Below are 55,502 nucleotides of genomic sequence, written 5' to 3'. Positions count from 1 at the left end.
TCCGTTCATTCTTCCGCCATCCGCTTCAAATACTCTTAGCCTTTATTCAACGAAATGAATTGGCCTATTCACGGCGCTTAAGCTAGGCCGGATCAGAAGCAGAACAAAGATGGAAACACCCCGATGTCGACCGATGCATCCGTTCCCCTGGCCAAGAACGAAGACAGTCCGCGCGGTTTCGCCTTCGCGCTGACGGCCTATCTGCTCTGGGGCTTCCTGCCGATCTACATGAAGGCGGTGGCGCATATCTCGCCGGCCGAGGTGATTGCCCACCGCATCGTCTGGTCGCTGCCGCTGGCCGGCATCGTGCTGATCGTGCTCGGACGGACACAGGACGTCGCCACGGCGCTGCGCTCGCCGCGCATGCTGGCGATGGCAGCGCTGACGGCGTCGCTGATCACCGTCAACTGGGGCACCTATGTCTGGGCGATCGGCGCCGGCCATTCGCTCGACGCAGCACTCGGTTACTTCATCAATCCGCTATTTAGCATCTTCCTCGGTGCAGTGCTGCTGAAGGAAAAGCTGCAGCCGCTGCAGATCGCGGCGATCGTACTGGCGGCGCTTGCCGTCGCCATTCTGGCATTCGACAGCGGCGGCATTCCGTGGGTGGCGCTGACGCTGGCAATCAGCTGGGGTTTCTATGCCTTGCTGCGCAAGACGCTGCCGCTCGGGCCGAACCAAGGCTTCTTCCTCGAGGTGCTGATCCTCAGCGGCCCTGCCCTGCTCTATATCCTCTATCTCGAATTCGGCAGCGGCCAGGGTCATCTCTACCGAACCGGGCTTGCCGACACGACGCTGCTGCTCGGCTGCGGCGTCATCACCGCCGTGCCGCTGATGATCTATGCCAACGGCGCCAAGCTGCTGAAGCTGTCGACGATCGGCATCATGCAGTATATTGCGCCGACGATGATCTTCCTGATCGCCGTCTTCATCTTTCACGAGCCGCTCGGCACGGCGCGCATGATCGCCTTCCCGCTAATCTGGGCGGGGCTGTTCCTCTATAGCTGGTCAATGCTGAAGGGAAGCCGCGGAAGGATGTAGCGCCGTTCTCTATCGCGAGCCGGAGCGTTGGCTCAAAGCCAGGCTAGCAGCGCCGTGCGGACGAGAATTCCAGTCAATGCGCTCAAGACGGCAACCCCCGCGACCGAGCGGAGCGCCGGCACCGAAGCGACAAGAATGGAAAGGCCGGGAAGATCGAGAGGGTTTAGTAGAAATGCGGATCCGTGAATGATTTTCTCCGGTGGAAGGCTCAGTTCCTTGTGGGCGCTAAGCAACAGGGTGACCGCTGCGCTCGATCCTGCCAGGCACTTTGTGAGCAGGAAGAGGACATCCTGCTGCGAGGCGCCGAGCAGCTGAAGCAATGGCTGCGCAGCGCACGTGAAGGCGGAAAGCGCGCCTGTGCTTTCGGTAAGCCTTACCAGAGCCAGTGAGATCACGAGCACCGGCAGGATCGCAGAAACGACGCCGATGGCATCTGCGCCACCGCGATTTATTGCCGCCAGCAGATCGCGCCTCGCTAGGTCGTGGTCATCCACCCTGTCGCAGGAACAGGGCTTTCCGGGCGAGGAACGGCGCCCAACGATCCAACAGGCGAGAGTGGACGCAACGAGCGCTCCGCAAACGCCGTTTATTATGATCAAACCCGGATCGATACCGATACTTGCGAGCGGGAAACTGGCATTTGCCGGCGCCGCCGCAAGCACTGCCGCAAAGGCGGCGGCCATAAATTTCTCCGATGTTCTTTTGTGCGCCATCAGCGACAGGGCAGCAACCGGGGCAGCCGAACTTACGAGGCTGAGTTGGATGATCGCCAAGGCCCCAAAACCGTCCAGGCCGAAAAGTCTAAAGAGCGGGTTGGCCTTGCCGGCGATTGATCGCAATGCGCTCATGCCCTCGAGATAGCGCATCAGCGAAAATGTCACGATCATCAGCGGCAGAAAGGTGAATATGGCGATGTCGACGGCACTTCGTCCGGCATCCAGGATGGTGGTGATCAGAATTGTCATGAGAACGACTGGTTTGATGGACGGTGAACGCGCGGCCGGCTTGATGGCGGAAGCGGGCTCCGGATTCGATCCCGGAGCCACGCCGTTCAGACTCTATTCCGGTTTGAAATCTTCCTCGAAGAAGCGGGCAACCTCGGAATAGACCTGCACGCGGTGGCTCTCCATGAGGGCGAGATGCGTCGCCTCCCCGATTTCCACCCATCGCCTATAGGAGGCGCCGGTCAGTTGCTCGAAATAGGCCCGCGCCAGATCGAGCGGGACGTCGACGTCCCATTCCCCGTGCAATAGCAGCACCGGCGCGCGAATCTCGCTTGGCTGATAATAGGGAGCTCCAGCTCTCCAGTAGGTGCGGATGTCCTGGATCGGCCCGTTGGTGGCCCGGAGTTTGCCTTGCTCTCTGTCGACCTGCGACGGCTCCTCCGAGAGGGTCAGTGCGGCCCAGAGGTCGAACCAGCCCTCAGGCACAAGACGTTCACGCGCATATTCGGGTGCGGTGCCCAGCCAACGCGCCAGGGCCGCATGGACGGGAACAAGCCTGTAGGAGCCGAGGGCGCCGCCCTGATCGATGGGGATGGCAACGTCACTGAGCCATTGCGGCGCGAGCAAGGCTAGCTTGACGAGCTTGTCGGGGTTGCGCGCAGCATATGCACCGGCCACGGTACCGCCCCACGACATTGCAAAGACGTTGACAGCCTTCAGGCCGCGAAGTCGAAGGACGAAATCGATGGCCGTTGCGAAGTCGGCGACGCCGGTGTCTGTGGCGACAAGCGGGGGGTTGAGATCGGGCGCCGCCTGCATCTCCGGCGGGCGGGTCGATTTTCCATAGCCCCGGACATCAACCGCAAAGACATCGAAGCCTCGATGAGCGAGGAAGTCGATGAAGGACATCCCATTGAAGGGAACGTCGTAAAGACTTCCGGACGAGAAGGTCGCCCCATGCACCATCACGATCGTTTTAGCCGCGAGAAAGACTTTGTGGTCCTTCCTTCGCTTATTGCGGAGATAGAGCTTGATGCCGTCGGTTCCGCTATCAACATAATGCTCGTCGAATACGATCTCGCCGGCGTCAATAGCTGAAGATGCGAGCTTGTTGTCAGACATAGGACCACCTGAATTTTTCGCCGTCGCGGGTTACATATCCAGCAGACGAACCGGGAAAGTGCGTGGAGAAGTACATGGCGTGATTATCGGCAGCGAGTTCGAGTACGCGCCGTCTGGACTGGGCAGCCTGATCCAAGAATTCGCAGAAGACCGTGTTGAGGTCGGGCCGTTCCACCTGAATCGGATGGTGCATGACATCGCCGGCGAAGATTGCCGCTTGATTGTCCGCCTTCAGCAGAACCGACATATGGCCGATGCTGTGCCCAGGCGTCGGCAAGAAGGTAAAGTGTTTCAGGAAAGGATCGGCTGCACCGTCGATGAAATCGGCAAGCCCCGCCTCGATCACCGGCCGCACGCTGTCTTCATAGACGCCGGCGCTGGGAATGTTGATGTCGTTGTGGCTTGCCGTCGACGCATAATATTCCTGCTCGGCGCGCGGGAAGACGTAGCGTGCGTTTTTGAACGTGGGGATCCATCTTCCGTCCTCAAGCACGGTATTCCAGCCGGAATGGTCGACGTGAAGATGGGTATTTATGACGAAGTCGACGTCTTCGGGCTCGACACCTGCCTGGCGCAACCTGTCGAGAAACGGGATTGTCTGCTGATGGAAGGCGAGATTGCGCGGTCTTTCCTTATCGTTACCCGAGCCCGTGTCGATGAGGATGACGTGGTCGGCCGTCCTGACAAGCCAGCTATGGATGCTCACCACAAGGGCATCGCGGCCCTCTTCCATATCGACGGCGGAAAGACGTGGCTCGATCGCCTTGATCTCCTCGGATCCGGCAGTCGGGTAGAGAAATGAGGGCGGAACGTTGTGCAGATACTGCTCCTGCACCTTTCTGACCGTCACGCCGGCAATACGATATTCCTTTCCAAGATCGCTCATGGAACTTCCTTTCGAGTTGAACTGGAACCGGGACAGCGCTGTCTGATGGCTATGGACAGTAGGGAAAATTCGTGCAACGATCAAATCGATGAATGAAATTGTCTCCATCGATCATTTCAATTTGTGGTCTTTCGACCTCAACCTGCTCGTCGCCTTCGATGCGCTCATGAAGGAGCGGAGCGTGACGAAAGCGGCTGTCCGGCTGAAAATCCAGCAGCCTGCGATGAGCCACAATCTCGGCACTCTCCGGACCCTGCTTCAGGACGAGCTGTTCGTACGTGTCGGCCAGGTCATGCAGCCGACCCATCGGGCGCTGCGCTTCGCCGAAGCCGTAGAGCACATACTCAGTCGCACGCAGCTGGCGATCGTAACGCCTGCGACCTTCGAGCCGGGCGAGGCCGAGCAGATATTCCGCATCGGCTTTTCCAGCGAGCTTGAGGTGCTGCTCGTGCCGCGTCTCGCCGCTATGTTGAATGAGATGGCCCCCGGTATCAGAGTGCTTGCGCGAGCGGTCAACCCCGAGCTGGTCCATAAGCTTTTGGACGGCAATGTCATAGACCTTGGCGTCGGCTGCTACGATGACGGCAACAACAGACACCGGCGGAGCCTGCTGTTCGAGCAATCGCTGATGTGTTGCTACAATCCGAAGCTTCTTGATCTTCCCGAAACCTTGGACCGTGACGCCTATATCGGGCTCAAGCATGCCCTGGTTTCCCAGAAGGACGCCATCGAAGGCTGCATTGATGATGCGTTGAAGCGGATCAACGTGCGGCTCGACGTCTCTGTGGCAGCACCAGAATTCCTCACCGTGCTGACCGCCGTCCTCGAAGCGCCCCTGATCGCCACTCTGCCGACCAGAATTGTGAAGCGGTATGCCGGTCTGTTCGGCTTGGCGATGGCCGAAGTTCCACTCGATCTAAAGGTGAGCCCGATATCGATGGTTTGGTCGGCGGCAGGTGACAATGATCCCGCCAACCGATGGATGCGTTCTCAGGTGACGCAGCTTGTTTCGGCCTATAGCTGAATTTGCCGGCGAAACGGCGGGCGCTCCGGGGGCTGCTACGCCACCTACATCTTCGAGATCACCGCATCCTCGCCGTCACGATCGGCGGCGAGCTGGGCTGCCTGGGCCATGATTGCCGGAATGATGCCGGAGATCTCATCGACGACGAGCGGCTGCACCCGGTGGGCAGTGTGCAGGAAACCCTCTTCGGTCATATGGCGCATCAGCTCCATCATCGGATCCCAGAAACCGTTGACGTTGGCAAAGACCATCGGCTTTTCGTGGCGGCCGAGCTGCGCCCAGGTCATGATCTCGACGATCTCCTCCAGCGTACCGATGCCGCCGGGTAGTGCGACGAAAGCGTCGGAACGCTCGAACATCGTATGTTTGCGCGCATGCATGTCAGGGGTTACAATAAGTTCGTTAAGCTGACCGAGCGAGTGGCGAGTCGCTTCCATATCGATCAGGAATTCGGGGATAATGCCCGTGACCTGACCGCCGCCTGAAAGCGCGCCGCTGGCTACCGCGCCCATGATGCCTTTGGTACCCCCGCCATAGACGAGGCGCAGGCCGTATTCGGCGATCTCTCGTCCGAGAGCACGCCCGGCCGCCATGTGGGAGGGATCGCGTCCCGGCCTTGAGCCGCAGTAAACGCAGATGGATCGAATCGATACAGATTGTTCGGTCATAGAGGCAAACAACTATTCCATTTCAATGCAGTCAAGAAAATTGACTGGAAAGCAGCCTGCCGAGCTTGCCGAATTGCTTTGAATGCTTGTGCAAAGCAACGGGAATCGCTAGCAATTTCGGTTACTACGGCAAATTGCCGCCTGGGGAGACATAATGATGAAGAACCGTGCCGGCTTGCTGGCCCTTGCAGTGCTCGTAATCGCAATCCTACTGATGGTATTTTTCGTCATGCCGCGCATCGGCGGCGATGCAGCCAAGGTCGGCGACGCCATCAACCAGGCGAGCACGGAGCTCAAGGACACGGTTAACGAGTCGGCAAAGACATCGCGCTCGGCCGTGGCCGACGCGGCCGGCGTCGCCGATAAGGTGGGTCGCCTGTCGGCCAATGCGAGCGTGTCGCTTACCGAACTCAAGGCACTGTTTGCCGACGGCAAAGGCCCCGCCGACGACGTCTTCGCCGCTGCCAAGACTAAGGCCGTCGATGCGCTGACTGCGCTTGCCGGTTTCGCAATCCCCGAGGGCCTCGATCCGGCGACCCAGGCACTTGCCGTCAAGGCGAAGGACGGCGGCACGAAGGCGCTCGCCATCGTCCAGTCGCTGCCGGAGAACATTACCGATGCGCTTGCCGCGATCGCCAAGGCCGAGGCTGCACTGACCGGTGCGCCTGAGCCTGCGGCGAGCACGACAGCGGCGACTGCCGGCCCGAAGCTTCCCGCCTTCGACGTCCTGCGCGTCGAGCCCGACGGCTCGACAGTGATTGCCGGCTCCGCAGAACCGAACGGCAAGCTCGAAGTGCTTGACGGCGAAAAGGTCGTGACGACAGCCAATGTCGATGCCAGCGGCGATTTCGCCGCCGTTCTCGACGATCCGCTTGCGGCGGGCGACCACCAGCTCGTGCTCAAGTTTACCGGCAAGGACGGCAAGAGCACGCTTTCCGAAGAAGTCGCGACCATCTCCGTGCCGAAGGACGGCGACGGCGCCAATCTGCTCGCCATGGTCTCCAAACCCGGCGCGGCGAGCCGCATCATCACCGCGCCGAAGGCCGGCACCGAAGTCGCCGATGCCTCCAACCCGATGGCGCCGCCAACAGACAAGCCGGCAACGGGCGAAGGTTCGGCTGCGCCTGCTGCGACCGTTGCCCCAACCGGCGAGCTGGCGCTGCAGACACCTAACCTCACCGACGCCGCCTCCGGCGGCTCAGCGGCGGCCCCGGCCATTCCCGGCACCGCCAACCCCGACAAGTCGAATGCGCCCGATGTGATGGTCAACGCCGTCGAAATCGAGGGCAACAAGATTTTCATTGCCGGCACGGCGCGCGCCAACGCCAAGGTCCTCGGTTACGCCGACGACAGCCTTGTCGGCCAGGACACCGCCGGTTCGGATGGCCATTTCGTCATCGACGGCGTGGTGGCGCTCTCGGTCGGCGACCATAAGATCCGCGTCGATGTCGTCGATCCCGCCGGCAAGGTGATCGTGCGTGCAGCGGTGAATTTCAATCGCCCGGCCGGCGACCAGGTCAGGGTCGCGGCGCAATCCGTCCCAGCCGACGCAAATGGCGCCTCCTCGATGGTGCCGCTCGACGAAGGCGAGCTCGGCAAGCGCAAGGCCGAAGTCGGCAAGGCCTTCGGCCTGCTGAAGGGGCTGTTTGCCGATGGCAAGTTGCCCGGCGCCGAACAGCTTGCGGCGGCGCGCTCGGCAACCGAATTCGCCTTGCGCTCGGTCGCCGATTTCCGGCCGGGATCCGATGCGCCCGACACCTTCAAGCAAGCCTCCGGCGCCGCCTCGCAGACCGCGACCAGCGCATTGAAGATGCTGCAGGGCCTGCCGAAGGATGCAAAATCCGTCGGCGCTGGCCTCGACGGCCTGGCGGCGATCATCGCCGGCCTCTCCACGTCCCCCGCACCGGCGGCGCCGGCTGCAAACGACGCGGCAGGTAACCAGCCGAAGACGATCGAACAGGCGCCGCTGACCGCAAACAACGCGGCGGTGATCATTCGCCGCGGCGACACGCTGTGGCAGATCTCGCGCCGCACTTATGGACTCGGCGTTCGTTACACGACGATCTACATCGCCAACGAGGACAAGATCGTCGATCCGGATCGCATCCGCCCCGGCCAGATCTTCGGCCTGCCGAAGGATGTACTGCCGAACGCCGAGGAACTGCATCGCAAACGCCTATCCAACCGGCATCTCTAAGCGCCAAACACCATAACCAGGCCGGGCGGGATAACCGCCTGGCCTCTCTTTTCCTAAACCCCGCACTTGTTGTATTCATCTGCCCGGCATCCTATCTGGCGGTGGCGGGGGAAGCGCTTCGGGCATATTCCGGTTCCGTGCTCTTGCCGGCATCGAAGCGCGGCAATCGCCGCAAGCCCATCCGGGCTGGAGACAAGCATGGCAAACGGCAAGACAGTCTCGGAATCCAACCTGCTGCAGACACTTCTCAACCTCTGGCCCTATATGTGGCCGGCCGGCCGACCCGACCTCAAGATGCGCGTCGTCTGGGCCTCGGTCTTCCTGCTGATTTCCAAATTCGTCCTGCTGCTCGTTCCCTATTTCTTCAAGTGGTCGACCGATGCGCTGAACGGCAGGATGGATCTCGCCGGCTCGGTGCCGCCGCTGCTCGCCGGCGCCATCGCCCTGGTGATCGCCTATAACATCACCCGCCTGATCCAGCTCGGCCTCAACCAGCTGCGCGACGCGCTGTTTGCCAGCGTCGGGCAGCATGCGGTGCGCCAGCTCGCCTACAGGACCTTCGTGCATATGCATGAACTGTCGCTGCGCTTCCATCTGGAGCGCAAGACCGGCGGCCTGTCGCGCATCATCGAGCGCGGCACCAAGGGCATCGAGACGATCGTGCGTTTCACGATCCTCAATTCGGTCCCGACCGTCATCGAATTCCTGCTGACGGCGGCGATCTTCTGGTGGGGCTACGGCTTCTCCTATCTCGCCGTCACCGCCTTTACGGTCTGGGCCTATATCTGGTTTACCATCCGCGCATCCGACTGGCGCATCGCCATCCGCCGCTCGATGAACGACAGCGATACCGACGCCAACACCAAGGCGATCGACTCCCTCCTCAATTTCGAGACCGTCAAATATTTCGGCAACGAAGAGATGGAGGCAAAACGCTTCGACAAATCGATGGAACGCTACGAGAAGGCGGCGACCGATGTCTGGACCTCGCTCGGCTGGCTGAACTTCGGCCAGGGCGTCATCTTCGGCATCGGCACGACGATCATGCTGGTTCTGTCTGCTCTCGCCGTGCAGCGCGGCGAGCAGACGGTCGGCGATTTCGTTTTCGTCAATTCGATGCTGCTGCAGCTTTCCGCGCCGCTCAACTTCATCGGCTTCGTCTACCGCGAAATCCGTCAAGGCTTGACCGATATCGAGCAGATGTTCGACCTGCTGGAGGTCCAGGCCGAGGTCAAGGACACGCCCGATGCGGCCGAGCTCCGGATCGGCCAGGGCGCGATCGCCTTCAAGGATGTGCACTTTTCATACGACCCCGCCCGTCCGATCCTGAAGGGCATTTCCTTCGAGGTGCCGGCCGGCAAGACGGTGGCCGTCGTCGGTCCTTCTGGAGCCGGCAAGTCGACGCTGTCGCGGCTGCTCTATCGTTTCTACGATATCCAGAGCGGCGCGATCACCGTCGACGGCCAGGACATCCGCACGGTGACGCAGAAGAGCCTGCGCTCCGTGATCGGCATGGTGCCGCAGGATACCGTGCTCTTCAACGATACGGTCGCCTACAACATCCGCTACGGCCGCACATCGGCGAGCGACGGCGAGGTCTTTGCGGCAGCCGAGGTGGCGCAGATCGCCCATTTCATCGAAATGCTGCCCGAGGGGTTTGAGACCAAGGTCGGCGAGCGCGGGCTCAAGCTTTCGGGTGGCGAGAAGCAGCGAGTGGCGATCGCCCGCACCATTCTCAAGGCACCGCCCATCCTGATCCTCGACGAGGCGACATCGGCGCTCGACACGACAACGGAACGGGAAATCCAGACGGCGCTCGACGTGGTTTCGAGGAACCGCACGACGCTGGTGATCGCCCACCGACTGTCGACGGTGATCGGCGCCGACGAAATCATCGTGCTGAAAAGCGGGGAGATCGCCGAGCGCGGGACGCATGCCGCCCTGCTCGAAATGAACGGTCTCTACGCCTCGATGTGGAACCGGCAGCGCGAGGCGACACAGGCGGAGGAACATTTGAAGCAGGTGCGCGAAAGCGACGACCTGGGCGTGATCACGCGGCTTGCCCCGGCAAGCTGAGCCGGGAGCGACAAGGCCCAAGCTTTTGTTGTTCAGAACTCCGGCGTCGGAACCACGTCCGGGGCCACAGCATTGCCCCGGAGACGGTTTTTCGCTAACCAGCAAAAAACGACAACGCAAGGAGACCGGCAGCATGAGCCTGTTCAACACGGTTCGCAACACGATCGTCCCCGTGCATAAGGAGGGTTATCCCTTCGTTGCCGCCTTCTTCGTCGCGTCGCTGATCCTGGGCTGGATCTTCAAGCCGCTCTTCTGGATCGGCATGATCTTCACGCTGTGGTGCGCCTATTTCTTCCGTGATCCCGAGCGCGTCACCCCGCAGGACGACGATCTGGTGATCTCTCCCGCCGACGGCAAGGTCTCGGCGATCCAGATGGTGACCCCGCCGGCCGAGCTCGACCTCGGCTCCGAGCCGATGCTGCGCATCTCGGTGTTCATGAACGTCTTCAACTGCCATGTGAACCGGGCGCCGATGCGCGGGCGCATCGTCAGCATCAATTACCGCTCCGGCAGCTTCGTCAATGCCGAACTCGACAAGGCCAGCGAGGACAATGAGCGCAACGGGCTGGTGATCGAAACCCGCCACGGCCAGATCGGCGTCGTCCAGATCGCCGGCCTCGTGGCGCGGCGCATCCTCTGCTGGGCAAACCCCAACGAACCGGTGGATGCCGGCGAGCGCTTCGGGCTGATCCGTTTCGGCTCGCGGCTCGACGTGTTCCTGCCCGCCGGTGCTGCGCCGCGTGTCTCGCTCGGCCAGGTGGCGATTGCCGGGGAAACCGTGATTGCCGAATTCGCTTCCGCCAAGGGTCCCATCATCAGCCGCCGCAGCTAAGGCGCGTCGCGATCTTTCAGATTCGCGCCTCGCGCTTTAGCCCTTTGTTTTTACGCATGTCATTATCGCAAAACCGCTGCACAGTTTTGCGCGACATGCTCCAGGTTCAGATTGGAACGCGATATGGAAACGCCCTTTCCGCCTTTCGAGCCCAATGGTCCGGATGATTCCGCCCGCGGCCCGCGTCTGCGCGAAATCCCGCTCCGTCTCGTCTTTCCGAACCTCATCACCATTCTGGCGATCTGCGCCGGGCTGACCGGCATCCGGCTGGCTTTCGAGAACCGTTACGAGCTCGCCGTCTCCATGGTGCTGGTCGCCGCCTTCCTCGACGGCATCGATGGGCGCGTGGCCCGGCTGATGAAGGCGACCTCGAAGTTCGGCGCGCAAATGGATTCGCTTGCAGATATCGTCAATTTCGGCGTCGCCCCCGCTCTCGTCGTCTATGTCTTCGCGCTCGACCAGGCGCGTTCGCTCGGCTGGATCGCCGCACTGATCTATGCGATCGCCGCCGGGCTTCGGCTTGCCCGCTTCAACGTCATGGCCGAACGCGAGAACAAGGCGAGCTGGCAATCGGAATATTTCGTCGGCGTGCCGGCGCCGGCCGGCGCCATGCTGGTGCTGCTGCCGGTCTATCTCGGCTTCCTCGGCCTGGCGACGGACCGCACCTTCGCCTATGTCTCGTCGATCTATACCGTCGTCATCGCCTTCCTGCTGATCAGCCGGCTGCCGGTCTGGTCGGGCAAATCGGAAGGCAACCGGCTGCGGCGCGATCTCGTGCTGCCGATGATGCTCGGCGTCGTGCTCTATGTGGCTCTGCTGATGAGCTACACCTGGGAGGTGATGGTCTTCACCGTTGCCGCCTATCTCATATCGCTTCCTTTCGGTGCACGGAAATGGCGCCGGAAATACGGGACGCTGACGATCGAGGAACCCGGCGTCGGCGACGACGATATCGGCCGTCACATCTGACGCGGAGGCATTTCCTGATTTTCTAATGCATGTCGCCCGGAAGTGTGCAGCGGTTCCGGGACAACGACATGCATCAAAATAAAGGGCTAAAGCGCGTCGCATGAATCAAATTTGACGCGACGCGCTTTAGCGATGGGAATGCGTCTCTCTTCACCTCCCACATTCCCGGAAAAACTGTTGCGCGCTTTTTCCCGGGAAAAACGGCTGCGCAGTTTTATTGGAACCGCTCCCTTCAGTAAGTATTAACCAACGTAGGCTTCAGTTAAGCCTCGCGAATTATGGTGCGCGTTTACAAATCCTGATAAGCTGCGTCCCCGTTTTGTCGCTATTGGTGACCAAACTTCAAAATACAAAATACCCTGGGAAGAACCACGTAAGGAGAGTATCGTGACTTCGAAGAAGAGCAGTAGCGGCGAACAGCAGACGGCCAAGCCCGATCTCGCCGCCAACTATCGCCCCGTCGGCCTCAAGGCTGTTGCCGCGGCATCGCTGATGGCGAAACACAAGCCGACCAGCGTCAAGAAATCCGCTTGACCGCCCGCGCGCGACTGATGAAAAGCGGCAGATAGTATTCAGAAGAAACTAAGCTGGCCGTCGTCAGGCCTCTGCTTCTCGGGGGCCTTCAGCGGCTTTGCGACGACGACCGGCTGCTGCAGGTCGGGCCCCATATTGGCGACCTTGTTGACTTTGTCGGAGACCGGGACGGCCTCGAAAAAATCGTCCTGAACCGGCCGCATCAGGTCGGCCACCTCGCGCGGTTCCTGCGTCCTGCAATCCAGCCAGCGTGAAAAATCTTCCGGCTTGATAATCACGGGCATGCGATCGTGGATCGCCGATATGCCAGAATTGGCCGCTGTCGTCAGGATCGCGCCGGTATCGACCTCGGAACCATCCGCCGAGGACCATGTCTCCATCAACCCGGCAAAAGCCACGACCCCGCCCTTGCGCGGCCTGATCCAATAGGCCTGCGGCCGCTCGCCGCTTTCTTTGGACGGGCGATGCCATTCATAAAAGCCGGAGGCCGGGATGAGTATGCGGCGATGACGCATGGCCGCCCGGAAAGAGGCCTTGCCGATTGCGGTCTCGGAGCGAGCGTTGATCAACAGCGGGAAGTCCCTCGGGTCCTTGACCCAGGCCGGGGTGAGACCCCAGCGCACGAGCACGGCGCGGCGGTCGGCCAGGTTGCTGCCCTTCTCCCGGCCCTCGCCGGCTATGACGACGAGGATCGGCTGCGTCGGCGCGATGTTGTAGCGCGCCGGAAACTCATCGAGATCGACACCGGAGAAAAATTCGCGCAGGTCGGCGCTGGAGCTTGTCAGGGCGAAACGTCCACACATCGGCTTGTCTTTGCACCCGGCTTGAGTCCGGTCAAGGCACGTCAGCCTCTCGGCCCAAAGAGGATAATGCTCGTTCCCGCAAGGCAGACCAGCGCCCCGCTGATATCGTAACGATCAGGCGCGCGGCTTTCGACCAGCCAGAGCCAGAGCAGTGAGGCGGCGATATAGATGCCGCCATAAGCTGCGAAGGTCCGGCCGGCGGCCTCGCTCGGGACCAGCGTCAGAAGCCAGGCAAAAAGTGCCAGCGAAACCATTCCGGGCGCCAGCCACCAGACGGGCTTTTCAAGTCTCAGCCACGCCCAGAAGGCGAAGCAGCCGGCGATCTCGAAGACGGCGGCAAAGGCATAAATGATGTAGGTCACGGAAGCACCTTTCGCGCCTTCGCATTTCTTGATCACTATTCATCGGGTAGGATGGGCCATCACAGCAAGAGCCATCCCATGATCTCCACCGCCAAAGCCGCCTCCTCCGCCATTCTCGAACGCGACGGACGATTCCTTTTGGTGTTGCGGCGCAATCCGCCTTCTGCCGATATGTATGCCTTTCCAGGCGGCCGCGCCGAACCGGGCGAGACGCCGGAGCAAACGGCGTTGCGAGAATTCCGTGAGGAAACCGGCATTTCGGTGCGCAATCCGCAGCTGTTTTCGACCTATGACCTGAAGACCCATGCGGCCGATGGCAGCCTCAGCAGCCACTTCTTTCTGTCGGTCTTTCGCGTCGAGGCGGATCGGGAGCTGGTGGCTGAGGCCGCCGACGATGCGGCGGCACTGGGCTGGTACACGGTTGAGGAAATCCGGCGGCTGCCCGTGCCGCAGAGCGTGCTCGAATGCGCGGAGCGGCTAGAACAGGATGATTTCAGACCGACCGGCCTAAAATCTGAATCCTCCTGAGTTAACGCTGGGGCACGAAGTCGTCCGAAGACCGCTGACACTTTTCGACATCATGCTCTGGCGGTCGGCGAATAGGAGTGGAAACTCTCAAGGTCCGCCTTGTTGCCGTCATGCTCAACGTATCAACTGGGAGCATGATTCCCGTTCGACGCGTTTTCCTGTCCCTGCTCGTGCTCGCCGGCCCCACCATGGCGCAGGGCAAGAACGCGCCGCCTCCACGGGAGGAGGAGATTGCGCCGCCGCCTGCGGTGACGGTGCCCTATGACGACAAGCTGGCACGGCTCGCCGAGGTGTTGGGCTCGGTGCATTATTTGAGAACGCTCTGCAAGGCGGCAGGCGGCGACGAGTGGCGAAACGGCATGCAGCAGCTGCTCGATTCGGAGACCGGCAACGAGCCGCAGCGCAAGGAAAGACTGACTGCAGCCTTCAATCGCGGCTACCGCGCCTTCGCCTCCGTCTATACGGATTGCACCGCAGCGGCCATCGTGGCAGAAGAGCGCTACCGTAACGAAGGTGCAACACTCGCCACAGAAATTACCTCGCGTTTTGGAAATTGACGTTTAATTAACCTGTTTTCGCATGTGGACGTGTCGTTTTGGGAAAAGGCTGTTAGTGTTGTTAACGGTGCAGTAAGACATGAGAAGTTCTGAGGAAAAGACAATGGAAGCAAGCCTCAACGAGATCGACGACATGATCGTCCACGAGAAGATGCAGGCGGCTCTGGAGTACCAGAACGAGGCTTGGGCTGACGGCATGGCCGACGGAATCGAGCCTGAGATCATCGCTGATGCCGCTATTGCGCATGCCCTGCGCGAGACGATCAGATTGCACGGGGAAAGCAGCGCCGAAGCCTTGCTGGATTCGCTGCGTGAACGCATGCTTGCCGGCGAATTCTCCGCGAACCGCACCCTGCAATAATTGTTATCAGAGAGTTTGATGCATACCGGTAAAGAGAAAATTTCGCGAATTCCGCTCGCGCCGGTGCTGCTTGCGTTCAGCCTCGCCGCCGGCAATATTTTCCTTGCCCCGGCAGCCTACGCGCTTTCCGAACTGCACAAGATCCCCGGCCAGGCCGCCAACGACGCGCCGGCTGCGCCGGGAAATGCTCAGGGACAGAGCCAGCCGCAGGGCGGGACCGTTCCCAGCGTTCCCATGGCCGATCCGCTGGTCAACAGCCAGAACAATCAGGGTGTCGACAAGACGCCGGGCGCCCAGGATGCTTCCAAACCTGCCGAAGTGATCTACGACATCAGCAAGATGCCCGAGCCGGTTCGCAAGATGCGCGAGCAGATCGTCGAGGCGGCGGCCTCCGGCGATCTCGAACGCTTGCGGCCGCTGATGGGCACCGGCACAGAGCAGACTCAGGTGACTGTCGGCGAGCCCACGGAGGATCCGATTGGCACGCTGAAGGATCTTTCCGGCGATCCTGACGGAGACGAAATCCTCGCCATCATGCTCGACATCGTCTCGACCGGCTTCGTGCATGTCGGCCAGGGTACGGCAGACGAGATGTATGTCTGGCCCTATTTCGCCGAGAAGGACCTGAAGTCGCTGACACCGCCTGAGCGCGTCGAGCTGTTGCGCATCGTCACCGCCGGCGATCTTTCCGATATGCAGGAATTCGGCGGCTATAATTTCTACCGCCTCGGCATTACGCCGCAGGGCAAATGGAAATTCTTCACGGCGGGCGACTGACGCCCACCACGCTTGCGCCTTTCGCGTTTCGCCTTTCGGTGGGACGCTTGCGATCCACCTCATGAAGACATACCTCTGAGCGATGACCAACGCGACAGGTTCCGCCATGCCAGCCGTATTCCTGAAAGACCGCTCACTTCTCTCCGTCAGCGGCGCGGAAGCCCAATCCTTCCTGCAGAACCTGATCACCACCGATATCATCTCGCTTGAGGCCGGCGAGGCGCGGCCCGGGGCACTGCTGACGCCGCAGGGCAAGATCCTGTTCGACTTCATGATCTGGCAGGAGGGCGACGGCTATACGATCGAAACGGATGCCGGCCAGCGCGATGGCCTGCTGAAGCGGCTGACGATGTACAAGCTGCGTGCCGCCGTCACGCTTGCGCCCCGCGCCGAAGACGGTGTCACCGTTTCCTGGGGCGAAGGTGCCGAGGGCGTCCGGGACAGCCAGGGCGTCCGGGACAGTCGCTTCACCAAGGCAGGCGTCACGTTGACCCGTCGGCCCGGCAAACACGGCGACAGTGAAGAAGCGCTCTACCATGCGCTGCGCATCGCCCACGGCATTGTCACGTCAGGATCGGACTTCGCCCTGCAGGATGCCTTTCCGCACGACGTGCTGATGGATTTCAATGGCGGCCTCTCCTTCAGGAAGGGCTGCTATGTCGGCCAGGAGGTCGTTTCGCGCATGCAGCACCGCGGCACCGCGCGCCGGCGCGTCGTCACAGTGTCCGCCGCAACGGCTCTGCCGGAGACCGGGACGGAGATATCCGCCGCCGGCAAGCCTGTCGGGACACTCGGTTCGGTCGAAGGCGACCATGGATTGGCGATTGTGCGCATCGACCGCGCCGGCGTGGCAATCGCTGCCGGCACGCCGCTGCTCGCCGGCGAGACACCCGTTTCCCTCGTCCTGCCGCAATGGTCCGGCCTTGTCTTTCCCACCAGCGCCGACGAGGCCAGTGCGTGACAACGACGAAAGCTCCGCGCGCCTGGCAACGCATGCTGTCCGGGCGCAGGCTCGACCTGCTCGACCCCTCGCCGCTCGATGTGGAACTGATCGACATTGCCCATGGGCTGGCGCGTGTTGCCCGCTGGAACGGCCAGACATCGGGCGATCATGCGTTTTCGGTAGCGCAGCACAGCCTCGTCGTCGAAGACATTTTCCGCCGCGTCAATGATGCGTCCCCGCAGGAATGCCTGATGGCGCTGCTGCATGACGCACCCGAATATGTGATCGGCGATATGATCTCACCGTTCAAATCGGTGGTTGGCGGCGGCTACAAGACGGTGGAAAAGCGGCTGGAGGCCGCCGTGCACCTGCGCTTCGGCCTGCCGCCGCACCCCTCGCGCGACCTCAAGGACCGAATCAAGAAAGCCGATACGATCGCCGCCTATTTCGAGGCGACGGTGCTCGCCGGCTTCACACCCGCCGAGGCACAGAAATTCTTCGGCCAGCCGCGCGGCGTCAGCAGGGAGATGCTGATGATCGAACCGCTGCCGGCAATCGAAGCCCAGAGGCTGTTCTGCGAGCGCTTCGTGGCGATCGAGACCGCGCGGGAGATGGTCTCGTGAGTTTCATCGTCGTCTCGCCGCTATCGCGCATCGCAGAGATGGCCGTGCGCCACAAGGCGCGTGACATGATCAGCCTGATCGCCAAGGAGCAGGCCTTTCACCGGCCGGGCGTGATCGCGGCCGACCGTCATCTGACGCTGGCGATGAACGACATTACCTTCAAGGGCACCGGCGGCCTGGTGGCGCCCGACGAAACGCATGTGCAGGGAATCATCGACTTTGCCGCGTCGTGGCGGCAGGAGACGCCGCTGCTCATCCATTGCTGGATGGGCGTGTCGCGCTCACCGGCGGCAGCCCTGATCACCGCATTGTCGCTCGCGCCGGATCAGAGTGAGGAAATACTTGCGCGCCGGCTGCGGGCGGCCTCGCCTTTCGCGACGCCGAACGCCCGGCTGATCGAGATCGGCGACGCGCTGCTTAACCGTAGCGGCCGGCTTGTTACGGCCGTACGGGCGATCGGACGCGGCGCCGATGCCGACGGCAACGCGCCCTTCCTGCTTGCGATCGGCGAGCCCGCTTGCGGTTGACGCTGCCGCCATCTGCCCCATCTAGGCCCGACCACGTAGAAAAGGCCAGATCATGCAACAACAAGCAGCCGACGCCCTTCTTGCCACGCAAACGGCGCTCAGCCAGGCGAGCGCGCTGGCGGTGCAATATTCCTTTTCCGTCCTTGGGGCGGTGATCCTGCTCGTTCTCGGCTGGGCGCTTGCCGGTTTCGCCAGCCGCTGGGCTTATGAAGGCCTGTCGCGCGTCCATGGCATCGACGAGACACTGGCGCGCTTCTTCACCAATGTGCTGCGATACGCGTTGCTCATTCTGGTGTTCATCACCGTGCTCGGCCAGTTCGGCGTCCAGACCGCCTCGATCATCGCGGCCCTCGGTGCAGCCGGCCTGGCAATCGGACTGGCGCTGCAGGGAACACTGCAGAATATCGCCGCCGGCATCATGCTGCTGATCCTCAGGCCGTTCCGGGTCGGAGAATATATCGAGACCAGCAGCGTGGCCGGTACGGTGCGCGAAATCGGGCTGTTTGCGACCGAACTCAGGACTGCCGACGGGCTCTACCGGTTGGCGCCGAATTCGACGCTCTGGAACACGCCGATCACCAATTTCAGCCGCGAGGCGACGCGGCGGAACGAGTTGAAGATCAAGGTCGAGGATGACATCGATCAGTCGATGGAAACATTGATGGACCTTGCCAAAGCCGATTCCCGGGTGCTGAAGTCACCGGAACCGAGCGTCTTCATCGACGGCCTCGGTGACGGCGCGATCTTCGTGACGCTGCGCTATTGGGCAAAGACCGGTGACTGGTGGATGGTCAGCCGGGACATGGCAAAGCGCGTAAAACTCGCCTTCGACGAGAACAATCGGGCCGCGTTGCCGGATGCGCCGAACGCCGCGCCGGCAAAGACGTCCAACGGCAGATCGGCCGCCGAAAAGCCGGCACTGACGCGGCAATGAAACAGTGATCCAGGAACTTATGCAGCAGACTATTGAATGACGCCGCAGGACAGTCTTTCCCCGGCATCACCCGAGGGCTGGCTGCGATAGTCATCCGAATTGGCGTGTACCATCAATGCGCGGCCGCGAATGCCGTCGGTCTTGCCATCGAGCGTGACCATGCTGTCGAAGACCTGCGCCCTGAGCACGCCGTCCTGCCCGACATATTGATTGGGCATATCGCCAGCATGCGGCCCCTTGGCCGCAAGGATGCCATGCTCGGCCTTCTCAGGGTTGAAGTGACCGCCGGCCGACTCGTGATGGGTCGCGGCGTCGCATCGGCCGGTCTCATGAACGTGGAAGGCCACCCATTTGTTCGCCGGCAGTCCCGATATCTCGACCTCGATCAAGACACCGCCGGTGGCGGCAGCCGTCAGTTGCGCGCGGCCGTCCTCCTTGCCGTCCTTGCCGGCGAAATTGGCGACCGCCGTCTGCTTGTCCTGGGCACCCGCCGGCAATGCAACGGCAAGCAGGCTCAGGGCGGCGATGGTGCACATGGCTTTCATGGAGATCTCCTTCCGTCCGGTTGTCCTTCTGAACGTATCAACCCCGGAAGGTGTTCCTCATTTAGAGCGGCGCGTATCCGACAGGAGGCGCTAAGGCAGACCCGCAGAACGAGAAAAGCCGGCCAACGGCCGGCTTGCAGATGACCGGATTCGGGAGCGTCTCAGGCGACGGCGGCGAAATCGAACTGGCCGTAAGTGTTGCGGTACAGATCGTCCGGTTGATCGCCGGTCGTCGGCGCCGTCTGCTGCAACGGATAAGGGACGGCGATGCTGCTTGCCATGCCGCTGTCACGCGAGTCCATCATCAGCGCAATCAGGCTGCCGGAAAATTTCGGCTGCGTCTCGCTGGTGTTGTCCTCTTCCAGGAGTTCCTTGATGATGCCGGGCTTCTCATCGGCGGCACGTTCGCCACGGCTGAGTACACCATCGCCATTGGCATCAAGCCGCGAGAGTGTCGCCAGATATGCATATGACGTATCGGAAACGGATGTGGTGCTGGTCATACAAACCTCCATTCACCGCCTTTTGCCGGTGGTGTTTGTACGCAATACGAACGTGGAAAATCACTGATTGACTCGCTGGTTAAACTGATTTGCGCGGTGCGTCAATAAGTTGTTAACTTCTCATTAACGATGATTGACAACGGTTAACGAAATGGCCCGAAGCTGAACATCTGCCGGCGCCAGGCGAGGAGGCTTTGCGGTATTTCAGCAATTTTTCACATATAAAACAAATGTCTAACGACGCGAAGCCCCTGCTGCACTGCAACCGAATATTAATCCCGCCCGTCCAGAATGAGCGTCACGAGATACCACCTGGACGTTTAGTTTATGAAAAATCAATTTCATGGCCACTTTTGGAAGAGTTTTCGATGTGATGAGGTACGTCCATCAACCGATGGCGACCGTGGCCGTCGCGGCCGCCCTGCAGAGGCCTCGCCATGAAGGCTGAAGCGCTCTTCTGGCAGCAATGCAGCCAGGCCGTCACCGCCGATGGATCGGTCGATGCGCAGCGCCTGATGGAACTTGTCATCGCGACCTATCGTGTCCATGAAAGCGACTATGACGAGATCGAAAGAAGCGCGGAAACGCTGCTGAGGGAGAACCATGCGCTGAGAGGCAATATGTCAGCCCTCAGCCAGGCATTCGACGGACAGCAGAGACTCTTCGAAATCATCCTCAACAACCTGCCACTCGGTCTTAGCGTCTTTGACGCAGATCAGCGGCTGACGCTTTCAAACATTCGCTTCGGTCAGCTCTTCGGCCTGACCCAGGCCGATGTCACTCCCGGCGCGACCATCGCCGATCTCATCGACAAAATGCGCGGTGCGGAAGGCACTGGCGCCAAGCCCGGCCGGCGAGCCGGGCGACATTCCTCCGCAGCCGTAAAAAGCGGCGGTATCCGTCGGCGCGAATGGCTGATGGACGACGGCCGCATTATCCAGAGCATGGTGACCATCCTTGCCGATGGCAGCAATATCGCCATTCATGCCGATATTACCGAGGATCGAAAGGCGGCCGAGCGCATCGCCTATCTCGCCCACCACGACCCGCTCACCGGTCTTCCGAACCGCATCCATTTCCGCGAGCAGGTCGATTCAGCACTCGCCGAGCGCAAACGCGACGAGCAGATCGCCCTCATTCACCTCAACCTCGACCGGTTCAAATCGATCAACAACATGATGGGCGTGTCCGCCGGCGACACGATCCTGCAAGAGGTCGCCGAGCGCATCCGGGCCTCGGCCGGTTCGGAAAACACCTTGGCGCGGCTCGGTTCGGACGAATTCGCCATCCTGCAGACGGGCAGACAGCAGCCGTGGAACGTGACGGCGCTGGCCGAGCAGATCCGCCGGGAGCTTTCCGAGCCATTCCTGCACGGCGAAAAACACATGGAGCTCAGCGTCTCGATGGGGATCGCAGTCGCCCCGGGGGATGGCGAGGAAACCGATATCCTGCTGAAGAATGCCGGCGTGGCGCTGTCGCACGCCAAGGCGGACGGGCGTAAGCGCGAGCGTTTCTTCGCCGGCGAGATGGAAGCGCAGATGCAGCTGCGCCACGCGCTGGAGGCGGACCTCAGAGCAGCCATCGAGAAGGAAGAATTCGAGCTGCATTACCAGCCGCTCTATGACCTTTCGCAGCGGCGCATCTGCGGCTTCGAGGCCCTGATCCGCTGGAACCATCCGATCCGCGGCCGTGTTGCGCCGATAGATTTCATTCCGCTCGCCGAAGAGGTCGGCCTCATCGTCGATATCGGCCGCTGGGTTTTGCACCAAGCCTGCAACGATGCAGTAGAATGGCCTGAAGACATCAAGGTCGCGGTCAACGTTTCGGCGATGCAGTTCAGCAGCAGCGACCTGACCAGTGATGTCGGCGAAGCGCTGGCGGCGGCCTCATTGTCGCCGCTGCGGCTCGAGCTCGAAATCACCGAAAGCGTGCTGATGGAAAATCTCGGCGAGGTGCTGCCGATCCTGCATGCGCTGAAGGAGCGCGGCATCCGCATTTCGATGGACGATTTCGGCACCGGCTACTCCTCGCTGAGCTATCTCTCGAGCTTCCCCTTCGACAAGATCAAGATCGACAAATCCTTCGTCAACGACATCGTCGACAACAAGGAAGCGCATGCGATCATGCACGCGATCATTCTGCTCGGCGACGCGCTCGGCATGCGCGTCACCGTCGAAGGCGTCGAGACGGCCGAGCAGCTGGCGCTGCTGGAATGCGAGGAGTGCGACGAGATCCAGGGCTATCACATCAGCCGGCCGAGACCGGCCTGCGACGTGCCCCATCTTCTCTCCCTGCCGCCGAAGAATGGTGGGGTAATGCATCTTCCGAGGTGCTGAACGGGCTTCAATTGCGACTCGCGCGACAAGCCGCTACACAATCGGCAACGGTCCCCGAGCCTTCGTTGTCGCGTGCTTCGACCGAGATTCTTCTTGCTCATAACAGGTGGCGCAATGGTCGAGGCTGAAGCCTTCTTTCCTCATGAGACACTCGCTGCGGCGCTGATCGCACACGCAGCCGATGGCGACGACGGCTCGCACGATCTTGCCCATATCCTGCGCGTCTTCCGCAACGCCATGCGCATCCATGCTGGAGAAGGCGGAGACGGTCGGGTGCTGGCCGCTTCCGTGCTGTTGCACGACTGCGTCGCCGTCGAGAAGAATTCGCCGCTGCGGGCAAAAGCATCGGCTTTGGCAGCGGAAAAGGCATCGGCGATCCTGGCGGAACTCGGCTGGAGCGAGGCGGATATCGAGGCCGCGGCTCACGCCATCACCGCGCATAGTTTCTCGGCCGGGGTGGCGCCGCAGACGCTGGAGGCAAAGATCCTGCAGGATGCCGACCGGCTGGACGCGATCGGCATGATCGGCGCGGCACGCTGCTTCTATATTGCCGGGCGGCTGGGATCCGGGCTCTACGATCCGTTCGACCCGGCGGCGGCGGAGCGCCCGCTCGACGACAAGCGTTATGCGATTGACCATTTCCGGACAAAGCTGTTCAAACTGGCGGACGGGTTCCAGACCGAGACCGGCCGCAGGCTGGCGGCTTCGCGCGACAAAAGCCTGCGCGATTTCCTCCAGGCATTCATGGACGAGATCTAAAGCACGTCGCGATCTTTCATATTCGCTTCTCGCGCTTTAGCTTCTTGTTTTTGCGCATGTCGTTGCGGCAAAAGCGCTTCGCGCTTTGCCTGGGAAAACCGCTTCACACTTTTGCGCGACATGCTTAGGAGAACCGTATGCACATCAGCGACCTCTTCATCTACCCGCTCAAGAGCGCCCGCGGCATTGCCCTGCCTTCGGCCGATATCGATGCCTATGGGCTTCCCGGCGACCGGCGGGCGATGATCACCGACCCACACGGGCACTTCATCACCCAGCGCGAATTGCCGGACCTGGCGCGCATCGAGATCCGGCCGGAGCCCGGCGCCTTCCGGCTGCTGATGCAAGGTAAGCAGGACATATCCGTGCCACCGCCCCGGCCTGAAATCCGCATGGATGTGAGCGTGTGGAAATCGACCGTCAGCGCCGCGGTCGCCGATCCCGAGAGCAACCGGCAGCTTTCCGAATGGCTCGGCCGCGAGGTGCAACTGGTCTTCTTCGACGGCCAGGCACGGCGCACAGCGAATGCCGAATGGGCCGGCGAAGGCACGCCGGTCACCTTTACCGACGGCTACCAGATCCTGGTGACGACAACCGGTTCGCTGAAGGCTTTGAATGCCGATCTCGCCGCCCATGGCGAAGGCAGCGTCGGCATGGAACGTTTCCGTCCGAACATCGTCATCGATATCGACGAGGCCTGGCCGGAGGACCGCTGGGCGGCGATCGAGATTGCCGGCATCCGCTTCGATCTCGTCAAACCCTGCTCGCGCTGCATCATGACGACGCAGGACCAACTGACCGGTTCACGCGAGGTGCCCAACCCGATGCCATCAATGGGCCGCATCCGCATGTCGGCCGACCGGCGTGTGCCCGGTCCGCTCTTCGGCTGGAACGTCACGCCGCGCGGCGGCGGCAGGATCAAGATCGGTGACACCGTCCGCGTCGTCGAAGAAAGGCCGGAGGGCTGGGCGTTGAAGGTTCGTGCGCGAGGGTAGGTCACATCTGACGGGGCCTTCTACCGCATACCTCACAACATTCTCCGTCATTCCTGTGCTCGTCACGGGAATCCAGTGCGCCCAAGTCCTTGGGCGCGGAAGACCTTTTCAAATTCGCATTGAGTCATTCACCGCGCAGACGCGCGGTGGCTGGATTCCTGTGACGAGCACAGGAATGAGGGAGCGTGGGGGAGCGTCACCGACTCTCACTGATGCCCGAGTGCGGCGTCGATCCCCGCCATGACATCGTCCGGCAGCGGTCCCTTTTCCAGTGCGCCGGCATTTTCCTCCACCTGGGCGACGGTGCGGAAGCCTGGAATGGGGAGGGTGCGTGGCGACTTTGCCCAGAGCCAGGCGAGCGCCCCTTGCGTCAGTGTGCGGCCGCCGGAGGTCAGGAGATCGCGGACGGCGTCGAGCCTTGCGACAAATTCCGGGGCCATCCGCCCGTCCTTGAAGTAAACCATCCAGTCGAGGGCCGCGCCGCGTACATCCTTGGCGCCGACCGCCTTGTCGGCGGTGAACTTGCCGGTCAGCAGCCCCATGGCCAGCGGACCGCGATTGATCGAGATCAGTCCCTGCCTTTCGATCACCGCGATCATCTCTGGCACCGGCTCAAAGACGTTCATCGTATGCTGCACCGAGACATAGCCCTGGCGGCCGGCATGGCGGGCGGCGCGATCGGGAGAATCGGTGCTCCAGCCGAATGCATCGATCTTGCCTTCGGCGCGCAGCGCCTCCAGCACGTCGAAGACAGCATCGGACGGTTCCAACGGAAAATCATTGATGTGGAACTGCAAGAGATCGAGACGGTCACGCTTGAGGCGGCGCAGCGAGGTCTCGACCGAACGGCGGATGAAGGCCTCATCGGCGAAGGCGCCGGTTGCCTGCTTGGTGACCGGATCGGTGGCAAAGCCGAATTTGGTGGCAACGGTAATATCGTCGCGATTTCCGATTGCCCGGCCGAGTACCTCTTCGGAATGGCCGGCCCCGTAATTCGAGGCGGTATCGAAGAAGCGGATGCCGAGGTCGATGGCGCGGCCGATCGCTTCGACGGATTCATCGTCGTCGACTTCGCCCCAGCCGAGCGGCGTGTCGCCGGCAAAGAAGGGGCCGCCGATCGCCCAGCATCCCATGCCGAGACGCGGAATTTCGCGGCCGTTCCAGAGCGTGATCGTCGTCGGTGTTGCGGTCTTGGTCAGCATGGTATCCTCCTTGGCTGGCAGTCTTCCAAGACATAGGAAGGGCTCCCATGCGGGTAAACCGCCAAATCCGGAGGATGTTTTGCACCGGTAAAAAACCGAAGTCAGGCGGAAATATCATTCGGACCGGAAAGCGTCCGCAAGGCTGGATTGAGCGCCTTGAGTGCCGCCTGAACGAAGCCGTCGCGGGCTGCCGCGGCTTCGATGCCGCGCGGTTCATAGACATGGCGATGCAGAAAGAACCCCGTCAGGCGGAATGCCGCCGATAGACTGTCGAAGTCGGCCGCATGATTGCCTTCGATACCGAGAAACGGTGGCAGGAGCAGCATCTTGTCCGCCCAGGGGGCACCGGCGCTGCGGCTGACGGCGCGGCCGGATTTCGGCGAGACATAGGCGAGATCGGAACGGGCGCCGGTCGCGGCGCATTCGGCGAGATCGAGACCGAAGCCGAGATCGTTCAGCACCGCAAGCTCGAAACGCACGAAGAGTTCGCCGGCATCGGCCGGGTTGTGCAGGTGATCGAGGATGACCTCCAACGCATCGAAGAGGTGCGGATGCGGGTCACGCTCCGGCAGCAGCCGCAGCAGCGCGCCCATCGCCTGAACGCCGTAGACGGCGGTCGCCGTTTCCATCAGGCGGGCGGCGCGCAACGTCACCGGCTCGACGCGGAATTCGCCGAGATGTTCGTCCAACCTGGCGCGCCAGATGACTTCCACCGCATTGCCGGCCTGCAGCACCGGCTGCATGGCGCGCGACCGGCCGGAGCGCACCAGGCCGAGATGGCGGCCGCGATCGCGCGTCATCACCTCGGCGATGACACTCGTCTCGCCGTGGCGCTTGACGCCCAGGATGATCGCATGATCCTGCCACTGCATCGAAAGAAGTCCTTGCGGCTAACGAATCCATCCTAGAGCATGTCGCGCAAAAGTGTGCAGCGGTTTTGCGGCAACGACATGCGCAAAAATAAAGAGCTAAAGCGCAAGGAGCGAATCCGAAAGATCGCGACGCGCTTTAGAGCATGATGCCGAAAATGAAAAAGGCCTAGCCGCTGTCATGGACTGCGTCAGGCGGCAGCCGGGAATAGCCTCAGCAGGAATTGACACATCGCCGTTTCGTCGAAAGGCTTCACCAGGAGCGGAATGTGCTGCAAATCAGGCGGGAAATCGCCGGTATCGGAATAACCGCTGACAAAGCCGAAGGGAATGCCGAGATCGAGAAGATGACGGGCAAATCCGAAGCTCATGCCCTCGCCAAGATTGACGTCGAGAAGGGCGAAATCATAAGTCTCCGCAGCGATGGCAGTCCTCGCCTGCTCCACACTGCCGACGATATCGATATTCTCGACGCCGGCCAGGCGCAAAATATCCTCCGCCTCCATCGCGATAATCAGACTATCTTCAAGAACCAGAACATGGATTGCGCTCATGATTCCCTGCCCTCCGTCGGGCGGCAGTCGCAGCGCCTCGGCCGTTTCGCCAATATCAATGCCCTCCGGTGCCCCGCATGGCACGCTGTCGGTGAATTCCGCCACCATTTCTGAATGAACCATTTTTCTGCCCGTTCGATAAGAATCAAATCGGAGGAAGCCGACGACCGAGCTTATTTTCCCTGATGCTAATGCGCATTTAAAAAAGACATAAGGCCGGGGCTAGATGAAGGGACGTTTGCTCTCTCCGAGCCCTTCCCAGCCGGCAATCGCCATCAATTCCTCGCCGTTCAGAACCTCGCAGCCGCGCTCCTGCCAGCGGATCAACCCGCGTTCACCGAGCTTTTTCAAGGTCTTGTTGGTGTGGACGATGGAAAGGCCGAGCGTATCGGCAATGTGTTGCTGGGTGATGGGGATGAATTGGCGGCCATTGAAGAGATTAAGCTTGCGGCCGCGCTCAAACAGAAAAGCGATCAGATAGGCTGCTCTTTCCAACGCCGTGCGACGGCCGATGCTGAGCAGGTGCTCATCCAAGATTCGCTCCTCGCGCGCCGCGATCCAGGTGATGTCGAAGGCGAGCGAGGGGTGTTTGTTATAGAGCGTCATCAGCCTGTCGCGCTCGAAGACGCAGAGAGAAACCGGTGACAGCGCTTCGACGGAATGCTGCATCTCGCCGGCGATCGTTCCCTGCAGGCCGATCAGATCGCCCGGCATGATATAATTCAGTATCTGGCGGCGCCCATCCTCCAGCATCTTGTAGCGAAAGCCCCAACCAGCAAGCACGGTGAAAAGATGCGCGCTATGCGCACCCTCGACGAGGATGGTGGAACCGGCATCGACGGCAAGTTCACCTCTCTTGAAATTGGAAACGAATTCCAGTTCGTCGCGGCTGAATTCCCGGAAATGCGGCAGGGGCCGCAAAGGACATTGCTGGCAAGGAGTCTTGAAGGAATTGATCGATCTCGACGTCACCATGCCCGCCCCTGCCGTCGCAAAACTGGCACGCCGTCTTTGGCGCGCCGTTCATGAAGGAATGCACAAGTTACCGAATTGTTCCGTGAACGATGCAGTTTTTTTATTTGGAAACAAGGGGCTGGCAGCCGAATGAGCAAATTCTTGCCATCCCTTATTTCGGGAAATCGAGACCCATTTCGCGGAACCGTTCGGGATCATCACCCCAGTTCTCGCGAACTTTGACGAACAGGAAGAGGTGGACCGGCTGCTCGAGGATCTCCGACAATTCCTTGCGGGAAGCCGTCGAGATCGCCTTGATGGTTTCACCACCCTTGCCGAGCGCGATTTTCTTCTGGCTGTCGCGCTCGAGATAGATCACCTGCTCGATACGCACCGAGCCATCCTTGCGCTCTTCCCACTTCTCGGTTTCGACATGCGAGGCGTAGGGAAGCTCCTGGTGCAGCCGCAGGAACAGCTTCTCGCGGGTGATCTCGGCGGCGAGCTGGCGCATCGGCAGATCGGAGATCTGGTCTTCGGGATAATACCACGGCCCCTCCGGCAGCGTCGCGGCCAGATAATCCATGACATCGTCGCAGCCGGAGCCGTTTTCGGCCGATATCATGAAGGTGCGGTCGAAGGCGATCTTCTCATTGGCAGCGGCCGCGAGGGCCAGCAGATCCTCGCGGTTGACGCGGTCGATCTTGTTGAGCAGCAGGATCTTCGGCTGCCGGACTTCCTTGAGGCCTTCGAGGATGGCTTCGGCATCGCCGCGCAGGCCGCGCTCGCTGTCGATCAGCAGCACGATCAGATCGGCATCCCTCGCGCCGCCCCAGGCCGAGGTTACCATGGCGCGATCGAGCCGGCGGCGCGGCTTGAAGATACCGGGTGTATCCATGAAGACGATCTGGGCGTTGTCGTGGATCGCGATGCCGCGAACGATGGCTCGTGTCGTCTGGACCTTATGGCTGACGATCGAGACCTTGGCGCCGACCAGGCGGTTCACCAGCGTCGACTTGCCGGCATTGGTCGGCCCGATCAGCGCGACGAAGCCCGAATGCGTCGGACCATTGGTTTCTGCGGCAGCTTCGGCCGCGATATCTTCTTCTTGTGTCATTGTCCCGTCAGTTTCCGGCAGGCGATTGCTGCCAAATGCCTTCGCGCTCGAGCATCTTCGTCGCCGCAACCTGTTCAGCGGCACGCTTCGACCGCTCTACGCCGGTTTCCGGCTTTATGCCAGCAACTTCCACCGTCACCTTGAAGCGCGGATCATGATCCGGTCCGCTGCGTTCATCAACCCGGTAGTTTGGTGTGACGCCGAATTTCGCGTGCGACCATTCCTGCAGCTCGGTCTTGGCGTCGCGCTTAGCGCCATCGGCCCTGACCGCCCTGCCCTGCCAGTAGCGCAGGATGAAGCGGCGAGCAACTTCGAGGCCACCGTCGAGATAGATCGCGGCGATGAGGCTTTCGACCACGTCGGCGCGCACGTTCATCATCCGCTTGCCGGTCAATTTCTTCACGTCGGCGCCGGTGCGGATATAAAGATGAAGATTGAGTTCGTCGGCGACCGCAGCGCAGGTTTCGGCGCTGACCAGCTGGTTGAGGCGAACCGAGAGTTCGCCTTCCGCCGCCGCGCCGAAGGTGCGGAACAGAAGCTCGGCGATGCAGAGCCCGAGAACCCTGTCGCCGAGGAATTCCAACCGTTCGTAATTGCCGCCCTTCTCGGTGCGGGCGCTGGCATGGGTCAGCGCCCGGTCCAGGCGTTCCTTTTCGGCGAAGTCGTGACCGATCAGGCCTTCAAGCTTTGCGCGGTCTGCCGCAGAAAGCGTCTGCGCCTTGCTCATTCAACAACCTTGAAGAGGCGATCCCAGCGCATGTTCGCCGGCCACTTCCAGATTTCGCGGAAGGAGGTGTCGTTACCGAGCGAGAAGAAGATGACGCTGGCGCGGCCGACAAGATTTTCCGCAGGCACAAAGCCGACGTCGAAGCGGCTGTCGAGCGAGTTGTCGCGGTTGTCGCCCATCATGAAATAATGGCCTTCCGGCACGATGAATTCACGGGTGTTGTCGCCGCGCGACACGGGAGACTGATCGAGCGTGTCGTAAGTCTTGCCATTGTCGAGCGTTTCGCGGAACACCGGCACATCCGCACCCGGATCGAGCTTGTAATCCGACGTGAAGGTACCGTCCGCTACCTTCGGAACCGGCTTTCCATTGACATAGAGCACGCCGTCGGTGACCTGGATGTGGTCGCCCGGCAGGCCGATGCAGCGCTTGATGTAGTCGATCTCGGGGTTAGGCGGGAAGCGGAAGACGACGATATCGCCGCGCTTCGGATCGGCGCCGAACAAGCGGCCGCTGAAGATGTCTGGCGAGAAGGGCAACGAATATTTCGAATAGCCGTAAGCGAACTTATTGACGAAGATGTAATCGCCGACGAGCAGCGTCGGCATCATCGAACCGGACGGAATGGTAAAGGGCTGGAACAGCACCGTACGGATCACCATCGCCAAAATCAGCGCCTGGATGATGACTTTGATATTTTCCCAGAGGGCGTTCGGCTTGGCTTCGACTTTTTCGGACACGCAGTCTTATTCCTTCAAGACGCCGCGGCGGCGCAATTCTTCTGTCGTTCTCTCTAGCGACTTCGGCCGGTTGCGGCAATGGTGACAACGCCAAAAGCGACGAGAGGTCGCGTTCGACAGCTCCCGAGGTCGCGTTCGACAGCTCCCGGGGTCGCGATCAACAGCTCCCGGGGTCGCGATCAGAGGCTCTCGGGCAACGCCTCGATAATCACGAAGGCCTGTGCCAAGGGATAATCATCCGTTATTGTCAAATGAATGGCGGGCCTGTGGCCCGCAGGCAGCATCGATTCGAGGATCAGGGCGGCGGCACCCGACAAGACCATGGTCGGCTTGCCGCTCGGCAGGTTGACGACCCCCATATCCTTCCAGAAGACACCCTGGGCTATGCCGGTGCCGAGCGCCTTGGAGCAAGCCTCCTTGGCGGCGAAACGCTTGGCATAGGAGGCGCCGCGATTTGCCCGGCGGTCGGAACGGGCGCGCTCGATCTCGGTGAAGCAGCGATGGGTGAAGCGGTCGCCGAAGCGCTCGATGGATTTCTCGACGCGGCGAATGTCGATCAGATCGCTGCCAATGCCAATGATCATGCCGGAACCTTCCGTCGCTTAACAGTTCTTGACCAGGTTCATACGCTCGGCAGGTCCCCGGCCGGGCTGGCCAAACGCAGACGCGCCCGCTCCAGCAGCCGTGTGTGGCGGCGCGTCTGAAAACCCTTCACGGTGTAGAATGTCAGCGCATAGAGCGCAACGGAGGTGACGATCCCCGGTGGAATGGCGCCGACGAGCATCGGCTCCAGCACCGGCCTCCATAATTCGGTGAAGTTCAGCCTGTGAAAGAGACCGGCCAGATCCACCGCCTGACCAGCCAGATGATCCTCACGGCTCAGCAGCAGATGTCCGATCTCCCAGGTGATACCCCAGATGAACGGATAGGTCAGCGGGTTGCCGAAGGCCGCGCAACCAAGGGCTGCGGCCACCATACTGCCGGAGAGGAAATAGGTGATGACGAAGGCCATGACGAAATGCACGCCGATGAACGGCGTCCACGAGACGAAGACACCGGCAGCGACGCCGGCCGCAACCGCATGCGGCGAAGCGCTCAGGCGCAGGATGCGCATTGTCAGGTAACGGAGCGGGCGAAGGAAACCTTTGCGGGGCCATAGAAGCTCTCGCATCTTTTCCTTGAAACCCGCGGGCTTGCGACGGCGAAACAACATGGCCGGTATTTAGTGCAGCGCACATGACCATGACAAGAGCGGCAAATGATACCGCCGAAAAAACAGCTCAGTCCTCGCAGCAAAGAAGAGCGTTGTCATGCCGAGGGGCGTCCGTTATGCATAACGTCCCTCACTCGTCTCAAGTATAAAGTTCAGTATCAACGCGTGCGGAACAGACCGCGGTCGACCTGGCGCTGACGAAACTCGAGATCAATACGATCGAACGAGCCGTTGAGATATGCCATTTCACGTTCCTGCGTGGTCGGAGCGCGGAGGGCACGAGCGATTTTCCTGATAGGGTCAAACATTGTCTTGTCTCATCTTCTGTTTGCGTTTCGATGACCAGAAGATAGGCCCGGCATGGGCTAATTACTACAGCCGCAACATGGAGACAGCCATGCGCACAATGCATTGCTTGCCTTTTTAGCGTACCACCCTCACCACAGAACGATCATAAAATGTGCAATTGCGCACTCAGATTCCTCAGGGCTTAACAAAAGCTCTATTCATAGAGCCGCCGGACCGTGGCGATGCAATCCAGTTCCTTCATCTGGGCGAGCAGCTGATTGAGCTGACGCAGGTCCCAGACCTCGACCTCGAGCATCATTTCGGTGAAATCCGCCGCGACCCGCACCGTATTCAGCAGACGGATATTCACGTCGAGGCCGGCAACCGTCTGGGCGACCTTGGCCAGCGTGCCCGGCTCATTCAACCCGTTCACCATGATGCGCGCCATGAAACGCGACTTGTTGGCTTCGTCGAGATCCCAGCGGACGTCGATCCAACGGTCGGGCTGATCGTCGAAGCGCTGCAGGCTCGGCGACTGGATCGGATAGATGGTGATGCCCTTGCTCTGGTCCATGATGCCGACGATGCGATCGCCGGGCACCGCGCCTGTCGACGCGAACTTGACGTCGACATTGCCGGACAGGCCGCGGATCGGCCCGATATCGGCGTCGGTGTCGATGTTCGAATGGCCGCCGTCGAGCCCGGGCTTGGTCTTGCCGGGGATCTTGAAGATCATGCCGGCCGCACTGCGGACGTTGAACCAGCCGTCGTCCCCCGAGGGTTTCACCGTGACGCGCTCATCCTGATGGTCGGGATAGACGGCGCGCAGCACATCGAGTGAGGACATCTCGCCGCGGCCGACGGCGGCGATCGCATCCTCGACATCCTTCTGGCCGAGACGATGCAGCGCCGGCTTCATCGCCTCGCGTGAAAAGATCTTGCCGGCCCTGTCGAAGGTGCGCTCGAGAATGCGGTGGCCGAGGCCGGCATATTGCTTGCGGATCGCCATGCGGGTGGCGCGGCGGATGGCGGCGCGCGCCTTGCCGGTGACGACGATCTCCTCCCAGGCGGCCGGCGGAACCTGCACGCCGGAGCGGATGATCTCGACCTCGTCGCCATTGGCAAGCCGCGTCACCAGCGGCATGATGCGGCCGTTAATCTTGGCGCCCACCGTGGTATCGCCGATATTGGTGTGCACCGCATAGGCAAAATCGATCGGCGTGGCGCCACGCGGGAGAGCAATCAGCTTGCCCTTCGGCGTGAAGCAGAAGACCTGGTCCTGGAAGAGTTCGAGCTTGGTGTGCTCCAGGAATTCTTCCGGACTGTCGCCCTCGGCCAGCGCCTCGATCGTATGGCGCAGCCAGGAATAGGCGTTGGATTCACGCGAGAGGATGTCGCCGTCGGCATTGGTGGCGCCGTCCTTGTAGAGCGTGTGGGCGGCGATGCCGAATTCGGCGATTTCGTGCATGCGCTTGGTGCGGATCTGCAGTTCGATGCGCTGGCTGGAAGGACCGACGATGGTGGTGTGCAGGGAACGGTAATCGTTCTGCTTCGGCGTAGAGATATAATCCTTGAAGCGACCGGGCACGACCCGCCAGCGGGTGTGGACGATGCCGAGCGCCCGGTAGCATGACGGGATATCTTCGACGATGAGCCGAAAACCGTAGACATCGGAAAGCTGCTCGAAGGAAAGCGACTTCGACTGCATCTTGCGGAAGACTGAATAGGGCTTCTTCTGCCGGCCCTTGACATAGGCGCTCGTCAGGCCGCTTGCGACCAGCAAGTCGCGCAGTTCCGCCTCGATCTTCTTGACGATGCCTTCATTGCGCTTGGAAAGCTCTTCCAGCCTTTTGGTGACGGTCTCGTAGGCTTCCGGGTTCATATGGCGGAAGGAAAGCTCTTCCAGCTCTTCGCGCATGTCCTGCATGCCCATGCGGCCGGCGAGCGGCGCATAGATTTCCATCGTCTCCTCGGAGATGCGGGCACGCTTGTCGGCCGACATATGATCGAGGGTGCGCATATTGTGCAGGCGATCGGCAAGCTTGACCAGCAGCACGCGCACATCGTCGGAAATGGCGAGCAGCAGCTTGCGCAGGTTTTCCGCCTGCTTGGCCTTCTTGGTGACGAGATCGAGCTTCTTGATCTTGGTCAGGCCCTCGACCAGGCGGCCGATATCCTCGCCGAAGAGTTCGTCGATCTCGGCGCGCGTCGCCGTCGTATCCTCGATCGTATCGTGCAGCAGCGCAACCGCGATCGTCGATTCATCGAGATGCATGTCGGTGAGGATGGCTGCGACTTCGAGCGGATGGGAGATATACGGATCGCCGCTCGCGCGCTTCTGCTGGCCATGTTTCTGCATGGCGTAGACATAGGCTTTGTTCAGCAGTGCTTCATTGGCATCGGGCTTGTATTGCTGAACCCGCTCCACGAGCTCGTACTGCCGCATCATTCCAAAGCCACTCCGGTAAAAATAAAAGCGCGCCAATCAACGATTGGCGCACACATGGCAATAATATGCCTAAGCAATAAAGGCGCAAGATTGACGATTGGTAATCATCGCTCTTTCGCATCGCATGATTTCCGGTTCGCCTGCGATTGGGATCACATACGACCGGGGATCAGCTTCGCGCCTTAGTAGTCGTCGCTCTTTTCCGGCGGCACCAGGCCTTCGATGCCGGCAAGCAGCTCTTCTTCCGACATCTGGTCGAAAGTGATCGTTTCCGGCAGGTCGTCTTGCTCTTCGCTGTCGGCTGCGGCGACACCGCCGGCGGCGATCATGCTGGCCGGATCGGGCTCGGGCTCGTCAACTTCGACATGCTTCTGCAGCGAATGGATCAGATCTTCCTTGAGGTCATCGGGCGAAAGCGTCTCGTCGGCGATTTCGCGCAGGGCGACGACCGGGTTCTTGTCGTTGTCGCGATCGATGGTGATCGAGGCGCCCTGGGAAATCAGCCGGGCGCGGTGGCTGGCGAGCAGAACCAGCTCGAAGCGGTTCTCCACCTTGTCGATGCAATCTTCAACTGTGACACGGGCCATTGCCTGTCCTTTACGGTCGTCATTTCGGGATTAGCACGCCCGATACAATTAAAACCGGGCAAATACAAGTTTTTCATTCCGGCTCCCCTCGTCTTTATAAGGAGCCGAGCTAAATTTCCAAGGAGAATGTCACAATTCCACCTGCGGTTGCTTGGAATATGCCGAATCGTGCCCTAAGTCTTTCATATATGAATAATTGTTAAAGTATGGATCAGAGCAAAAATCAAACCACAAATCATTGATTTTATTGGATTTTGGTCCCGCGGATTTCGATTGCTCTCATTGGATTGGTAAGCGATGTTTGACCCACGCGAAAAAATTGCACTCTTCATTGACGGCGCCAACCTCTACGCTGCATCCAAGAGCCTCGGTTTCGACATAGATTACCGCAAGCTCTTGAAAGCATTTCAGAAACGCGGCTACCTCCTGCGGGCCTACTATTATACCGCTCTTATCGAGGATCAGGAATATTCCTCGATCCGGCCGCTGATCGATTGGCTCGACTATAACGGCTATAAAGTCGTCACCAAGCCCGCCAAGGAATTTACGGATTCCATGGGCCGCCGAAAGATCAAGGGCAACATGGACATCGAGCTTGCTATCGACGCCATGGAACAGTCCGAAACGGTCGATCATCTCGTCATCTTCTCCGGCGACGGCGACTTCACCAACCTGGTCGAAGCGCTACAGCGCAGAGGCCGTAAGGTCTCGGTGATCTCGACGATGTCGACGCAGCCGCCGATGATCGCCGACGACCTGCGTCGTCAGGCCGACCACTTCATCGATCTCTTGTCTTTGAAGGCTGAAATCGGTCGCGATCCCGCGGAGCGGGCGCCACGCCAGGTCGAAGTCGTCGCCGCCCCGGCCAGCGATTTCGAGGACTGAGCCGGGAGGATTGCCACGCGAAACGGCAATCCCAAGCGTCGAGCTTAGCCGTTATCCTTCAGCAGGCGGCTCTTCTGCCGGTTCCAATCGCGCTCCTTCTCCGACTCGCGCTTGTCGTGCAATTTTTTACCCTTGGCGAGCGCCAGCTCCATCTTCGCCCGGCCGCGGTCGTTGAAATAGATCTTCAACGGGATCAGCGTCATGCCCTCGCGGTTGACGGCAGAGCGCAGGCGGTGGATTTCACGGCCCGAGAGCAGCAGCTTGCGGCGCCGGCGCGGCTCGTGATTGAAGCGGTTCGCCTGCAGATATTCCGGCAGATAGGAGTTGATCAGCCAGATCTCGCCGCCCTCGTCCGACGCATAGGATTCGGCGATATTGGCCTTTCCCTCACGCAGCGACTTGACCTCCGTGCCCATCAGCACGAGGCCGGCCTCATAGGTATCGATGATCTCGTAGTTGAAGCGGGCCTTGCGGTTTTCGGCCACGACCTTGTTCACCACGCGCTGGCTGCCTTTGGGGGCCATGACAATATTCCCTTCGAGGCGCGGGAAAAGCCGCGCCCTCATTGCTTGCCCTTTATGTAGGGGAACGATCCGGCCTTGTGAAGACGGCCGGTCTTCTCAGTTCAGCAGCCCGGCATGGCGCAGGGCGGCATCGATCGCCGCTTCCGTTGCCGGCTCCAGCGTCGACAGCAGCGGCGAGCGGACGTTGCGGCTCATCCGACCAAGCCGCGAAAGGCCGTATTTGGCGCCGCAGAGACCGGGTTCCAGGAAGATCGCCTTGTGCAGCGGCATCAGCCGATCTTGATATTCCAGCGCGCCGGCATAGTCGCCTTTCAGCGTCGCCGCCTGGAAATCGGCACAGAGGCGCGGGGCGACATTGGCCGTGACCGAGATACAGCCGACGCCGCCATGGGCGTTGAAGCCAAGCGCCGTCGCGTCCTCGCCGGACAGTTGCCGGAAATCCTTGCCGCAGGTGATGCGCTGTTCGGAAACGCGCTCGATCTTGCCCGTCGCATCCTTGACGCCGACGATGTTGCCATGCGCCTTGGCAAGCGCACCCATCGTTTCCGGCGTCATGTCGACCACCGAACGGCCGGGGATATTGTAGATATAGATCGGCAGATCGACGGCCCTGGCAATCGCCGAAAAATGCGCGATCAGGCCCTTTTGCGTCGGCTTGTTGTAATAGGGCGTGACGACCAGAACGGCATCCGCACCGACCTTTTCGGCGTGCTGGGCAAGCTCAATCGCCTCACCTGTATTGTTCGAGCCGGCGCCGGCCATGACGGGAACGCGCTTTGCGGCAACCTCAATGCACAGTTCCACCACCCGTTTGTGCTCGGCATGCGACAGCGTCGGGGATTCGCCCGTCGTGCCGACAGGAACGAGACCGCTGCTGCCCTCCTTGATTTGCCAGTCGACATGGGCGGCGAAGCTGTCTTCGTCGATCAGTCCGGCATCGCTGAAGGGAGTGACGAGGGCGGGGATGGACCCAGTGAACATGCAAAGCTCCTCACGACCAAATCCTTGCTTCGGCCGCATTCCATGAATATTTTGCGCACCATAGAGCGCCGAAATCATCGCGACAAGCGCGTAGAGTTCGGTTTAGGGCAAATTCCGATAGCAGATGTGAATGAATTTTACCTGGTACGGTAAGGTTTCGTTAAGATGCCTCTAGCCAAATGGCAGGGCGTGTTTTCGTTGCGAGATCCCGGATGAAGAAAGCTGTCCTGATTCTGTCCGCCTTCGGCTTCATTGCCGCCGCGTGGAGCAGCGTAGCGTCGCCGCTTGCCGGCGAAAGCACGGCCATGCCCGCTGTGAAGCCGATCGGCTTCATTCCCGAGACAGCCATGCCGGAATCGATCACAACAGGCGCCATTCCGCGCAATCCGGCAGTCGCGCCGGTCAACGGCGACCTGAAAGCCGGTCTCGACGCGCTTTCCGACAAGGCCCCGCGGCTCGCGCTGTCGATCCGCGACAATATGCGCGACGGTACGCTCGATCGCCATATCCTCACCTGGGCGATCGCCGTGTCCGGATTGAAGGGCGTTCCCTCCTATGAAATCGCCAGCGCTGCGCAGGAGCTCAAGAGCTGGCCGGGCCTGTCGCGGCTGCGTGCCTATTCCGAACGCGCGCTCTATGACGAAAACCCCGCCCCATCAGCCGTGCTGGCCGCCTTCGGCGATACCGCGCCTGAGACGATGCAGGGCGCCGTCATCCTCGGCCGGGCGCTGGTTGCAACAGGCAAACAGGCGCAGGCGGCAAAATATATCCGCAAGGTCTGGCGTGGAGAGGCTCTCGACAAGGCGACCGAGGACAAGATCCTCATCGAATTTTCCGCACTGTTGACGCCGGCCGACCATAAGGCACGGATGGACTACCTGATGTATCGCGGCCGGGTGGCGCAGGCCAAGCGCTTCGGCGACATGGGCGAGGCGCAGTCGCTCTACAAGGCATGGTCCGCCGTCGACGCCAAAGCCGGCAATGCCGGCGCGCTGCTTAACGCCGTCGATGCGAGATGGCGCAGCGATGCCGGGCTGCTGTTTGCGCGGATCGAATATCTGCGCAAGCAGGACAAATATGCCGAGGCGGCGGCACTGCTGGAACAGATGCCGCCTGAGCGCAGCGAGCTCGTCAATTCCGGTGAGTGGTGGAACGAGCAGCGCATCGTCAGCCGTGGCCTCGTCGACCAGGGACAGTTCAAGCCTGCCTATCGCATCGTCGCAAACTACGCCGCAACCAGCGCGACGGATATCGTCGAGGCTGAATTCCATGCCGGGTGGTACGCGCTTCGCGGCCTGCAGGATCCGGCAACGGCGGAAAAGCACTTCCGCAAGATCCTCCAGACATCGAACGGACCGATTTCGGTTTCACGCGCCTGGTATTGGCTGGGACGAGCGGCGGAGGCCGGAGGCCCTGGCAAATCGAGTGAATTCTATGTGAAGGCTGCAACGTTTCCCGGCACCTTCTATGGCCAGCTCGCAGCAGAACGGCTGGGGCGAAAGACGCTGAACGTTACCTATCCCTCGCCAAGCACAGCCGACCGGCAAAACTTCCAGGCACGCGAAGCCGTACAGGCAATCGCCCGGCTAGAAGCCGCAGGCCATGGATGGCGTGCCGACATTCTCTATCTCGCGCTCGCCGACCAATTGCAGAGCCCGGGTGAACTGGCCGTGCTTGCGGCACAGGCCGAACAATCCGGCGATCATCATCTGTCGCTGCAGATCGGCAAGATCGCCTATGGACGCGGCATCGATGTCGCAGCGCTCGCCTTCCCGGTCGGCGTCATCCCGGCGAACGCCAATATATCAGGCTCCGGCAAGGCGCTTGCCTATGCCATCGCCCGTCAGGAAAGCGCCTTCAATCCGGCCGCCGTTTCGGCGGCGAACGCACGCGGCCTGCTGCAACTTCTGCCGGGAACAGCCCAGGCGGTGGCCAAGCGCCACAACATCGCCTATTCGAAAGACAAGCTGACCGCCGATGCCGGTTATAACGCCACACTCGGCGCGCATTATCTCGGCGAGCAGATCGACGCCTTCGGTGGCTCCTATATCCTCACCTTCATCGCCTATAATGCCGGGCCGAAGCGGGTACCGGAATGGATCGGCCGCTACGGCGATCCGCGCGGCAAATCTATCGACGAGATCGTCGACTGGATCGAGCGCATCCCCTTCCCCGAAACGCGGAACTACGTCCAGCGGGTGATGGAGAATTACGAGGTCTACAAGGCCCGCCTCGGCCAGTCGACCGATATCGAGCGCGACCTCATCGGCGGACGCAGCGCCTCCTGACGCTGTTTGGCGCGGCTCGAAAAGCAGGCTACATCTTCGGGATCAACAACTCTCGAGGGATGCGATGCCGGATACGGATGCAGGCGGTTTCCAGGAACGATTTTACACCTCTTCCGACGGGCTGACGCTTTACGCCCGCGACTATCGGCCGAGCGGGACGGCAAGCGCGGGGCGGCTGCCGGTCATCTGCCTGCCCGGACTGACCCGCAATACGCGGGATTTTCACCCGCTTGCGCTGCTTCTCTCCCGGGACATGACAGCACCACGCCGGGTCATCGCGCTCGATTCGCGCGGGCGGGGCAACTCGGCGTGGGATGAGAACAAAGCGAACTACAATCTCGCTATAGAGGCCGGCGACGTCGTCACCGCCTGCACGACCCTCGGCGTCGAGCGGGCGATCTTCATAGGCACGTCGCGAGGCGGGCTGATCCTGCATCTGATTGCAGCGACACGGCCGGATCTTCTCGACGCCATCATCCTCAACGATATCGGGCCCGTGGTCGAGGCCGAGGGGCTGGCGCGGATCCGCGATTATCTCAACAGCGGCAGAAGGCCTAAACACTGGGACGCGGCCGCCGATATCGTGAAGGAAAATCATGGCGCGTCGTTTACCGCGCTTGAAGAAGAAGACTGGCGCGAGATGGCGCTTGCCCTTTATCGCGACGTCGGCGGAAGACCGGTCGCCGATTTCGATCCGGCGATCGCAGAGGCACTGAAATCGGTGGATCTCAGCCAGCCACTGCCTGATCTCTGGGAGCAATTCGACAGCCTGTGCCGATTTCCGCTGATGCTGATTCGCGGCGAAAATACGTCTCTGCTGTCAGAGGAGACGGCCGATGAGATGGCCCGCCGGCATCCGAATTTGATCCTGCATGCTGCCGAAGGGCAAGGACATGCCCCCCTCCTGCATCACGGCGGCATCCCGACAGCCATTCGAGCTTTTCTCGCCTCCTGCCGATAAGGCGCGCCACATTAATTTGACTCACGCGACCCGCTTTTGCGCGTTGTTTTCATGCATATCGTTACCCGGGAACCGCGGCAAACTTCCGGGCGGCATGAATTGGCCTCATCGAAGCCGGTCAGCAGGCAGAAGGTGCGGTCCTCCAATGCAAAAAAGCCCGGCTCAACGAGCCGGGCTTTCCTGATTGACCGAAGTCAGATCAGATTAGAACGAACGCTGCAGACGGAAGTAGCCCGTCGTGGAGTCGTCAGCATCTTCCGGATCGAGGTACTGAACCGAAGCCTTGGCGTAGAAGTTGTCGACGATCTGGTAATCAACCGTCAGACCGACCTTCCAGGCATCGCCATCGCCGAAGTCGCTGCCGACAACACCGTAGTCGCTGTAGTACTGAACGCCAGGGGTGATCTTCAGCTTGTCAGTCGCCTTGATAGCGTATTCAGCAGCGATCGCCCATTCAGCAGCGTTGTAGTAAGCGTTCGGGTTGGTGGAGTAGACAGCGGCGAGGCCGAGCGTGCCGGGACCGATTTCAACCGTACCCATTGCGCGGACGGCGCCTTCTTCGTTGTCGGTGTCGTAGCCGGCAGTGATCTGGTAGCTGAAGGCACCAGCCTTGCCACCGAGACCGACGGCAACGCCGACGTTGTTGGAGGTTTCGCCGTCATAGAACGGGCTGTCTTCCAGCTCGTCGACGCTGATGCCAGCATAGAAGTCGCCGCTTTCGTACTGATAGCGGAGGGAGTTATGCAGCGTAACCGGAGAACCGATATCGTCAGTTTCGCCGGAAAGGCCGTCGTCCCACCAGCTGTAGAACAGACCAGCGCGGAAGCCGGCGATGTCGAGGTAAGCGGAGTCGAGCTTAGCGTTCTGATCGGTGGCGTTGTCAGCATTGAACTGCATGACGATGACGCCGGTCAGCGGACCATACTCAGTGTCGCTCTTGGCAGTGAACTGAACCTGACCGCGAGTAACGGCATCCCAGTCGGAGTCGTTAGCACGAGTGTCGGAATTGCCTACCCGATCACCAACGTTGACCTGGAAACGGATGTAGCCTTCGATCTTGAGGCAGGTTTCCGTGCCCGGGATGTAGAAGTAGCCGGTGCCGTAAGCGTCGCAGACGCGAACATATTCAACCGGTTCCGGCTCGGCAGCAACGATAGCGTCAGCAGCCTGAGCGCCGGAAACTACTGCGAGAGCAGCAGCGGAGCCGAGAAGAAGGCTCTTGATGTTCATAAATGACCTCCAATTCAAAGTTTCGATCGGGTTTGGGATCTTTCGCTGAGCAGCGTTCCCTGCCCCATTCCCGTGTTGCAAGAAGTGGACGATCAGTCGCCCTTGCTTCCGACGCTGAAAATACAAGACGGAAGCCGTCACGCAATCACCAACTTACTCGGATGGGGGATTTGAGGGAGCCTTCCCGACTTTCTGTTGCTCAAAGGACACAAGTCGGGCAGCCGGCCTCGATTTCCTTTATGCTTTGTTAAGAAAACCCTGATTTTGCGGCGGTTTAGGTCGGGCCAACAGTGAACTGGACATTGGCTGCACACCATATTTGCGACGCTTTTTTGACGAAATCCGGATGCTGAGGGGATATCGCCACCGCAGCAAGCGTAACCGGACATGCACGGAACCCGTTGCGCTGCCTGCCGGGGGCTTGGGAGCGGGCAGTGATTCCCTGCTGGCGATTCTCCCGCTTAAGGCGGCGCGATTTCTCATTGCGCGGCCATGACGCATGACCGTCCTGCGACTAGGAGACAAACCGCCTAAGCGCAGTTAGTTCTCTGCCGTACGATAAGGATTGAACTGGGCTGGGAAAAATCAAAGTGGCGGAGAAGATGGGATTCGAACCCACGATACGCTTTTGACGTATACTCCCTTAGCAGGGGAGCGCCTTCGACCACTCGGCCACCTCTCCGGTGCGGCCTAACTATGGTGACCGGTCTGTGAATGCAAGGGTTTTTTCAGGTTCACCAGAAGAAATGCAGCGGCTGGCATTTCGGCCGGTTGCGTAAACAGACCGCATTTCCAGGCGTGATCGGGAAAATTTGATCGCGCTTCGTTCTTCGACGGTAAAGCTGAGCTTTGCCGTCCAGCGTCCGATAGGATTGGCGATCCCCGCACGACGTTCCCGCCGGGGTGATTCCTTGCCGAACCGGTTCCCGGCTCAGCCGAGCAGGCGCTTGAGATCGGCCGAGGGGTCGGCGAGAATCGATCGGTCGGGGTTGGTCCCGGATTCCAGCAGCTTTTTGCCGGTCACATAGGCTTTGGCGTCGTTGATGGCATCGACGGCGATCAGCAGGCCTCCCCTGAAGTACCAGATGGAATGGGCGCCTTCGCGGGCGCCGGGGCGCAGCAGCGTTTCGTCATAACCGAGATTGAAGCCGGCGATCTGCAGCTTGACATCATACTGGTCCGACCAGAACCATGGCTTCGGGTCATATGGCTCGCTGCCGCCGGCGATGACGGCTGCGGCCGCTTCGGCCTGGTCGACGGCGTTCTGCACCGATTCGAGCCGGATGCGGCCACCCTGCCAGGGAAGGGCCGCGCAATCGCCGGCGGCAAAGATCGCCGGATCGGAGGTGCGGGCGAATTCGTCGACGACAATGCCGTTGGCGACTTCGAGGCCGGCTTCCTTGGCGAGCAGGTCATTCGGCACGACGCCGATACCGACGACGGCAAAGTCGATATCGATAACCGATCCGTCGGACAGTGCGGCGCCGGTGACGCGCCCATCCTTGCCGACCAGATGCTTGAGCCCGGTCTTCTCGCGGATCACCACGTCGTGGGACTCATGGATCCCGCGCATGATGTCGGCGGTCTCCTTCGCCGCGACGCGCTGCAGGATGCGGTCGGCCATCTCGATGACGGTGACCTCAAGGCCGCGATGGCGGGCGACGGCTGCTGCCTCCAGGCCGATATAACCGCCGCCGATGATGAGGACGCGGCGACCCGGACGCATCTCCTCGGCGAGCAGATCGGCATCGCGCTTGTCGCGGGCGACATAGACACCTTCGAGATCGCCACCGATTGCGGCCGGCAGCCGGCGCGGCGTCGAGCCGGTGGAGAGCGCCAGCGTACCGTAGTCGAGAACGGAGCCGTCCTGCAGCAGAACCTGCTTGCTGTCCGGCTTGATCTGCTCGGCCCATGTGGAAAGGCGAAGGTCGACATCATTATCGCCATACCAGTGCTCGTCGCGGAACAGCAAACGGTCGAAGGCCATTTCGCCGAGCAGGTATTTTTTCGAAAGCGGCGGGCGCTGATAAGGCGCGACGTCTTCAGCGCCGATAAGGGTGATCGGGCGCGTGTCCTTCAAGGCACGCAGCTTGGCCGCCAATGCAAAACCAGCCTGCCCCGCGCCGATGATCACCAGTCTATCCGTCACGATCTCACTCCTGAAACAAGGCCCGACACTCATGCCAAGGCCTATCCCCTGCCCTATGCGCCGTCAACGGAGAGCGGCCTTTACCTTCAGCCGATCTCGATCCAGCGACGCTCGTGGAAGGATTGTGCCATGGCATGCACCGACTTCTCTATCCTGAGACCGTCTTTAAATGTCACGATCGACGACGGCTCGCCCGATATTGCCCGGATCAGCTCGCGGCATTCGATGATCTTCAGATCGTTGAAGCCGAGACCGTGACCGGGCGCCGGGATAAAGCGATCATAAGGCCGATGGGCGGGCGCCGCCAGTATCTTGCGGAAACCCTGTTCGGAGCCGCGACCCTCGGCCTGATAAAGCTCGAATTCGTTCATCCGCTCCTGGTCATAGACGATCGAGCCTTTCGAACCATAAATCTGCAGGGCGATGCGGCCCTTGCGGCCCCAAGCGGCGCGGTTGGCCATCAACACGGCGGAGATGCCGCCGCCAAGCCGCAACAATACGTTGGCGGCATCGTGATTTTCGACGGCACGGCGACCACCCTCGCTCAGCGGGCGGTCGGCATAGGGCTTCACCATGTCGGTAATGACGGCCTCGACATGGCCGAAGAGATACCAGAGCAGCGACAGCGGGTGCACGGCGAAATCGTCGAGCGCGCCGTAGCCGGCGGAAAGCTCGCTCTTCCAATAGAAGAAGACATCGGGATCCGCCATGAAATCTTCGTCCATCTCGACGCGGATATGGTTGACGGTGCCGATGGCGCCCTCGCCGACAAGCGTCTTGATGTGTCGAATGACGGGATTCTGAATGTAATTATAGCCAAGGGCGGCAACCTTGCCGGAACGCTTCGCCGTTTCCAGCATGCGCTCGGCATCGGCATAGGCCGGCGCCATCGGCTTTTCACACCAGACGTGTTTGCCGGCTTCAAGCGCTGCAATGGCCATCTCGGCGTGAAACTGATTGGGCGTGGTGACCGAGACGACATCGACCTCGGGGTCGGCGATCAGCGCCCGCCAGTCGGCCGTTGCCTTCTCGAAGCCGAATTCACCGGCCCGCGCCTCAGCAAGCCCGGCATTGGCTTCGGCCAGATGCACGAGACGCGGACGCTCGACATCGCCGAACACCGTCTTCACCGCATTCCATGCCAGCGCGTGGCACTTGCCCATATAACCGGTGCCGATCAAACCGATGCCGAGTGGCTTCATTTCCGTCTCCTCCAGAGCTGCGCGCGGATTTTTGGAATATTTGGATCATTTTGACAAGAGACCCACCCACGGTCATCGGCGCCATTTTTCGGGTGAATTGTCTAAAAGACTGGAATTACAGGCGATTAAAAACAATTAGGCGTGCCCTTTGAAATCGTCTATGCTCGGCAATATGGAATATTTGTTTCATCTCGTGAGCCGCAAGCATGGATAACGACCCCCAGAGGCAGGCGCGTGTGCCACGCGATTTCGAAAGCCTGCGCAGCACCATCATCGAGCGCAAGGCGAGCATGCCGAAGCGGCTGGCGCAGGTCGCGGCTTTCGCGCTCGGCAATCCCGACGAGATCGCCTTCGGCACGACGGCGAGCATCGCAGCCGCCTCTGACGTCCAGCCCTCGACGCTGGTGCGCTTGGCGCATCATCTGGGCTACGGGGGCTTTTCCGACCTGCAGAGCATCTTCCGCGAAAGGCTGCGCGACCGGACGCTGAGCTATGAAGAGCGGCTCGTCACGCTGGAACAGGCAAGCGGCGACGACGAGGACGCCAATCTGCTGTCCGGCTTCATTGCCGCGGCCAGCCAATCGGTCAACCGCCTGGCGGCGACGGTGCAGAGCGACACGTTCACGAAAGCGGTGGATATCCTTGCCGCCGCCGAGACGATCTATCTGATTGCCAAACGGCGCTCCTATCCGCTGACGGCGCACATGACCTACGCTTTCTCCAAGCTCAACATCCGCCACCAGATCGTCGCCTCGCCGAACGGCGTCGACCCTGAAATGGTGCAGTTCGCGACATCGAAGGATGCGGCGATCGCCGCGAGCTTCTCGCCCTATGCGGCCGACAGCCTCAACCAGAGCCAGGAGCTCGCCGACCGCGGCGTCCCCGTCATCGCCATCACCGATTCGGCCTTCTCGCCGCTTGCCGCCTGCGCCACGCACTGGTTCGAGGTGGCCGAGGCCGATTTCGCCGGCTTCCGCTCGCTCTCGGCCTCGATGGCGCTGACCATGGCGCTGCCGGTCGCCATCGCCGAACGGCGGCGCAAGCGCCAGCATTCAAAAGCTGGGAAAGCGAAAATGGAATAAACATTCCGAATTGACAAAATATCGGAACCGATGTTTCATTATTCACAAATTCGCAGGCACTGGAAGCCGCGCAAAATCTAGCGGGAGGACATCATGGTACAATCGAATCCGGGTTCACGGCCGGAGCCGGCGCTTGATGTAATCACCATCGGCCGCTCCTCGGTCGATCTTTATGGTCAGCAGATCGGTTCGCGGCTGGAGGATATCGGCTCCTTCGCCAAATCAGTCGGCGGCTGCCCGGCCAATATCGCCATCGGCACGGCGCGGCTCGGTCTCAAATCCGGCCTCATCACCCGCGTCGGCGACGAGCAGATGGGGCGCTTCATTCGCGAGCAGTCGGCGCGCGAGGGCGTGGCGACAGATGGCATCGTCACCGACAAGGAGCGGTTGACGGCGCTGGTGCTGCTTGCGGTCGAGGCCGAAGGCGTGTCGCCGATGATCTTTTATCGCTCCGACTGCGCCGACATGGCGCTCGACGAAGGCGATATCGACGAGAATTTCATCCGCTCGTCGCGCGCCGTCCTGGTTTCCGGCACGCATTTCTCCAGGCCGAATACCGAGGCCGCGCAGCGCAAGGCGATCCGCATCGCCAAGGCGAACGGCTGCAAGGTGATCTTCGACATCGACTACCGGCCGAACCTCTGGGGCCTTGCCGGCCATGCCGAAGGTTTCGAGCGCTACGTGAAATCCGACCGTGTTTCCTCGAAGATGAAGGAGACGCTGCCGGATTGCGACCTCATCGTCGGTACCGAAGAAGAAATCCTGATCGCTTCCGGCGCCGACGATGTGCTCGGCGCACTGAAGGAGATTCGCCGCCTGTCGCCGGCGACGATCGTGCTCAAGCGCGGCGCCATGGGCTGCATCGTCTATGACGGACCGATCGCCGACGACCTCGAAGCCGGCATCGTCGGCGAGGGTTTTCCGATCGAAGTCTTCAACGTGCTCGGCGCCGGCGATGCCTTCATGTCCGGCTTCCTGCGCGGCTTTCTGCGCGACGAGCCGCTGAAGACCTGCGCCACCTGGGCCAATGCCTGCGGCGCCTTCGCCGTCTCCCGTCTGCTCTGCTCGCCGGAATATCCGACCTGGGCGGAGCTCGACTACTTCCTGAAAACCGGCAGCCAACATCGGGCGCTGCGCAAGGACGAGGCGATCAACCATATCCACTGGGCATCGACCCGGCGCGGCGAAATCCCGCTGCTGATGGCGCTGGCGATCGATCACCGTTCGCAGCTTGTCAGCGTCGCCGATGAGCTCGGCGTCGGTCATGAGAAGATCGTCGCCTTCAAGCGGCTGGCGGTCTCTGCAGCGGCGCGGGTTTCGAACGGCCGTGACGGCTACGGCATGCTGATCGACGAACGTTTTGGCCGCGACGCCTTCTTCGACGCGGCGACGAAGAATTTCTCCTGGATCGGCCGGCCGGTGGAACTGCCGGGCTCGAAGCCGCTGCGTTTCGAATTCAGCCAGGATATCGGCTCGCAGCTGGTGGAATGGCCGCTCGGCCACTGCATCAAGTGCCTGTGCTTCTATCATCCCGACGATCCGGCCGAATTGAAGAGCGAGCAGCAGGAGAAGCTGCGCACCCTGTTCGAGGCCGCCCGCAAGGTCGGGCGCGAGCTGCTGGTGGAGATCATCGCCGGCAAGAACGGGCCGCTGACCGACGATACCATCGCCACCGCGCTGGAAGAACTCTATGCGCTCGGCATCAAGCCGGATTGGTGGAAGCTCGAGCCGCAGGCATCGAGCGAAGCCTGGAAGAAGATCGATGCGGTGATTGCCAAAAATGACCCATGGTGCCGCGGTATCGTGCTTTTGGGACTCGAAGCGCCCGCCGACGAGCTCATCTCCTGCTTTGAGGCGACGTTGGCTGCCCCTTCCGTGAAGGGCTTTGCCGTCGGCCGGACCATCTTTGCCGATGCGGCGCGCGCCTGGCTTTCGGGCGCAATGAACGACGAGGAAGCGATCGCCGACATGGCCGGCCGCTTCCGGCAGCTGACAGAGGCGTGGCTGAAGACGCGCGACCGTCAGTAGGAAATAGGAAAAAGACCCCTCCCCAACCCCTCCCCACAAGGGGGAGGGCCTTAACTTGAGGCACCGCCTCCGCCATGAGTAAGCATCCTGCGGATGAAACCTTGCGGCGCGAACGCAGAGAGCCGAAAAGGTTAGTCCCTCCCCTTGTGGGGAGGGGTTGGGGAGGGGAAAACAGACAAAGTGTCAAAAGTCCGGGAGGCCCCGATGGGCAAGACGATACGATTGACGATGGCGCAGGCCGTCGCGCATTTTCTCAAAAAGCAGATGACTGTTGTCGACGGCAAGAAAGTGCCGATCTTCGGCGGCGTCTGGGCGATCTTCGGTCATGGCAACGTCGCCGGCATGGGCGAGGCGCTCTACCAGGTGCGCGGCGAACTGACGACCTACCGCGCCCACAACGAGCAAGGCATGGCGCATGCCGCCATCGCCTATGCCAAGGCGAATTTCCGCAGCCGCTTCATGGCCTGCACGACCTCGATCGGCCCCGGCGCGCTGAACATGGTGACGGCGGCAGGCGTGGCACACGTCAACCGCATTCCCGTTCTCTTCCTGCCGGGCGACGTCTTTGCCAACCGCGCGCCGGATCCGGTGCTGCAGCAGATCGAGGATTTCGGCGACGGCACGGTTTCGGCCAATGACGCCTTCCGCCCAGTTTCGCGCTATTTCGACCGCATCACCCGGCCCGAGCAGATCATTTCGGCGCTGAAGCGCGCCATGCAGGTCCTGACCGATCCGCTGGATTGCGGCCCGGTGACCTTGTCGCTCTGCCAGGACGTCCAGGCTGAGGCCTATGATTATCCGGAAAGCCTGTTCGATGAAAAAGTATGGACGACCCGCCGGCCGCAGCCGGATGCGGACGAGCTGGCCAATGTCATCGCGCTGATCAAGGCGTCGCAGAAGCCGGTGATCGTTGCCGGCGGCGGCGTGCTGTATTCGCAGGCGACGAAGGAGCTTGCTGCTTTTGCCGAGGCTCACGCCATTCCGGTCGTCGTCACCCAGGCCGGCAAGTCGTCGATCAACGAGACCCATCCGCTGGCGCTCGGCTCGGTTGGCGTCACCGGCACGTCGGCGGCGAATGCGATCGCCGAGGAGACGGATCTCGTCATCGCCGTCGGCACACGCTGCCAGGATTTCACCACCGGCTCCTGGGCGCTGTTCAAGAACGACAGCCTGAGGATGGTTGGTCTCAATATCGCCGCTTACGACGCGGTGAAGCATGACAGCTACCCGCTGGTCGCCGATGCCCGCGAAGGGCTGAAGGCGCTTTCATCAGGGCTTTCGGGCTGGAAGGCACCGGCGGCACTTTCCGAAAAGGCAACTGCGGAGAAGAAGGTCTGGATGGAGGCCGCCGCCAAGGCAATGGCGACAACCAATGCCGCCCTGCCCTCCGATGCACAGGTGATCGGCGCAGTGGCACGTTCGATCGGCGGCGAGAATACGACGGTGCTTTGCGCGGCCGGCGGTCTTCCCGGCGAATTGCACAAGCTCTGGCCGACGACGGCGCCGGGCAGTTATCACATGGAATACGGCTTTTCCTGCATGGGCTACGAGATCGCCGGCGGGCTCGGCGCCAAGATGGCGCATCCCGAACGCGATGTCGTCGTCATGGTCGGAGACGGTTCCTACATGATGATGAATTCCGAGATCGCCACCTCGGTCATGCTGGGCCTCAAGCTCAACATCGTCGTTCTCGACAATCGCGGCTATGGCTGCATCAATCGACTGCAGATGGGCACCGGCGGCGCCAACTTCAACAACCTGCTCAAGGACTCCTATCACGAGGTGATGCCGGAGATCGATTTCCGCGCACATGCCGAAAGCATGGGCGCCATCGCCGTCAAGGTCGCCTCGATCGCCGAACTCGAGCAGGCAATCGCCGACTCAAAGAAGAACGATCGCACCTCGGTCTTCCTCATCGACACCGATCCCTTGATCACCACCGAGGCCGGCGGACACTGGTGGGATGTCGCGGTGCCGGAAGTCAGCCCGCGCGAAGAAGTCAACGAAGCGCGCAAAGGCTATGTCGAAGCGCGCGCTTCCCAGCGTATCGGCTGATTCGATTGCCATCATTTTCCGGAGGAGCGCCCCACTCCTCCGCACTATTTTTAAGGAGACTATAGATGAAGGCCAAACTCGGCATGTCGCCCATCGCCTGGTGGAACGACGATCTTCCTGAACTCAGCGACGACGTGTCCCTCGAGGAATGCCTGCGGCAATCGCGCGGCGCCGGTTTCACCGGCATGGAACAGGGCCGTCGCTTCCCCAGCAATCCCGAGGAGATGCTGCCGATCCTGCGCGCCGCCGACGTGACGCTCTGCGGCGGCTGGTTCTCCGGCACGCTGGTCAATGAGGAGCTCACGGCCAACAAGGACCGCATCGCTCCGATGATCGAATTGTTCAAGGCGGTCAATGCGCCTTGCATCGTTTACGGCGAGGTCGGCCGCTCCATCCAGGGCGACCGCTCTAAGCCGCTCGCGACCAAGCCGCGGCTTGCCGACGACGAGATGAAGGCCTATGCGGGCCGCGTCACGGAATTCGGCGAATGGTGCGCCGAACAGGGCATGCCGCTCTCTTATCACCACCACATGGCCGCCGTTGTCGAAACCGAGCCGGAACTCGACGCCTTTATGCGTTCTTCGGGCGAAGGCATTCCGCTGCTGCTCGATGCCGGCCATCTCGCCTTTGCCGGCGGCGACGTGCTGCGCGCCATCGGCAATCACCACGCTCGCATCAACCATGTTCACGTCAAGGACATCCGCAAGTCCGTCGTCGATGGGCTGGACCGCAGCCGGCAGTCCTTCCTCGACGCAGTGGCGCTCGGCGCCTTCACCGTGCCGGGCGACGGCTCGCTCGATTTCGGCGCCATCGTCCAGCGGCTGGCCGACCACGGCTATGAAGGCTGGTTCGTCGTCGAGGCCGAGCAGGATCCGCGCAAGGCGCCCCCGCAGAAAATGGCCGAGATCGGCCATGCGGAATTGATGCGGGTGATGACGGCGGCTGGCTATACGGTGGAGACCGAAGGTTTCCCGAAGGGATAACAGAAAAGAAAACCCCTCCCCAACCCCTCCCCACAAGGGGGAGGGACTTAACTTGAGGCACGGCCCCGCTCCAGACAGCGCTACCTTGCAAAAGGAACGCCGCAACATGGGCGAGACAGCGCCGCAGATTAAGCCCCTCCCCCTTGTGGGGAGGGGTTTGGGGCGGGGAATTTTCAACGTACGAGGAGAACCACCAATGCCAAACCTCAAGGTGAAACCATCGGGCACGCATGGCCGCGTCACGCATGTCACCCCTGAGAATGCCGGCTGGACCTATGTCGGCTTCGATCTGCACCGGCTAAAGCCGGGCGAGACGGTTTCGGGAGAGACCGGCGATCGGGAAGTCTGCCTCGTCTGGGTCACCGGCAAGGGCAAGGCGTCGGCCGGAACAATGGATTTCGGCACGCTCGGCGGCCGCATGAACCCGTTCGAGGGCGCGCCGCATGCGCTCTACATTCCGATGGAATCGACATGGTCAGTGACGGCGGAGACCGATCTGGAACTCGCCGTCTGCTCGGCGCCCGGCGGCGGCACCTACCAGGCGAAAGAAATCCCGCCCGGCACCCATCCGCAGGTCACGCGCGGCAAGGGCACGAATGTGCGCTATGTCAACAATATCATGCCTGAGGACGACAGCTCGGCGCATTCGCTGCTCGTCGTCGAGGTGATCACGCCGGGCGGCCATACCTCCTCCTATCCGCCGCACAAACACGACCAGGACGACCTGCCGAACGAGAGCTTCCTGGAGGAGACCTACTATCATCGCCTCAACCCGCCGCAGGGCTTCGGTTTCCAGCGCGTCTATACCGATGATCGCTCGCTCGACGAAGCGATGGCGATCGAGGATGGTGACGTGACCCTGGTGCCGAAGGGCTACCATCCTTGCGCGGCAACGCACGGCTACGATCTCTACTACCTCAACGTCATGGCCGGGCCGAAGCGGATCTGGAAATTCCACAATGCCGTCGAGCACGAATGGCTGATCAAGGCGTGAGGCCTGCCTCAGATCGCTAAATAATCTGACAGCGCCGAGCCGCCGCTGATGGTTCACTGCCTCCATCCAACAAGGATGGAGGATCATCATGCATAGCTCGAATATCACCATAGCAGGCCGCAACGTCCGCTCTTCGCATCTCAGGCCCGGCCTGTTGCCTGCGGCAATCACGGCCGTCCGCTGGCTGGCACGCAAGATCGTCGAACGGCGCAACCGCAATGCGCTGATGGAACTTTCCGACGATCAGTTGAAGGATATCGGCCTTTCCAGAGGGCAGACGGAAAGCGACGTTCACGTCTATAGTCGCTACTGAACACAGGCAACAGTTGTGATACTGTGCCGCGGGTCGCCTCGTCGGCTGCCTGTCCGGCTGGGAATATAAGATGTCGCAGTTTTCAACAGCCTTGCTCCTGCAAACGAAGACCGTCGCCATTCGTGACATCGTCTGCGATGGCGGCTGCCGTCATAAGGGCGACGAGGAATGCGCTCACAAGACGAGCCTCGTCTATCCCTATCGCGGCGTCTTCATGCGGCATGTCGGCCGCAATGATACGGTGGCCGAGGCCAATCAGATGCTGTTGTTCAATGCCGACCAGGGTTATCGGATCAGCCATCCGATCGAAGGAGGCGACGCCTGCATCGATCTCGCGATCGACGAGACCATGCTCGAAGAGCTCGCGCCGAAGGACCAGGTGCAGCCGGGTGCGGCCTTTTCATTCCGTCGCCAGCGCCGGCGGATCGATCCGCGCGCGCAGGCACTGGTCGCGCTCCTGCGTCATGGTCTCCGCCGCAACGTCGCCGAGACGCTGGAGGCGGAAACATTGGCGCTGACGCTGGTGCGCCGCTCGCTCGGCGAACGCACATCGCATGCGGCGGGCGCCAGCGCCGGCCGGCAGAAACTCGTCGACCGGGCAAAGCTGGTGCTTTCCTCCGATCTCGCCCGGCGCTGGACACTTTCGGAAATCGCCTCTGAGGTCGGCGTCTCGCCTGTTTACCTCACCCAGGTCTTCCAGCAGGTCGAGGCGACGCCGCTTTACCGCTATCAGCTGCGGCTCAGGCTTGCCCGCGCACTCGATCTGCTCGGCCAGTATGAAGATCTGACCGCGCTCGGCCTCGATCTCGGCTTCTCAAGCCATAGCCATTTCAGCGCGTCCTTCAAACAGTCCTTCGGGCAGACGCCGGCCGAATTCCAGCGCTCGGCGCGGTTGCGGCGCAAGTCGTGATCCCGATCGATCGCTAAAGATTTCGACAGCGGCGATGCGGTCTTCGATGATCTGATGAGCCTGTCCCGATCCGGGGACGATCAACGGAGGATCACCAGATGAAAAAGACCACATGCGCTGCCTGCGACTGCGAACTCGGCGCGGAGACCATCACCGTCAAGCTCGGCGGCAAGACTGTCGAGGTCTGCTGCCAGGAATGCGCCGAGGCGCTGAACGAGGCTGACGCCGCGACATCGGCCGCTTCGGCGGGCAAGGAATAGACGGCATCGGCTAATAGCCGCGCTCCCGAGCGCGGCTATTACGATTTAGGCGGGCAGAAGCCCGTAGCGCCAGCCGCGGTGCCTGGCGTTTTGCGACAGCACCAGAAAGGCCAGGATGAACATGCCTGCCTCGGCAAAGACCGGTACCATCCAGATCCCCTGCTCGCCGAAGACGAAGGGCAGGAGGAAGGTGAGCGGCAGGGTGAAAAGGTAAGGCCGTGACAGGCCGAAGATCGCCGCACGCGGCGCATCGCCGATCGACTGAAAATAGGACGACAGGATCAGCATCTGCCCGAAAAGGAAATAGGCGCCGATCGTCCAGGGCAGAATTCGCCTGACCTCGGCGACAATGGCGGGGTCAGCGACGAAGACGGCGCCGAGGCGGCCGGCCAGCAGTTCGACGGCGATCTCCACCAGACTGCAATAGACGAGCGCCGCAAGCATGGCGATCTGCAGGCTGCGGCCGACGCGAAGACCAAGGCCGGCGCCGTGATTGTTGCCGGCAATCGTCTGCAGGGCGATGCTGAGACCAAGCAGGGGCAGATAGGTGAAGGTCATGATCCGGGTGATGATGCCGTAAGCGGCGACCGTCGCGACATGATCATGCGTGCTCCAGAGCGAGATATTGACGAGAATGGCGGCGGATGCCAGCGATATGCCGATGAAGCCAAGGCTCATCGGCGCGCCGAAGGCGACGATGCCGCGCCATTCGGCAAGGGCGAATCCTCGGTAAGGCCTGAGTGCCGCCGGCCGGCGCCAGCGATAGGCGAGCACGGCGGCGAGACAGACGAATTGCGAGGCGATTGAGCCGGTAGCCGAACCGAGCACGCCCCAATGCATCACCGCCATGAACAGCCAGTTGGCGAAGATGTTGAGCAGCGAGGCCGTCAGCGTCACCAGCGTCATGAAGCCGATCTTGCCTTCGCAACGCAATCCGTCGAGATGCAGCGACAGGAAGAAGCTCACCGGCGCAAAGGCGATCATCGCGCCCATGAACAGCATGGCGCCCTCGGCCACCGCGGCCGTGCCGGCACCGGCGTCGATGATCTGCCGCCCCAGGGTCCAGTAGAGGATGTTGAGGATGAGCGTGACGGCCAGCGCCAGCATATGAGCCCCGGCAAATACCCGGCCCGCGCCCCGGCGATCGCCGGCTCCAAGCCGGCGGGCGAGGATGCTCGCCATGCCGTTAGAAACGAGCGATTGCAAGGCGATCAGCAGCATCAGCCCCGGGAAGATCAGGCTGACGGCGGAGAGCGCGTCAGGACCGACATAGGCGCCGAGGAAATAGGCGTCGACGACGGTGAAGAGGCCGTTGACGGTGGTGATCGCGACGATCGGCGCCGCCGTCCTGATGAAGACGCCCGGCAACCAGCCGGTGAGAAAGGCATTGCCTTCTGAAAGATCGGTCATGGAGAAATCCGTGTGGTATGGCGAGGCCCGATCCGGGTTAAAAACATCCGGATTAGGTGGCCTCAAAGGGAATCAAAAATGATTTAGAGATCGAGCACCAGATGCGGCACGCCGTTCGAGGTTTTCCTCGGCGAGACGCCGTCGGCATCGATCTGCGCAGTCACACGCCGGCGAAAGGCTGAAAAGCTCTCAAAGGTCACGACATCCACCGCTTCGTCGAAATGGATGGTGATCCTGTGGAGTTCGCCGCCCGGCAAGGCCGAGAGCGCCAGGACCTCGCCGGTGAAGGGCTGATTGAGATAACGGCCGCGAATATGCGCGCCGACGAAGAGCGGCGTCTTCGCAGCCGCATTGGGTTTTGCCGCTAGCGCCGCCAGCGTATTCCAGTCACGCGCGCCGTGCTGGCGGGCAATCATCTCAAGGGCGGCACTGTGGGTCAGCGCAGTGCCGCGATCGTTCATCGCCTGGCGCAGGCGTTTGGCCTGGGCCTTCAATTCGTCAATGGCAGGATAGGTCGTCGTCATGGAGTGAGCCTTCGCAAGGCATGCTCTTCGACTGTAGATGGGAGCTCGCATTGCCGCCAGTCAGCATGCACAAGGGCCGTGACCATGATCGCGAGGACTTCACCATGGATTTTCATCCGCGAGCGGCCGGTGCCTCGAACCGGCCTTTGTATGCGCGAAGGCCGCCGACATGTCAAGAAT

Annotated in this window: 57 protein-coding genes and 1 tRNA gene; 30 read left to right on the top strand and 28 right to left on the bottom strand. The window is 61.3% G+C overall.

The window, feature by feature from the left end; genetic code table 11:
- The first annotated feature begins 123 nt into the window (after positions 1–123).
- Complete coding sequence (gene rarD / locus FHX14_RS16555) at positions 124–1,041, top strand: EamA family transporter RarD (RefSeq protein ID WP_012557146.1); 918 nt, start codon at positions 124–126, stop codon at positions 1,039–1,041.
- A gap of 32 nt (positions 1,042–1,073) precedes the next feature.
- On the opposite strand, the gene FHX14_RS16550 is transcribed toward rarD, so the two are convergent.
- The 3 genes from FHX14_RS16550 to FHX14_RS16540 form a co-directional block, all read right to left on the bottom strand.
- A complete protein-coding gene (locus FHX14_RS16550) occupies positions 1,074–2,006 on the bottom strand; it encodes a hypothetical protein (protein WP_012557145.1) in 933 nt (310 codons plus the stop codon).
- 93 nt (positions 2,007–2,099) lie between these two features.
- The gene (locus FHX14_RS16545) at positions 2,100–3,107 is read right to left on the bottom strand and encodes an alpha/beta fold hydrolase (RefSeq protein WP_184377821.1); all 1,008 of its coding nucleotides are present in this window, start codon (positions 3,105–3,107) and stop codon (positions 2,100–2,102) included.
- On the bottom strand, positions 3,100–3,993 hold the full coding sequence (locus FHX14_RS16540; RefSeq protein WP_184377820.1) for an MBL fold metallo-hydrolase: 894 nt from the start codon (positions 3,991–3,993) through the stop codon (positions 3,100–3,102). Before FHX14_RS16540 ends, FHX14_RS16545 begins: the two co-directional genes overlap by 8 nt.
- Before the next feature lie 88 nt (positions 3,994–4,081).
- Here FHX14_RS16540 and FHX14_RS16535 point away from each other — a divergent pair, with 88 nt between their 5' ends.
- Positions 4,082–5,017: a LysR family transcriptional regulator gene (locus FHX14_RS16535; RefSeq protein ID WP_184377819.1), complete on the top strand. Its 936-nt coding sequence runs from the start codon at positions 4,082–4,084 to the stop codon at positions 5,015–5,017.
- A 44-nt stretch (positions 5,018–5,061) separates the two neighbouring features.
- On the opposite strand, the gene FHX14_RS16530 is transcribed toward FHX14_RS16535, so the two are convergent.
- Positions 5,062–5,685, bottom strand: coding sequence for a TIGR00730 family Rossman fold protein (locus FHX14_RS16530; protein WP_003587542.1), 624 nt, complete (start codon positions 5,683–5,685; stop codon positions 5,062–5,064).
- Between the two features lie 154 nt (positions 5,686–5,839).
- On the opposite strand from FHX14_RS16530, the gene FHX14_RS16525 reads away from it, so the two are divergent.
- The 5 genes from FHX14_RS16525 to FHX14_RS16505 all read left to right on the top strand — a co-directional run bounded on the left by FHX14_RS16525 (position 5,840) and on the right by FHX14_RS16505 (position 12,293).
- Complete coding sequence (locus FHX14_RS16525; protein ID WP_184377818.1) at positions 5,840–7,882, top strand: Ig-like domain-containing protein; 2,043 nt, start codon at positions 5,840–5,842, stop codon at positions 7,880–7,882.
- Between the two features lie 198 nt (positions 7,883–8,080).
- Positions 8,081–9,958 carry an ABC transporter ATP-binding protein/permease gene (locus tag FHX14_RS16520; RefSeq protein WP_179610869.1) on the top strand — a complete coding sequence of 626 codons (1,878 nt, stop codon included), beginning with the start codon at positions 8,081–8,083 and terminating at the stop codon, positions 9,956–9,958.
- Entirely contained in the window at positions 9,942–10,790 is an 849-nt protein-coding gene (locus FHX14_RS16515) for a phosphatidylserine decarboxylase (RefSeq protein ID WP_312865347.1), read from the top strand. Before FHX14_RS16520 ends, FHX14_RS16515 begins: the two co-directional genes overlap by 17 nt.
- A gap of 123 nt (positions 10,791–10,913) precedes the next feature.
- The gene (pssA, locus tag FHX14_RS16510) at positions 10,914–11,759 is read left to right on the top strand and encodes a CDP-diacylglycerol--serine O-phosphatidyltransferase (protein ID WP_003587548.1); all 846 of its coding nucleotides are present in this window, start codon (positions 10,914–10,916) and stop codon (positions 11,757–11,759) included.
- Positions 11,760–12,146: 387 nt separating this feature from the next.
- Positions 12,147–12,293, top strand: coding sequence for a hypothetical protein (locus FHX14_RS16505; protein WP_003587549.1), 147 nt, complete (start codon positions 12,147–12,149; stop codon positions 12,291–12,293).
- A 38-nt stretch (positions 12,294–12,331) separates the two neighbouring features.
- Here FHX14_RS16505 and FHX14_RS16500 read toward each other — a convergent pair whose 3' ends face one another.
- Positions 12,332–13,096, bottom strand: a complete 765-nt coding sequence (locus FHX14_RS16500; RefSeq protein ID WP_184377817.1) for an SOS response-associated peptidase — start codon at positions 13,094–13,096, stop codon at positions 12,332–12,334.
- Positions 13,097–13,137: 41 nt separating this feature from the next.
- A complete protein-coding gene (locus FHX14_RS16495) occupies positions 13,138–13,458 on the bottom strand; it encodes a YnfA family protein (RefSeq protein ID WP_184377816.1) in 321 nt (106 codons plus the stop codon).
- Between the two features lie 78 nt (positions 13,459–13,536).
- Between FHX14_RS16495 and FHX14_RS16490 the strand changes: the two genes are divergently transcribed.
- The 8 genes from FHX14_RS16490 to FHX14_RS16455 all read left to right on the top strand — a co-directional run bounded on the left by FHX14_RS16490 (position 13,537) and on the right by FHX14_RS16455 (position 18,708).
- On the top strand, positions 13,537–13,986 hold the full coding sequence (locus FHX14_RS16490; RefSeq protein ID WP_184377815.1) for an NUDIX domain-containing protein: 450 nt from the start codon (positions 13,537–13,539) through the stop codon (positions 13,984–13,986).
- Between the two features lie 110 nt (positions 13,987–14,096).
- On the top strand, positions 14,097–14,543 hold the full coding sequence (locus FHX14_RS16485; protein ID WP_037073929.1) for a TIGR02301 family protein: 447 nt from the start codon (positions 14,097–14,099) through the stop codon (positions 14,541–14,543).
- Positions 14,544–14,646: 103 nt separating this feature from the next.
- Positions 14,647–14,904: a hypothetical protein gene (locus FHX14_RS16480; protein ID WP_003578293.1), complete on the top strand. Its 258-nt coding sequence runs from the start codon at positions 14,647–14,649 to the stop codon at positions 14,902–14,904.
- Between the two features lie 18 nt (positions 14,905–14,922).
- The gene (locus FHX14_RS16475; RefSeq protein WP_184377814.1) at positions 14,923–15,681 is read left to right on the top strand and encodes a hypothetical protein; all 759 of its coding nucleotides are present in this window, start codon (positions 14,923–14,925) and stop codon (positions 15,679–15,681) included.
- A gap of 106 nt (positions 15,682–15,787) precedes the next feature.
- Entirely contained in the window at positions 15,788–16,642 is an 855-nt protein-coding gene (locus FHX14_RS16470; RefSeq protein WP_184377813.1) for a folate-binding protein YgfZ, read from the top strand.
- Entirely contained in the window at positions 16,639–17,247 is a 609-nt protein-coding gene (locus FHX14_RS16465) for an HD family hydrolase (RefSeq protein WP_184377812.1), read from the top strand. Before FHX14_RS16470 ends, FHX14_RS16465 begins: the two co-directional genes overlap by 4 nt.
- Entirely contained in the window at positions 17,244–17,774 is a 531-nt protein-coding gene (locus FHX14_RS16460; RefSeq protein ID WP_184377811.1) for a tyrosine phosphatase family protein, read from the top strand. The genes FHX14_RS16465 and FHX14_RS16460 overlap by 4 nt, the downstream gene beginning before the upstream one ends.
- A gap of 52 nt (positions 17,775–17,826) precedes the next feature.
- A complete protein-coding gene (locus FHX14_RS16455) occupies positions 17,827–18,708 on the top strand; it encodes a mechanosensitive ion channel domain-containing protein (RefSeq protein WP_184377810.1) in 882 nt (293 codons plus the stop codon).
- A 29-nt stretch (positions 18,709–18,737) separates the two neighbouring features.
- Here the strand turns inward: FHX14_RS16455 and FHX14_RS16450 are convergent, their stop codons facing one another.
- Together FHX14_RS16450 and FHX14_RS16445 are read right to left on the bottom strand one after the other, a co-directional pair.
- On the bottom strand, positions 18,738–19,253 hold the full coding sequence (locus tag FHX14_RS16450) for a superoxide dismutase family protein (protein WP_184377809.1): 516 nt from the start codon (positions 19,251–19,253) through the stop codon (positions 18,738–18,740).
- 161 nt (positions 19,254–19,414) lie between these two features.
- The gene (locus FHX14_RS16445; RefSeq protein ID WP_184377808.1) at positions 19,415–19,768 is read right to left on the bottom strand and encodes a hypothetical protein; all 354 of its coding nucleotides are present in this window, start codon (positions 19,766–19,768) and stop codon (positions 19,415–19,417) included.
- Between the two features lie 425 nt (positions 19,769–20,193).
- Between FHX14_RS16445 and FHX14_RS16440 the strand changes: the two genes are divergently transcribed.
- The 3 genes from FHX14_RS16440 to FHX14_RS16430 all read left to right on the top strand — a co-directional run bounded on the left by FHX14_RS16440 (position 20,194) and on the right by FHX14_RS16430 (position 23,846).
- The gene (locus FHX14_RS16440) at positions 20,194–22,092 is read left to right on the top strand and encodes an EAL domain-containing protein (RefSeq protein WP_003587573.1); all 1,899 of its coding nucleotides are present in this window, start codon (positions 20,194–20,196) and stop codon (positions 22,090–22,092) included.
- Positions 22,093–22,206: 114 nt separating this feature from the next.
- Positions 22,207–22,851, top strand: coding sequence for an HD domain-containing protein (locus FHX14_RS16435; protein ID WP_179610878.1), 645 nt, complete (start codon positions 22,207–22,209; stop codon positions 22,849–22,851).
- A 137-nt stretch (positions 22,852–22,988) separates the two neighbouring features.
- Positions 22,989–23,846 carry an MOSC domain-containing protein gene (locus FHX14_RS16430; protein WP_184377807.1) on the top strand — a complete coding sequence of 286 codons (858 nt, stop codon included), beginning with the start codon at positions 22,989–22,991 and terminating at the stop codon, positions 23,844–23,846.
- A 206-nt stretch (positions 23,847–24,052) separates the two neighbouring features.
- Here FHX14_RS16430 and FHX14_RS16425 read toward each other — a convergent pair whose 3' ends face one another.
- From FHX14_RS16425 to FHX14_RS16410, 4 genes are all read right to left on the bottom strand, one after another.
- On the bottom strand, positions 24,053–25,048 hold the full coding sequence (locus tag FHX14_RS16425) for an aldo/keto reductase (protein ID WP_184377806.1): 996 nt from the start codon (positions 25,046–25,048) through the stop codon (positions 24,053–24,055).
- Between the two features lie 101 nt (positions 25,049–25,149).
- Positions 25,150–25,920, bottom strand: a complete 771-nt coding sequence (recO, locus tag FHX14_RS16420) for a DNA repair protein RecO (protein WP_012557123.1) — start codon at positions 25,918–25,920, stop codon at positions 25,150–25,152.
- A gap of 188 nt (positions 25,921–26,108) precedes the next feature.
- Positions 26,109–26,594, bottom strand: a complete 486-nt coding sequence (locus FHX14_RS16415) for a hypothetical protein (protein WP_184377805.1) — start codon at positions 26,592–26,594, stop codon at positions 26,109–26,111.
- A 99-nt stretch (positions 26,595–26,693) separates the two neighbouring features.
- Positions 26,694–27,446, bottom strand: coding sequence for a Crp/Fnr family transcriptional regulator (locus tag FHX14_RS16410; RefSeq protein ID WP_003587587.1), 753 nt, complete (start codon positions 27,444–27,446; stop codon positions 26,694–26,696).
- Here FHX14_RS16410 and FHX14_RS16405 point away from each other — a divergent pair.
- Positions 27,415–27,579: a hypothetical protein gene (locus FHX14_RS16405; protein WP_172643230.1), complete on the top strand. Its 165-nt coding sequence runs from the start codon at positions 27,415–27,417 to the stop codon at positions 27,577–27,579. The genes FHX14_RS16410 and FHX14_RS16405 overlap by 32 nt on opposite strands.
- Positions 27,580–27,597: 18 nt before the next feature.
- Here FHX14_RS16405 and era read toward each other — a convergent pair whose 3' ends face one another.
- From era to rpoZ, 8 genes are all read right to left on the bottom strand, one after another.
- Positions 27,598–28,539, bottom strand: coding sequence for a GTPase Era (gene era / locus FHX14_RS16400; RefSeq protein ID WP_184377804.1), 942 nt, complete (start codon positions 28,537–28,539; stop codon positions 27,598–27,600).
- A 7-nt stretch (positions 28,540–28,546) separates the two neighbouring features.
- Positions 28,547–29,266 (bottom strand): ribonuclease III, encoded by a 720-nt coding sequence (gene rnc, locus FHX14_RS16395; protein ID WP_164008602.1) that lies wholly within the window; start codon positions 29,264–29,266, stop codon positions 28,547–28,549.
- Positions 29,263–30,006, bottom strand: coding sequence for a signal peptidase I (lepB, locus tag FHX14_RS16390; protein WP_184377803.1), 744 nt, complete (start codon positions 30,004–30,006; stop codon positions 29,263–29,265). Before lepB ends, rnc begins: the two co-directional genes overlap by 4 nt.
- Positions 30,007–30,185: 179 nt before the next feature.
- A complete protein-coding gene (gene acpS / locus FHX14_RS16385) occupies positions 30,186–30,590 on the bottom strand; it encodes a holo-ACP synthase (protein ID WP_003587592.1) in 405 nt (134 codons plus the stop codon).
- 38 nt (positions 30,591–30,628) lie between these two features.
- The gene (locus FHX14_RS16380) at positions 30,629–31,219 is read right to left on the bottom strand and encodes a DUF2062 domain-containing protein (protein WP_183691430.1); all 591 of its coding nucleotides are present in this window, start codon (positions 31,217–31,219) and stop codon (positions 30,629–30,631) included.
- 158 nt (positions 31,220–31,377) lie between these two features.
- Positions 31,378–31,527, bottom strand: coding sequence for a DUF3563 family protein (locus FHX14_RS16375; protein WP_003587595.1), 150 nt, complete (start codon positions 31,525–31,527; stop codon positions 31,378–31,380).
- Positions 31,528–31,721: 194 nt separating this feature from the next.
- Positions 31,722–33,956 (bottom strand): bifunctional (p)ppGpp synthetase/guanosine-3',5'-bis(diphosphate) 3'-pyrophosphohydrolase, encoded by a 2,235-nt coding sequence (locus FHX14_RS16370; RefSeq protein ID WP_003587597.1) that lies wholly within the window; start codon positions 33,954–33,956, stop codon positions 31,722–31,724.
- 182 nt (positions 33,957–34,138) lie between these two features.
- Complete coding sequence (rpoZ, locus tag FHX14_RS16365; protein ID WP_003574261.1) at positions 34,139–34,543, bottom strand: DNA-directed RNA polymerase subunit omega; 405 nt, start codon at positions 34,541–34,543, stop codon at positions 34,139–34,141.
- Positions 34,544–34,840: 297 nt separating this feature from the next.
- Here rpoZ and FHX14_RS16360 point away from each other — a divergent pair, with 297 nt between their 5' ends.
- Positions 34,841–35,428: an NYN domain-containing protein gene (locus FHX14_RS16360; RefSeq protein WP_003587599.1), complete on the top strand. Its 588-nt coding sequence runs from the start codon at positions 34,841–34,843 to the stop codon at positions 35,426–35,428.
- 44 nt (positions 35,429–35,472) lie between these two features.
- Here the strand turns inward: FHX14_RS16360 and smpB are convergent, their stop codons facing one another.
- Both smpB and dapA read right to left on the bottom strand, forming a co-directional pair.
- On the bottom strand, positions 35,473–35,952 hold the full coding sequence (smpB, locus tag FHX14_RS16355; RefSeq protein WP_012557117.1) for an SsrA-binding protein SmpB: 480 nt from the start codon (positions 35,950–35,952) through the stop codon (positions 35,473–35,475).
- Positions 35,953–36,048: 96 nt separating this feature from the next.
- Entirely contained in the window at positions 36,049–36,933 is an 885-nt protein-coding gene (gene dapA, locus FHX14_RS16350; RefSeq protein WP_003587601.1) for a 4-hydroxy-tetrahydrodipicolinate synthase, read from the bottom strand.
- A gap of 212 nt (positions 36,934–37,145) precedes the next feature.
- On the opposite strand from dapA, the gene FHX14_RS16345 reads away from it, so the two are divergent.
- Together FHX14_RS16345 and FHX14_RS16340 are read left to right on the top strand one after the other, a co-directional pair.
- Entirely contained in the window at positions 37,146–39,221 is a 2,076-nt protein-coding gene (locus FHX14_RS16345) for a lytic transglycosylase domain-containing protein (RefSeq protein WP_184377802.1), read from the top strand.
- Between the two features lie 64 nt (positions 39,222–39,285).
- Entirely contained in the window at positions 39,286–40,182 is an 897-nt protein-coding gene (locus FHX14_RS16340) for an alpha/beta hydrolase (protein ID WP_184377801.1), read from the top strand.
- A 204-nt stretch (positions 40,183–40,386) separates the two neighbouring features.
- Here FHX14_RS16340 and FHX14_RS16335 read toward each other — a convergent pair whose 3' ends face one another.
- The 4 genes from FHX14_RS16335 to FHX14_RS16320 form a co-directional block, all read right to left on the bottom strand.
- Entirely contained in the window at positions 40,387–41,412 is a 1,026-nt protein-coding gene (locus FHX14_RS16335; RefSeq protein ID WP_184377800.1) for a porin, read from the bottom strand.
- A gap of 591 nt (positions 41,413–42,003) precedes the next feature.
- Positions 42,004–42,094: transfer RNA gene (locus tag FHX14_RS16330), tRNA-Ser, on the bottom strand.
- Between the two features lie 249 nt (positions 42,095–42,343).
- Complete coding sequence (locus FHX14_RS16325) at positions 42,344–43,561, bottom strand: FAD-dependent oxidoreductase (RefSeq protein ID WP_348649254.1); 1,218 nt, start codon at positions 43,559–43,561, stop codon at positions 42,344–42,346.
- Between the two features lie 86 nt (positions 43,562–43,647).
- A complete protein-coding gene (locus tag FHX14_RS16320; protein ID WP_183691298.1) occupies positions 43,648–44,763 on the bottom strand; it encodes a Gfo/Idh/MocA family oxidoreductase in 1,116 nt (371 codons plus the stop codon).
- A gap of 206 nt (positions 44,764–44,969) precedes the next feature.
- Here FHX14_RS16320 and FHX14_RS16315 point away from each other — a divergent pair, with 206 nt between their 5' ends.
- From FHX14_RS16315 to FHX14_RS16280, 8 genes are all read left to right on the top strand, one after another.
- A complete protein-coding gene (locus tag FHX14_RS16315) occupies positions 44,970–45,845 on the top strand; it encodes a MurR/RpiR family transcriptional regulator (protein WP_184377798.1) in 876 nt (291 codons plus the stop codon).
- 93 nt (positions 45,846–45,938) lie between these two features.
- Entirely contained in the window at positions 45,939–47,873 is a 1,935-nt protein-coding gene (gene iolC / locus FHX14_RS16310) for a 5-dehydro-2-deoxygluconokinase (RefSeq protein ID WP_184377797.1), read from the top strand.
- A 204-nt stretch (positions 47,874–48,077) separates the two neighbouring features.
- Positions 48,078–49,928: a 3D-(3,5/4)-trihydroxycyclohexane-1,2-dione acylhydrolase (decyclizing) gene (gene iolD / locus FHX14_RS16305; RefSeq protein ID WP_184377796.1), complete on the top strand. Its 1,851-nt coding sequence runs from the start codon at positions 48,078–48,080 to the stop codon at positions 49,926–49,928.
- Between the two features lie 65 nt (positions 49,929–49,993).
- On the top strand, positions 49,994–50,911 hold the full coding sequence (gene iolE, locus FHX14_RS16300) for a myo-inosose-2 dehydratase (protein ID WP_184377795.1): 918 nt from the start codon (positions 49,994–49,996) through the stop codon (positions 50,909–50,911).
- Positions 50,912–51,107: 196 nt separating this feature from the next.
- Positions 51,108–51,905: a 5-deoxy-glucuronate isomerase gene (gene iolB, locus FHX14_RS16295; protein ID WP_184377794.1), complete on the top strand. Its 798-nt coding sequence runs from the start codon at positions 51,108–51,110 to the stop codon at positions 51,903–51,905.
- Positions 51,906–51,993: 88 nt separating this feature from the next.
- Positions 51,994–52,218: a DUF1127 domain-containing protein gene (locus FHX14_RS16290; protein ID WP_184377793.1), complete on the top strand. Its 225-nt coding sequence runs from the start codon at positions 51,994–51,996 to the stop codon at positions 52,216–52,218.
- Between the two features lie 70 nt (positions 52,219–52,288).
- Positions 52,289–53,128 carry a helix-turn-helix domain-containing protein gene (locus tag FHX14_RS16285; RefSeq protein WP_184377792.1) on the top strand — a complete coding sequence of 280 codons (840 nt, stop codon included), beginning with the start codon at positions 52,289–52,291 and terminating at the stop codon, positions 53,126–53,128.
- A gap of 98 nt (positions 53,129–53,226) precedes the next feature.
- The gene (locus FHX14_RS16280) at positions 53,227–53,388 is read left to right on the top strand and encodes a hypothetical protein (RefSeq protein ID WP_184377791.1); all 162 of its coding nucleotides are present in this window, start codon (positions 53,227–53,229) and stop codon (positions 53,386–53,388) included.
- A 45-nt stretch (positions 53,389–53,433) separates the two neighbouring features.
- Here the strand turns inward: FHX14_RS16280 and FHX14_RS16275 are convergent, their stop codons facing one another.
- Positions 53,434–54,798, bottom strand: coding sequence for an MATE family efflux transporter (locus tag FHX14_RS16275; RefSeq protein WP_184377790.1), 1,365 nt, complete (start codon positions 54,796–54,798; stop codon positions 53,434–53,436).
- An 83-nt stretch (positions 54,799–54,881) separates the two neighbouring features.
- Positions 54,882–55,322 carry a glyoxalase superfamily protein gene (locus FHX14_RS16270; protein ID WP_003587618.1) on the bottom strand — a complete coding sequence of 147 codons (441 nt, stop codon included), beginning with the start codon at positions 55,320–55,322 and terminating at the stop codon, positions 54,882–54,884.
- Positions 55,323–55,502: the final 180 nt, after the last annotated feature.

Source organism: Rhizobium sp. BK619 (genome assembly GCF_014195245.1).
Classification (GTDB): Bacteria; Pseudomonadota; Alphaproteobacteria; order Rhizobiales; family Rhizobiaceae; genus Rhizobium; species Rhizobium acidisoli.
The sequence above is the reverse complement of the archived record's forward strand: the minus strand, read 5'-3'. Positions and strand labels throughout refer to the sequence as shown.

What these genes read in the sequence shown, in the direction of transcription:
- iolC (WP_184377797.1), top strand. Translation starts at nt 45,939, where the DNA reads ATGGTACAATCGAATCCGGGTTCACGGCCGGAGCCGGCGCTTGATGTA.
- FHX14_RS16340 (WP_184377801.1), top strand. Translation starts at nt 39,286, where the DNA reads ATGCCGGATACGGATGCAGGCGGTTTCCAGGAACGATTTTACACCTCT.
- recO (WP_012557123.1), bottom strand. Translation starts at nt 25,920, where the DNA reads ATGCAGTGGCAGGATCATGCGATCATCCTGGGCGTCAAGCGCCACGGC.
- acpS (WP_003587592.1), bottom strand. Translation starts at nt 30,590, where the DNA reads ATGATCATTGGCATTGGCAGCGATCTGATCGACATTCGCCGCGTCGAG.
- iolB (WP_184377794.1), top strand. Translation starts at nt 51,108, where the DNA reads ATGCCAAACCTCAAGGTGAAACCATCGGGCACGCATGGCCGCGTCACG.
- FHX14_RS16430 (WP_184377807.1), top strand. Translation starts at nt 22,989, where the DNA reads ATGCACATCAGCGACCTCTTCATCTACCCGCTCAAGAGCGCCCGCGGC.
- FHX14_RS16535 (WP_184377819.1), top strand. Translation starts at nt 4,082, where the DNA reads ATGAATGAAATTGTCTCCATCGATCATTTCAATTTGTGGTCTTTCGAC.
- FHX14_RS16520 (WP_179610869.1), top strand. Translation starts at nt 8,081, where the DNA reads ATGGCAAACGGCAAGACAGTCTCGGAATCCAACCTGCTGCAGACACTT.
- FHX14_RS16320 (WP_183691298.1), bottom strand. Translation starts at nt 44,763, where the DNA reads ATGAAGCCACTCGGCATCGGTTTGATCGGCACCGGTTATATGGGCAAG.
- FHX14_RS16455 (WP_184377810.1), top strand. Translation starts at nt 17,827, where the DNA reads ATGCAACAACAAGCAGCCGACGCCCTTCTTGCCACGCAAACGGCGCTC.
- iolE (WP_184377795.1), top strand. Translation starts at nt 49,994, where the DNA reads ATGAAGGCCAAACTCGGCATGTCGCCCATCGCCTGGTGGAACGACGAT.
- FHX14_RS16540 (WP_184377820.1), bottom strand. Translation starts at nt 3,993, where the DNA reads ATGAGCGATCTTGGAAAGGAATATCGTATTGCCGGCGTGACGGTCAGA.
- FHX14_RS16545 (WP_184377821.1), bottom strand. Translation starts at nt 3,107, where the DNA reads ATGTCTGACAACAAGCTCGCATCTTCAGCTATTGACGCCGGCGAGATC.
- FHX14_RS16375 (WP_003587595.1), bottom strand. Translation starts at nt 31,527, where the DNA reads ATGTTTGACCCTATCAGGAAAATCGCTCGTGCCCTCCGCGCTCCGACC.
- FHX14_RS16275 (WP_184377790.1), bottom strand. Translation starts at nt 54,798, where the DNA reads ATGACCGATCTTTCAGAAGGCAATGCCTTTCTCACCGGCTGGTTGCCG.
- FHX14_RS16380 (WP_183691430.1), bottom strand. Translation starts at nt 31,219, where the DNA reads ATGTTGTTTCGCCGTCGCAAGCCCGCGGGTTTCAAGGAAAAGATGCGA.
- FHX14_RS16530 (WP_003587542.1), bottom strand. Translation starts at nt 5,685, where the DNA reads ATGACCGAACAATCTGTATCGATTCGATCCATCTGCGTTTACTGCGGC.
- FHX14_RS16445 (WP_184377808.1), bottom strand. Translation starts at nt 19,768, where the DNA reads ATGGAGGTTTGTATGACCAGCACCACATCCGTTTCCGATACGTCATAT.
- dapA (WP_003587601.1), bottom strand. Translation starts at nt 36,933, where the DNA reads ATGTTCACTGGGTCCATCCCCGCCCTCGTCACTCCCTTCAGCGATGCC.
- era (WP_184377804.1), bottom strand. Translation starts at nt 28,539, where the DNA reads ATGACACAAGAAGAAGATATCGCGGCCGAAGCTGCCGCAGAAACCAAT.
- rnc (WP_164008602.1), bottom strand. Translation starts at nt 29,266, where the DNA reads ATGAGCAAGGCGCAGACGCTTTCTGCGGCAGACCGCGCAAAGCTTGAA.
- iolD (WP_184377796.1), top strand. Translation starts at nt 48,078, where the DNA reads ATGGGCAAGACGATACGATTGACGATGGCGCAGGCCGTCGCGCATTTT.
- FHX14_RS16410 (WP_003587587.1), bottom strand. Translation starts at nt 27,446, where the DNA reads ATGGTGACGTCGAGATCGATCAATTCCTTCAAGACTCCTTGCCAGCAA.
- FHX14_RS16360 (WP_003587599.1), top strand. Translation starts at nt 34,841, where the DNA reads ATGTTTGACCCACGCGAAAAAATTGCACTCTTCATTGACGGCGCCAAC.
- FHX14_RS16525 (WP_184377818.1), top strand. Translation starts at nt 5,840, where the DNA reads ATGATGAAGAACCGTGCCGGCTTGCTGGCCCTTGCAGTGCTCGTAATC.
- FHX14_RS16550 (WP_012557145.1), bottom strand. Translation starts at nt 2,006, where the DNA reads ATGACAATTCTGATCACCACCATCCTGGATGCCGGACGAAGTGCCGTC.
- pssA (WP_003587548.1), top strand. Translation starts at nt 10,914, where the DNA reads ATGGAAACGCCCTTTCCGCCTTTCGAGCCCAATGGTCCGGATGATTCC.
- FHX14_RS16500 (WP_184377817.1), bottom strand. Translation starts at nt 13,096, where the DNA reads ATGTGTGGACGTTTCGCCCTGACAAGCTCCAGCGCCGACCTGCGCGAA.
- FHX14_RS16435 (WP_179610878.1), top strand. Translation starts at nt 22,207, where the DNA reads ATGGTCGAGGCTGAAGCCTTCTTTCCTCATGAGACACTCGCTGCGGCG.
- FHX14_RS16485 (WP_037073929.1), top strand. Translation starts at nt 14,097, where the DNA reads ATGCTCAACGTATCAACTGGGAGCATGATTCCCGTTCGACGCGTTTTC.
- FHX14_RS16270 (WP_003587618.1), bottom strand. Translation starts at nt 55,322, where the DNA reads ATGACGACGACCTATCCTGCCATTGACGAATTGAAGGCCCAGGCCAAA.
- rpoZ (WP_003574261.1), bottom strand. Translation starts at nt 34,543, where the DNA reads ATGGCCCGTGTCACAGTTGAAGATTGCATCGACAAGGTGGAGAACCGC.
- rarD (WP_012557146.1), top strand. Translation starts at nt 124, where the DNA reads ATGTCGACCGATGCATCCGTTCCCCTGGCCAAGAACGAAGACAGTCCG.
- FHX14_RS16440 (WP_003587573.1), top strand. Translation starts at nt 20,194, where the DNA reads ATGAAGGCTGAAGCGCTCTTCTGGCAGCAATGCAGCCAGGCCGTCACC.
- FHX14_RS16335 (WP_184377800.1), bottom strand. Translation starts at nt 41,412, where the DNA reads ATGAACATCAAGAGCCTTCTTCTCGGCTCCGCTGCTGCTCTCGCAGTA.
- FHX14_RS16345 (WP_184377802.1), top strand. Translation starts at nt 37,146, where the DNA reads ATGAAGAAAGCTGTCCTGATTCTGTCCGCCTTCGGCTTCATTGCCGCC.
- smpB (WP_012557117.1), bottom strand. Translation starts at nt 35,952, where the DNA reads ATGGCCCCCAAAGGCAGCCAGCGCGTGGTGAACAAGGTCGTGGCCGAA.
- FHX14_RS16425 (WP_184377806.1), bottom strand. Translation starts at nt 25,048, where the DNA reads ATGCTGACCAAGACCGCAACACCGACGACGATCACGCTCTGGAACGGC.
- FHX14_RS16290 (WP_184377793.1), top strand. Translation starts at nt 51,994, where the DNA reads ATGCATAGCTCGAATATCACCATAGCAGGCCGCAACGTCCGCTCTTCG.
- FHX14_RS16415 (WP_184377805.1), bottom strand. Translation starts at nt 26,594, where the DNA reads ATGGTTCATTCAGAAATGGTGGCGGAATTCACCGACAGCGTGCCATGC.
- FHX14_RS16470 (WP_184377813.1), top strand. Translation starts at nt 15,788, where the DNA reads ATGCCAGCCGTATTCCTGAAAGACCGCTCACTTCTCTCCGTCAGCGGC.
- FHX14_RS16315 (WP_184377798.1), top strand. Translation starts at nt 44,970, where the DNA reads ATGGATAACGACCCCCAGAGGCAGGCGCGTGTGCCACGCGATTTCGAA.
- FHX14_RS16480 (WP_003578293.1), top strand. Translation starts at nt 14,647, where the DNA reads ATGGAAGCAAGCCTCAACGAGATCGACGACATGATCGTCCACGAGAAG.
- FHX14_RS16285 (WP_184377792.1), top strand. Translation starts at nt 52,289, where the DNA reads ATGTCGCAGTTTTCAACAGCCTTGCTCCTGCAAACGAAGACCGTCGCC.
- FHX14_RS16280 (WP_184377791.1), top strand. Translation starts at nt 53,227, where the DNA reads ATGAAAAAGACCACATGCGCTGCCTGCGACTGCGAACTCGGCGCGGAG.
- FHX14_RS16490 (WP_184377815.1), top strand. Translation starts at nt 13,537, where the DNA reads ATGATCTCCACCGCCAAAGCCGCCTCCTCCGCCATTCTCGAACGCGAC.
- FHX14_RS16450 (WP_184377809.1), bottom strand. Translation starts at nt 19,253, where the DNA reads ATGAAAGCCATGTGCACCATCGCCGCCCTGAGCCTGCTTGCCGTTGCA.
- FHX14_RS16475 (WP_184377814.1), top strand. Translation starts at nt 14,923, where the DNA reads ATGCATACCGGTAAAGAGAAAATTTCGCGAATTCCGCTCGCGCCGGTG.
- FHX14_RS16370 (WP_003587597.1), bottom strand. Translation starts at nt 33,956, where the DNA reads ATGATGCGGCAGTACGAGCTCGTGGAGCGGGTTCAGCAATACAAGCCC.